This window comes from Enterococcus sp. DIV1420a, assembly GCF_051712165.1.
GTDB classification, from domain to species: Bacteria; Bacillota; Bacilli; order Lactobacillales; family Enterococcaceae; genus Enterococcus; species Enterococcus faecalis.
This window is the reverse complement of the sequence record NZ_JBIOOI010000002.1, coordinates 1153432-1211102: the sequence shown is the minus strand read 5'-3', so window position 1 is coordinate 1211102 and position 57671 is coordinate 1153432. Positions and strand designations below refer to the sequence as shown.

60 protein-coding genes and 3 pseudogenes (2 of these 63 only partly in view) are annotated in these 57671 nt (G+C 36.8%); 10 read left to right on the top strand and 53 right to left on the bottom strand.

Annotated elements, in window-relative coordinates:
- The 19 genes and pseudogenes from IGI80_RS17155 to IGI80_RS17065 form a co-directional block, all read right to left on the bottom strand.
- Window positions 1–791: the 5' portion of an aldose 1-epimerase family protein gene (locus IGI80_RS17155; protein WP_002363997.1), read on the bottom strand. The gene continues 85 nt to the left of window position 1, outside the view; the window shows 791 of its 876 coding nt (coding positions 1–791); it begins with the start codon at window positions 789–791; its stop codon lies off the left edge, out of view.
- Between the two features lie 33 nt (window positions 792–824).
- The gene (codY, locus tag IGI80_RS17150) at window positions 825–1607 is read right to left on the bottom strand and encodes a GTP-sensing pleiotropic transcriptional regulator CodY (protein WP_002357492.1); all 783 of its coding nucleotides are present in this window, start codon (window positions 1605–1607) and stop codon (window positions 825–827) included.
- A gap of 20 nt (window positions 1608–1627) precedes the next feature.
- Window positions 1628–3031, bottom strand: a complete 1404-nt coding sequence (gene hslU, locus IGI80_RS17145; RefSeq protein WP_002360239.1) for an ATP-dependent protease ATPase subunit HslU — start codon at window positions 3029–3031, stop codon at window positions 1628–1630.
- Window positions 3032–3045: 14 nt separating this feature from the next.
- Window positions 3046–3594 (bottom strand): HslVU peptidase proteolytic subunit, encoded by a 549-nt coding sequence (gene hslV / locus IGI80_RS17140; RefSeq protein ID WP_002357489.1) that lies wholly within the window; start codon window positions 3592–3594, stop codon window positions 3046–3048.
- Between the two features lie 28 nt (window positions 3595–3622).
- A complete protein-coding gene (gene xerC / locus IGI80_RS17135) occupies window positions 3623–4522 on the bottom strand; it encodes a tyrosine recombinase XerC (RefSeq protein ID WP_002377333.1) in 900 nt (299 codons plus the stop codon).
- A 211-nt stretch (window positions 4523–4733) separates the two neighbouring features.
- Window positions 4734–6041: an FADH(2)-oxidizing methylenetetrahydrofolate--tRNA-(uracil(54)-C(5))-methyltransferase TrmFO gene (gene trmFO / locus IGI80_RS17130; RefSeq protein WP_002357486.1), complete on the bottom strand. Its 1308-nt coding sequence runs from the start codon at window positions 6039–6041 to the stop codon at window positions 4734–4736.
- Window positions 6042–6148: 107 nt separating this feature from the next.
- Window positions 6149–8227 carry a type I DNA topoisomerase gene (gene topA, locus IGI80_RS17125; RefSeq protein WP_002357484.1) on the bottom strand — a complete coding sequence of 693 codons (2079 nt, stop codon included), beginning with the start codon at window positions 8225–8227 and terminating at the stop codon, window positions 6149–6151.
- A gap of 184 nt (window positions 8228–8411) precedes the next feature.
- A pseudogene (locus IGI80_RS17120) lies at window positions 8412–9065 on the bottom strand (CPBP family intramembrane glutamic endopeptidase).
- Window positions 9066–9155: 90 nt separating this feature from the next.
- Window positions 9156–10019, bottom strand: a complete 864-nt coding sequence (gene dprA, locus IGI80_RS17115) for a DNA-processing protein DprA (protein WP_002382350.1) — start codon at window positions 10017–10019, stop codon at window positions 9156–9158.
- 60 nt (window positions 10020–10079) lie between these two features.
- Window positions 10080–10847, bottom strand: coding sequence for a ribonuclease HII (locus tag IGI80_RS17110; protein ID WP_002357481.1), 768 nt, complete (start codon window positions 10845–10847; stop codon window positions 10080–10082).
- A gap of 1 nt (window position 10848) precedes the next feature.
- Window positions 10849–11703, bottom strand: coding sequence for a ribosome biogenesis GTPase YlqF (gene ylqF, locus IGI80_RS17105; RefSeq protein ID WP_438724208.1), 855 nt, complete (start codon window positions 11701–11703; stop codon window positions 10849–10851).
- Window positions 11704–11797: 94 nt separating this feature from the next.
- Window positions 11798–13048 (bottom strand): tyrosine-type recombinase/integrase, encoded by a 1251-nt coding sequence (locus IGI80_RS17100; protein WP_438724207.1) that lies wholly within the window; start codon window positions 13046–13048, stop codon window positions 11798–11800.
- Between the two features lie 88 nt (window positions 13049–13136).
- Window positions 13137–13376 carry a DNA-binding protein gene (locus tag IGI80_RS17095; RefSeq protein WP_438724206.1) on the bottom strand — a complete coding sequence of 80 codons (240 nt, stop codon included), beginning with the start codon at window positions 13374–13376 and terminating at the stop codon, window positions 13137–13139.
- A gap of 47 nt (window positions 13377–13423) precedes the next feature.
- The gene (locus IGI80_RS17090) at window positions 13424–14263 is read right to left on the bottom strand and encodes a rolling circle replication-associated protein (RefSeq protein WP_438724268.1); all 840 of its coding nucleotides are present in this window, start codon (window positions 14261–14263) and stop codon (window positions 13424–13426) included.
- Window positions 14264–14343: 80 nt separating this feature from the next.
- Window positions 14344–15741, bottom strand: coding sequence for an FtsK/SpoIIIE domain-containing protein (locus IGI80_RS17085; protein WP_438724205.1), 1398 nt, complete (start codon window positions 15739–15741; stop codon window positions 14344–14346).
- Between the two features lie 208 nt (window positions 15742–15949).
- Complete coding sequence (locus IGI80_RS17080) at window positions 15950–16369, bottom strand: hypothetical protein (RefSeq protein WP_438724204.1); 420 nt, start codon at window positions 16367–16369, stop codon at window positions 15950–15952.
- Between the two features lie 229 nt (window positions 16370–16598).
- A complete protein-coding gene (locus IGI80_RS17075) occupies window positions 16599–17516 on the bottom strand; it encodes a hypothetical protein (protein WP_438724203.1) in 918 nt (305 codons plus the stop codon).
- Window positions 17517–17530: 14 nt separating this feature from the next.
- Window positions 17531–18283 (bottom strand): hypothetical protein, encoded by a 753-nt coding sequence (locus IGI80_RS17070; protein ID WP_438724202.1) that lies wholly within the window; start codon window positions 18281–18283, stop codon window positions 17531–17533.
- Between the two features lie 716 nt (window positions 18284–18999).
- The gene (locus IGI80_RS17065; protein WP_002361867.1) at window positions 19000–19941 is read right to left on the bottom strand and encodes a 2-dehydropantoate 2-reductase; all 942 of its coding nucleotides are present in this window, start codon (window positions 19939–19941) and stop codon (window positions 19000–19002) included.
- A 176-nt stretch (window positions 19942–20117) separates the two neighbouring features.
- On the opposite strand from IGI80_RS17065, the gene IGI80_RS17060 reads away from it, so the two are divergent.
- Window positions 20118–21008, top strand: a complete 891-nt coding sequence (locus IGI80_RS17060; protein WP_002357478.1) for a LysR family transcriptional regulator — start codon at window positions 20118–20120, stop codon at window positions 21006–21008.
- Window positions 21009–21016: 8 nt separating this feature from the next.
- Here the strand turns inward: IGI80_RS17060 and IGI80_RS17055 are convergent, their stop codons facing one another.
- The 8 genes and pseudogenes from IGI80_RS17055 to ptb all read right to left on the bottom strand — a co-directional run bounded on the left by IGI80_RS17055 (window position 21017) and on the right by ptb (window position 28883).
- A complete protein-coding gene (locus tag IGI80_RS17055; protein ID WP_002384478.1) occupies window positions 21017–22069 on the bottom strand; it encodes a PTS sugar transporter subunit IIC in 1053 nt (350 codons plus the stop codon).
- Between the two features lie 143 nt (window positions 22070–22212).
- Window positions 22213–23148 (bottom strand): annotated as a pseudogene (locus IGI80_RS17050) (dihydrolipoamide acetyltransferase family protein); the annotation flags it as partial.
- A gap of 192 nt (window positions 23149–23340) precedes the next feature.
- Window positions 23341–23490 (bottom strand): annotated as a pseudogene (locus IGI80_RS17045) (biotin/lipoyl-containing protein); the annotation flags it as partial.
- Window positions 23491–23534: 44 nt separating this feature from the next.
- The gene (locus IGI80_RS17040) at window positions 23535–24521 is read right to left on the bottom strand and encodes an alpha-ketoacid dehydrogenase subunit beta (protein WP_002357475.1); all 987 of its coding nucleotides are present in this window, start codon (window positions 24519–24521) and stop codon (window positions 23535–23537) included.
- A 21-nt stretch (window positions 24522–24542) separates the two neighbouring features.
- Window positions 24543–25535 (bottom strand): thiamine pyrophosphate-dependent dehydrogenase E1 component subunit alpha, encoded by a 993-nt coding sequence (locus IGI80_RS17035; protein WP_016622399.1) that lies wholly within the window; start codon window positions 25533–25535, stop codon window positions 24543–24545.
- Window positions 25536–25545: 10 nt separating this feature from the next.
- Complete coding sequence (gene lpdA / locus IGI80_RS17030; protein WP_002391793.1) at window positions 25546–26955, bottom strand: dihydrolipoyl dehydrogenase; 1410 nt, start codon at window positions 26953–26955, stop codon at window positions 25546–25548.
- A gap of 5 nt (window positions 26956–26960) precedes the next feature.
- A complete protein-coding gene (gene buk / locus IGI80_RS17025; RefSeq protein WP_002360224.1) occupies window positions 26961–28043 on the bottom strand; it encodes a butyrate kinase in 1083 nt (360 codons plus the stop codon).
- A gap of 18 nt (window positions 28044–28061) precedes the next feature.
- Window positions 28062–28883 (bottom strand): branched-chain phosphotransacylase, encoded by an 822-nt coding sequence (ptb, locus tag IGI80_RS17020; RefSeq protein WP_033626242.1) that lies wholly within the window; start codon window positions 28881–28883, stop codon window positions 28062–28064.
- Window positions 28884–29165: 282 nt separating this feature from the next.
- On the opposite strand from ptb, the gene IGI80_RS17015 reads away from it, so the two are divergent.
- Entirely contained in the window at window positions 29166–30200 is a 1035-nt protein-coding gene (locus IGI80_RS17015; RefSeq protein WP_002382358.1) for a YdcF family protein, read from the top strand.
- A gap of 59 nt (window positions 30201–30259) precedes the next feature.
- On the opposite strand, the gene IGI80_RS17010 is transcribed toward IGI80_RS17015, so the two are convergent.
- Window positions 30260–30982: a TraX family protein gene (locus tag IGI80_RS17010; protein ID WP_002357468.1), complete on the bottom strand. Its 723-nt coding sequence runs from the start codon at window positions 30980–30982 to the stop codon at window positions 30260–30262.
- A gap of 104 nt (window positions 30983–31086) precedes the next feature.
- Window positions 31087–31839, bottom strand: a complete 753-nt coding sequence (locus IGI80_RS17005; RefSeq protein ID WP_438724201.1) for a DUF7006 family protein — start codon at window positions 31837–31839, stop codon at window positions 31087–31089.
- Window positions 31840–32035: 196 nt separating this feature from the next.
- Between IGI80_RS17005 and IGI80_RS17000 the strand changes: the two genes are divergently transcribed.
- The 4 genes from IGI80_RS17000 to IGI80_RS16985 all read left to right on the top strand — a co-directional run bounded on the left by IGI80_RS17000 (window position 32036) and on the right by IGI80_RS16985 (window position 34975).
- Window positions 32036–32830 (top strand): SDR family NAD(P)-dependent oxidoreductase, encoded by a 795-nt coding sequence (locus tag IGI80_RS17000; protein ID WP_002364009.1) that lies wholly within the window; start codon window positions 32036–32038, stop codon window positions 32828–32830.
- Window positions 32831–32958: 128 nt separating this feature from the next.
- Entirely contained in the window at window positions 32959–33387 is a 429-nt protein-coding gene (locus IGI80_RS16995) for a MarR family winged helix-turn-helix transcriptional regulator (protein WP_002380343.1), read from the top strand.
- 10 nt (window positions 33388–33397) lie between these two features.
- Window positions 33398–34360, top strand: coding sequence for a ring-cleaving dioxygenase (locus IGI80_RS16990; RefSeq protein WP_438724267.1), 963 nt, complete (start codon window positions 33398–33400; stop codon window positions 34358–34360).
- Between the two features lie 12 nt (window positions 34361–34372).
- Entirely contained in the window at window positions 34373–34975 is a 603-nt protein-coding gene (locus IGI80_RS16985; protein WP_002357461.1) for an alpha/beta hydrolase, read from the top strand.
- Window positions 34976–35053: 78 nt separating this feature from the next.
- On the opposite strand, the gene IGI80_RS16980 is transcribed toward IGI80_RS16985, so the two are convergent.
- The 14 genes from IGI80_RS16980 to IGI80_RS16915 form a co-directional block, all read right to left on the bottom strand.
- Window positions 35054–36022, bottom strand: a complete 969-nt coding sequence (locus tag IGI80_RS16980) for an NADP-dependent oxidoreductase (protein WP_002399012.1) — start codon at window positions 36020–36022, stop codon at window positions 35054–35056.
- 90 nt (window positions 36023–36112) lie between these two features.
- Window positions 36113–37396: an ABC transporter permease gene (locus IGI80_RS16975; RefSeq protein WP_002357458.1), complete on the bottom strand. Its 1284-nt coding sequence runs from the start codon at window positions 37394–37396 to the stop codon at window positions 36113–36115.
- Window positions 37397–38077 carry an ABC transporter ATP-binding protein gene (locus tag IGI80_RS16970; protein ID WP_002357457.1) on the bottom strand — a complete coding sequence of 227 codons (681 nt, stop codon included), beginning with the start codon at window positions 38075–38077 and terminating at the stop codon, window positions 37397–37399. It abuts the gene before it with no gap.
- 192 nt (window positions 38078–38269) lie between these two features.
- Window positions 38270–39001 (bottom strand): hypothetical protein, encoded by a 732-nt coding sequence (locus tag IGI80_RS16965; RefSeq protein ID WP_002371093.1) that lies wholly within the window; start codon window positions 38999–39001, stop codon window positions 38270–38272.
- A 1-nt stretch (window position 39002) separates the two neighbouring features.
- Entirely contained in the window at window positions 39003–39857 is an 855-nt protein-coding gene (locus tag IGI80_RS16960; protein WP_002364016.1) for an ATP-binding cassette domain-containing protein, read from the bottom strand.
- Entirely contained in the window at window positions 39854–40222 is a 369-nt protein-coding gene (locus IGI80_RS16955) for a GntR family transcriptional regulator (RefSeq protein ID WP_002357453.1), read from the bottom strand. Before IGI80_RS16955 ends, IGI80_RS16960 begins: the two co-directional genes overlap by 4 nt.
- 148 nt (window positions 40223–40370) lie before the next feature.
- The gene (locus tag IGI80_RS16950; protein WP_002380347.1) at window positions 40371–40820 is read right to left on the bottom strand and encodes a hypothetical protein; all 450 of its coding nucleotides are present in this window, start codon (window positions 40818–40820) and stop codon (window positions 40371–40373) included.
- Window positions 40821–40934: 114 nt separating this feature from the next.
- Entirely contained in the window at window positions 40935–41489 is a 555-nt protein-coding gene (lepB, locus tag IGI80_RS16945) for a signal peptidase I (RefSeq protein ID WP_002382369.1), read from the bottom strand.
- Between the two features lie 18 nt (window positions 41490–41507).
- Window positions 41508–42950, bottom strand: coding sequence for a S41 family peptidase (locus tag IGI80_RS16940; RefSeq protein ID WP_002361887.1), 1443 nt, complete (start codon window positions 42948–42950; stop codon window positions 41508–41510).
- Window positions 42951–43037: 87 nt separating this feature from the next.
- Complete coding sequence (locus tag IGI80_RS16935; protein WP_002357449.1) at window positions 43038–43256, bottom strand: YozE family protein; 219 nt, start codon at window positions 43254–43256, stop codon at window positions 43038–43040.
- A 5-nt stretch (window positions 43257–43261) separates the two neighbouring features.
- Window positions 43262–43777: a peptide-methionine (S)-S-oxide reductase MsrA gene (gene msrA, locus IGI80_RS16930; protein ID WP_002357448.1), complete on the bottom strand. Its 516-nt coding sequence runs from the start codon at window positions 43775–43777 to the stop codon at window positions 43262–43264.
- Between the two features lie 16 nt (window positions 43778–43793).
- Window positions 43794–44447, bottom strand: a complete 654-nt coding sequence (locus IGI80_RS16925) for a YpmS family protein (RefSeq protein ID WP_002357446.1) — start codon at window positions 44445–44447, stop codon at window positions 43794–43796.
- Entirely contained in the window at window positions 44440–45339 is a 900-nt protein-coding gene (locus tag IGI80_RS16920; protein ID WP_002365717.1) for an SGNH/GDSL hydrolase family protein, read from the bottom strand. The genes IGI80_RS16925 and IGI80_RS16920 overlap by 8 nt, the downstream gene beginning before the upstream one ends.
- 103 nt (window positions 45340–45442) lie before the next feature.
- Window positions 45443–46285, bottom strand: a complete 843-nt coding sequence (locus IGI80_RS16915) for a DegV family protein (protein WP_002357444.1) — start codon at window positions 46283–46285, stop codon at window positions 45443–45445.
- A gap of 131 nt (window positions 46286–46416) precedes the next feature.
- On the opposite strand from IGI80_RS16915, the gene trhA reads away from it, so the two are divergent.
- Both trhA and IGI80_RS16905 read left to right on the top strand, forming a co-directional pair.
- Window positions 46417–47070: a PAQR family membrane homeostasis protein TrhA gene (trhA, locus tag IGI80_RS16910; protein WP_002357443.1), complete on the top strand. Its 654-nt coding sequence runs from the start codon at window positions 46417–46419 to the stop codon at window positions 47068–47070.
- A 193-nt stretch (window positions 47071–47263) separates the two neighbouring features.
- Window positions 47264–47461: a hypothetical protein gene (locus tag IGI80_RS16905; RefSeq protein ID WP_002360203.1), complete on the top strand. Its 198-nt coding sequence runs from the start codon at window positions 47264–47266 to the stop codon at window positions 47459–47461.
- A 106-nt stretch (window positions 47462–47567) separates the two neighbouring features.
- Here the strand turns inward: IGI80_RS16905 and IGI80_RS16900 are convergent, their stop codons facing one another.
- The 9 genes from IGI80_RS16900 to IGI80_RS16860 all read right to left on the bottom strand — a co-directional run bounded on the left by IGI80_RS16900 (window position 47568) and on the right by IGI80_RS16860 (window position 55148).
- On the bottom strand, window positions 47568–48080 hold the full coding sequence (locus IGI80_RS16900; RefSeq protein WP_002357441.1) for an adenine phosphoribosyltransferase: 513 nt from the start codon (window positions 48078–48080) through the stop codon (window positions 47568–47570).
- Window positions 48081–48082: 2 nt separating this feature from the next.
- On the bottom strand, window positions 48083–50395 hold the full coding sequence (gene recJ / locus IGI80_RS16895) for a single-stranded-DNA-specific exonuclease RecJ (RefSeq protein ID WP_438724200.1): 2313 nt from the start codon (window positions 50393–50395) through the stop codon (window positions 48083–48085).
- A gap of 154 nt (window positions 50396–50549) precedes the next feature.
- A complete protein-coding gene (locus IGI80_RS16890) occupies window positions 50550–51017 on the bottom strand; it encodes a LapA family protein (RefSeq protein WP_002357439.1) in 468 nt (155 codons plus the stop codon).
- Between the two features lie 16 nt (window positions 51018–51033).
- Entirely contained in the window at window positions 51034–51822 is a 789-nt protein-coding gene (locus IGI80_RS16885) for an SDR family NAD(P)-dependent oxidoreductase (RefSeq protein ID WP_002377298.1), read from the bottom strand.
- The gene (gene rnz, locus IGI80_RS16880; protein WP_002361891.1) at window positions 51823–52764 is read right to left on the bottom strand and encodes a ribonuclease Z; all 942 of its coding nucleotides are present in this window, start codon (window positions 52762–52764) and stop codon (window positions 51823–51825) included.
- Window positions 52765–52978: 214 nt separating this feature from the next.
- Window positions 52979–53545 carry a hypothetical protein gene (locus IGI80_RS16875; protein WP_002357436.1) on the bottom strand — a complete coding sequence of 189 codons (567 nt, stop codon included), beginning with the start codon at window positions 53543–53545 and terminating at the stop codon, window positions 52979–52981.
- 120 nt (window positions 53546–53665) lie between these two features.
- Window positions 53666–53911, bottom strand: a complete 246-nt coding sequence (locus tag IGI80_RS16870; RefSeq protein ID WP_002357435.1) for a KH domain-containing protein — start codon at window positions 53909–53911, stop codon at window positions 53666–53668.
- 11 nt (window positions 53912–53922) lie between these two features.
- Window positions 53923–54198: a 30S ribosomal protein S16 gene (rpsP, locus tag IGI80_RS16865; RefSeq protein WP_002357434.1), complete on the bottom strand. Its 276-nt coding sequence runs from the start codon at window positions 54196–54198 to the stop codon at window positions 53923–53925.
- 146 nt (window positions 54199–54344) lie between these two features.
- Window positions 54345–55148 (bottom strand): GNAT family N-acetyltransferase, encoded by an 804-nt coding sequence (locus IGI80_RS16860; RefSeq protein WP_163402112.1) that lies wholly within the window; start codon window positions 55146–55148, stop codon window positions 54345–54347.
- A 141-nt stretch (window positions 55149–55289) separates the two neighbouring features.
- Between IGI80_RS16860 and IGI80_RS16855 the strand changes: the two genes are divergently transcribed.
- Both IGI80_RS16855 and IGI80_RS16850 read left to right on the top strand, forming a co-directional pair.
- The gene (locus IGI80_RS16855; RefSeq protein ID WP_002357432.1) at window positions 55290–55844 is read left to right on the top strand and encodes an NADPH-dependent FMN reductase; all 555 of its coding nucleotides are present in this window, start codon (window positions 55290–55292) and stop codon (window positions 55842–55844) included.
- A 117-nt stretch (window positions 55845–55961) separates the two neighbouring features.
- On the top strand, window positions 55962–56717 hold the full coding sequence (locus tag IGI80_RS16850) for a MerR family transcriptional regulator (protein ID WP_438724199.1): 756 nt from the start codon (window positions 55962–55964) through the stop codon (window positions 56715–56717).
- Window positions 56718–56791: 74 nt separating this feature from the next.
- Here IGI80_RS16850 and ffh read toward each other — a convergent pair whose 3' ends face one another.
- On the bottom strand, window positions 56792–57671 hold the 3' portion of the coding sequence (gene ffh, locus IGI80_RS16845) for a signal recognition particle protein (protein WP_002360194.1). The gene runs 539 nt beyond the window's last position; 880 of the gene's 1419 nt are visible here — the last part of the coding sequence; the start codon falls outside the window, past its right edge; it ends in the stop codon at window positions 56792–56794.

Here is a 57671-nt window from a genome sequence, read left to right as displayed (position 1 = left end):
GTTGCGTCGACAGCATCAGCAATCCCGCACCAAGGTTCGATACAGACAAAAGGCGCTTCTTTCGGTGTCGGTGACCAAATCCCCACAAAAGGCATTTCTGGATAACTCAAAGTGACTTGATGGTCACTTTCGTCTGTGGCAATCGTAATTGCTGTTTGACCTTTTGTTTCAAAAATCATTGCATCATTTTCAAATAATTGATGCGTTAAGTCAAAGCTGGTATTCGTTTGGGCTAGCGTTTTATTCGCTAAATCAATAAACGGGCCTGCTAAGGGAATCTGTGTCCGTGATTTTTTAGGTGAAAAACTTAGATAATAATCTTCAAACGTTAGTGAAGATTCTAAAGGTACATTAAAGGCTGGATGACCACCAATCCCAAAATACATCTCTTCTTTCCCTGTGTTTTCTACTTGGTAGTTTACAGTCAATTCTTGATGTTCTAATGTATAAGTAATCACTAGTTCAAAATCAAAAGGATACTTCTTCTTGGTTTCTTTTGTTGATTTTAGTGAAAAAGAAACTTCTTCTCCACCTTTTTCAATCACATCAAATACTTGATCACGAGCAAAACCATGTTGAGTTAAATGATACGCTTGATTTTGGTACATATACGTATCTTCTTTTAGACGACCGACAATCGGAAAAAGTACGGGCGCATGGCGGGCCCAAAATTCAGGATTTCCTTGCCAAATATATTCAATGCCGGTTTCTTTTGATTGTAAACTTACTAATTCTGCTCCTTCTTCAGCAAATGTTGCGATTAGAAATTCATTTTCAATTTGTACAGTCATTGCGTTGTCCTCCTAGTTGATACGAGCAATTGCTTATTTTTCCAACTCTTTAATAAATTGTTGATTTAACACTTTTAAATAAGTCCCTTTCATACCAAGAGAACGTGATTCAATAATTCCAGCTGATTCTAATTTTCTTAAGGCATTCACAATTACGGAACGAGTAATGCCTATTTCATCTGCAATACTTGAAGCAGTTAAACGACCTTCTTCGCCATCTAAGGCTTCAAAAATGGCATGGACGGCTTTTAATTCACTATAGGAAAGAGTGTTGATGGCCATTTGCACGGCAGTCGCACTGCGAACTTCTGCTTCAATTGTTCTGGATTGATGATACAAAATTTGCATGCCGACAACGGTCGCACTATATTCAGCTAACACTAAATCATCCTCGTTAAAGGATTTTTCAACACGCGCTAAAATAATCGTACCCAAGCGTTTGCCAGCACCGTACAAAGGCACAATAGTGGTTAACCCAAACGGATACAGCTCTCGTGATTCAAAAGGAAATGCAGTTAAATCACTATCTATTGGAATATTTGCTTCGGTTACTTTGAGCATATCCACGGCCTCGGTGTATCCTTGAGGAAATTTTTTCTCTTTAAACATATTTTTGATACGGGCATTATTAACATCTAATTTTTCAGTATACCCCAACAAATCCCCTGAACTGCTAATAATATACGCATTACTTTCTAAAATATCCCCTAAAATCATTGCCATTTTGTTGTACGGAAGTTCTGCTTGTACGTCAAACAGATTGTTTTTTTGCAAAAGCTCGTTCACTTGACGTGTTTTTTCTAATAATGTAGCCATCTTTTCTCCTCCAGCCTTTTTTATAAGATGTAACGACTTAAATCTTCATTTTGAACAATGTCATTCAATTTTTCATTGACATATGCTTCGGTAATCGTAATTTCACCCATTTGCATATCTGGTGCTTCATATAATAAATCTTCTAATAAACGCTCTAAAATTGTGTGTAAACGACGCGCCCCAATATTATCTGTATCACGGTTTACATCATAAGCGATGTGTGCTAACCGTTCAATTGCTTCTTTGGTAAAGATGACTGAAACATTTTCTGTGCCGATTAATGCTACATATTGTTTAATTAAAGCATTGTTTGGCTCAGTTAAGATACTTACGAAGTCATCCGCCGTTAAATCATCTAATTCAACTCGAATTGGGAAGCGGCCTTGTAATTCTGGAATCAAGTCACTTGGTTTTGACAAGTGGAAAGCACCTGAAGCGATAAATAAAATGTGATCCGTTTGTAAAGGACCATACTTCGTGTTAACTTGGGAGCCTTCAACAATCGGCAAAATGTCTCTTTGTACTCCTTCACGAGAGACTTCGCCCGAATTTTGTTGACTTTTAGAGGTGATTTTATCAATCTCATCGATAAAAATAATTCCGCTTGATTCAGCTAAACGAATCGCTTCACTATGAATATCAGCGTCATTGACAATTTTTGCTGATTCTTCTTTCACTAATAATTCTTGTGCTTCTTTCACCGTTACAGTACGTTCGATTTTTTTCTTTGGTGACAGAGCGCCTAACGTTTCATTTAAGTCGATACCCATTTGTTCTAGGCCATTGTTCATAGCTGGCATCGTTTTCTTCGGTTCTTCAATTTCAATTGTTACTTCACGATTATCTAATAGACCTTTTTCCAGCTGTTCCAAAATTGTTCGGCGATTCGTTCGAATATCTTCCGTTACTTCTTCTTGTGCTTCTTGCTGTTGCTGAGCCATGTTAAACATGTTCATCATTTGTTCAAATTGATTACCGCCAGCCTGTTTTTGTTCTTTTTTAATTCCAGGCACTAATACTTTGACTAAACGTTGATTGGCCTTTTTTAACGCTTGCGCATACACGCGACTGTATTGTTGTTTTTCAACAATTTGGATCGCATTTTCTACTAAATCCCGAACCATTGATTCGACATCCCGACCGACATAGCCTACTTCTGTAAATTTGGTTGCTTCAACTTTTACAAAAGGCGCATTGACAATTTTTGCGAGACGACGAGCAATCTCAGTTTTACCAACACCTGTTGGTCCAATCATTAGTAAGTTTTTAGGCGTAATATCTTGTTGCATATTTTCTTCTAATTGCAAGCGACGATAGCGGTTACGTAAAGCTACCGCCACTGATTTTTTGGCAGCTTGCTGTCCAACAATATATTGATCTAGTTCTTTGACTATTTCTTTTGGTGTTTTGTTTAATTCATTCATGGATTTTCCCTCGCTTATAATTCTTCTACAATGATATTATGATTCGTAAATACACAGATATCTGCAGCAATATTTAAGGCATTTTTAGCAATCTCTTTCGCTGGCATTTCTTTATCGCCAAAGTTTTTCATGGCTCTTGCAGCGGACAAAGCAAAATTACCGCCTGAACCAATTGCTAAAATACCATCGTCTGGTGTGATGACTTCCCCAGTTCCTGAAACTAAGAGCATTTCTTCCTTATTCATCACAATCAGCATAGCTTCTAATTTTTGCATAGACTGTTGTGTACGCCACTCTTGGGCTAACTCAACCGCAGCTCTCGTTAAGTTTCCGTTGTATTCATTTAATTTTCCTTCAAACTTTTCTTCTAATGTAAAGGCATCTGCCACACTTCCTGCAAAACCGACAACGACTTCATCATTGTAAATACGGCGCACTTTTTTGGCCGTACCTTTCATAACGACAGATTCGCCCATTGTTACTTGGCCGTCACCAGCCATTGCAAATTTTCCATCTTTTTCGACTGCACAAATTGTTGTAGAGTGAAATTGTGATTCAACCATTATTGTTCCTCCTAGACGTTTACCTCCATTATGCACGAGGATGAAACGTTCGATAATTTTTTTGTAAACTTTCTTTTGTCACATGCGCATATATCTGAGTTGTTGATAAATTAGCATGTCCTAATAATTCTTGAACTGTCCGCATATCGGCGCCATTATTTAATAAATGTGTCGCAAATGTATGGCGTAACATGTGGGGATGAATTTCCGCATTTAATGAACTTTTTTTAATTAGTTGGTTTAAGACATATTCAATCCCTGTTGGCGTGATTTGTTCACCATGATGATTAACAAAGATATACGGATGTTTTTTTTGATATTTTGTCATTAATAGCGCGCGGCCATTCTCTAAGTAATCCTTTAAGGCGTCTTGTGCAAATGAACCAAAAGGCACATATCGATCTTTATTTCCTTTTCCGTGAACCAATAAAACAGAAGCTTGAAAGTCAACTGCGTCCACCGTTAAGTTCGCACATTCACTGACCCGAATACCAGTCCCATACAGAACTTCTAGCAACGCTTGATTTCTCAAATCAAGCGGTTGCTCCCCTTGTGCGCTCTCAAATAATGCATCCATTTCTTTTTCATAAAAAAAACGGGGCAACCGTAACTGTTTCTTTTTCATATGAACATAGGAAAAAGGATTCTCTTGGATTGCTTCATTTTTTAATAAGAATTGATAAAAAGAACGCAAACTGGCAATTTTTCGACTAATCGAATTGCGGCTATATTCCTGATCGTATAATTCGCTCAAATAAGCCCGAACATCCAAATGTTCCACAGTCAAATAATTGTCATTACCTGAAGTCTTTAAAAACGAAAAAAAATGTTGTATATCTTCTTGATATGCTTTTTTTGTTTTTTCTGAATAGCCTCTTTCGACAATAAGATAACGAGCAAATAACTCAGGCCAATTCTTTTCTTCCATGTGATAGCCCTCCTCATTCGATTACAAAGTAACTTTAGCATAACCTTTTTCAAAAGACAATTAAGTTGTCAGAATTTAATCAATATTTCTAAATATGTTCACAATTTTAACTATTCTTTAGCTTTTGTTATTTTTTTCTAAAAATTAAAAGACTGAGTATCATCGCATTTCTTAGCAATGATGCTCAGTCTTTTCTCATATTTTTTCTAATTTAGTCTAAAGATTGGATAACTTGAGCTTGAACATCTAAGGCCCGATTAGCAATCGCTTCATAGCGTTCTTTTTTGTCACGAATTCGTTCAGGTAACTCTGGGAAAAGCCCAAAGTTTGCATTCATTGGTTGGAAATGTTTGCCTTCTGCATGTGTAATATAATAAGCCATACTTCCTAAAGTCGTTTCGCGAGGGAATTCAATCGGCTCTTCCCCTTTGGCAAGACGAGCTGCGTTAATACCTGCGAGTAAACCACTTGCCGCGCTTTCAACATATCCTTCAACACCAGTCATTTGTCCAGCAAAAAACAGATCGTCACGTTTTTTTGATTGGTAGGTTGGTTTTAGCAACTCTGGAGAATTCATAAAACTATTACGGTGCATGACGCCATAGCGAACAAATTCAGCATTTTCTAATCCCGGAATCATACGGAATACTCGTTTTTGTTCACCCCATTTTAAATGCGTTTGGAAACCAACAATATTGTATAAAGAAGCTGCAGCATTGTCTTGACGTAATTGAATTACAGCATAAGGGCGTTTACCTGTTTTAGGGTCTTCTAGTCCGACAGGTTTCATTGGGCCAAACAACATGGTTTTAATGCCACGTTGCGCCATTACTTCGATGGGCATACAGCCTTCGAAAAACTTCTCTTTTTCAAACGTGCGTAAAGGAACCACTTCTGCATTGACTAGCGCTTCATGAAAAGCATTGAACTCTTCTTCAGTCATCGGACAATTTAAGTAAGCCGCTTCCCCCTTGTTATAACGAGATTTTAAATAAACTTTATCCATGTCAATTGTTGATTTATCAATAATTGGTGCTGCTGCATCGTAAAAATAAAAGCCTTCAGAACCATTAAATTCTTGAATTTTTTGAGATAAGCTTTCAGAGGTTAAGGGACCCGTTGCAATAATTACAATCCCTTCCGGAATATCAGTGATTTCTTCATTTTTGATTGTAATTAATGGATGACTTTTAATTTTTTCAGTGATTGTTTCAGAAAAAGAATCACGGTCAACTGCTAAGGCGCCGCCAGCTGGTACAGCGGTTTGATCTGCACTACCAATAATGATTGAATTTAAACGGCGCATTTCTTCTTTCAAAACACCTACCGCATTGGTTAAACTATTTCCACGTAATGAATTAGAACAAACTAACTCTGCAAAATTTTCTGTTTGATGCGCTGGTGTCTTTTTGACAGGGCGCATTTCATATAAATCAACTGGTACGCCAGCATTGGCCACTTGCCATGCCGCTTCACTTCCGGCTAAACCGGCACCAATAATTGTGACTTTTTTTGTCATGTATAAAAATTCCTTTCTATGTCAAGAAGTTAAGAGCTGTCTCTTACAAACTCAATTCATTTTACTAAAAGAGAAGACCGAAGTAAATTCTTCGGTCTCAATTTTTCTTATTTTTGGACGTTTTCTTCATAATCGCCATTGATACAAACGACTTGTTTGCCGCCTTTAACTTTTTTCTCTACTAAATATTGCCCACATTTTGGACATGGTCGGCCTACTGGTTTGTCCCAAGAAGTGAAGTCACACTCTGGGTACCGACTACAGCCATAGAAAATCCGATTTTTCTTTGATTTGCGTTCGATAACTTGTCCTTCGTGACACACAGGACACGTCACGCCAATTTCTTTAACGATCGCTTTTGTATTCCGACAATCTGGGAAATTACTACATGCATAAAATTTTCCGTAGCGACCCAGTTTAATCACCATTGGATGTCCACATAGTTCGCAGTCAAAGCCTGCTGGTTCATCTTTAATTTGGATTTTTTCAATCTTTTCTTCGGCATTTGTTAATTCTTTTTCAAAGGGCTTGTAGAAACGATCGACAACTTCAACCCATTTTTCTTGGCCTTCACCGACTTTATCTAAGTCCGTTTCCATTGTCGCTGTAAAATGTGTATCGACAATTTGTGGGAAAAACTCTGAAACTAGGGAATTCACAATTTCACCTAATTCCGTTGGTTCAAACCGCTTATTGGTTAGCTTCACGTAATAACGCCGTTGAATGGTTTCTAATGTTGGCGCATACGTTGATGGTCGGCCCACACCATTTTCTTCTAAAGTCCGGATTAACGTGGCTTCACTAAAACGAGCCGGTGGTTGAGTAAAGTGTTGTTTCGGTTCGATATCGACCGATTTAACAACGTCACCTTCCACTAATTCAGGTAAAATATTTTCCTTGTCTTCTTTACCATCATCGCGTCCTTCAACATATACTTGCATAAACCCTTTAAATTTCACTTTGGAGCCATTGGCAATAAACGTTACGCCGTTTTGTTGAAGCGTGACCTTCATGGTATCTAAAATCGCTGGTGTCATTTGACTAGCAACAAAGCGCGACCAAATAAGAGTATATAATTTTAATTGATCTTTATCTAAATACTTCTTCATTTCATCAGGTGTTCTTAAAACGCTTGACGGACGAACCGCTTCATGGGCATCTTGTGCACCTTGCGTATTTTTTGCTTTGCGGCCGCCATGTGCTGAGAACTCATCTCCGTAGGTCTTTTCAATGAATTCAGCAGCTTCTGCTTTGGCGGAATCGGCAATTCTGGTTGAGTCTGTACGCATGTAGGTAATCAGCCCCACAGTGCCTTGTTTCCCTAAAGCAATTCCCTCATACAATTGTTGCGCAACCATCATGGTTTTACGGGTACGGAAATTTAATTTACGTGCCGCTTCTTGTTGTAAACTACTGGTTGTAAAAGGTAATGCAGGATTACGTTTCCGTTCTTTTTTCTCAACTTTTGTAACATCGTAATCTTTACCGTCAATCCGAGAAGTGATTTCTTTCACCGCTTCTGCATTTGGTAATTTTTTCTTTTTACCATCTACGCCCCAGAAATTTGCTTTGAATTTCTTGCGACCTTTTTGGAAATTCCCATCAATACTCCAATATTCTTCAGGTTTAAATTCTCGAATTTCATTTTCTCGATCAATAATCATTTTTAAAGCAACAGATTGCACACGACCAGCACTCAAACCTTTTTTGACTTTACGCCATAAAATAGGACTAATCGAGTATCCGACTAAACGGTCTAAAATGCGCCGTGCTTGTTGTGCATCAACTAAATCAACGTTGATGGTTCTAGGTTCTTTAAATGCCGCTTTTACCGCTTCTTTAGTGATCTCATTGAATACCACACGGTTTTTATCTTTTAAATCAAGGCCAAGAAGATAAGCTAAATGCCAAGCAATTGCTTCACCTTCTCGGTCCGGATCGGCTGCGAGATAGACTTTTTCAGCTTTTTTTGCAGCCGCTTTTAAACTTTTGATGACATCGCCTTTTCCGCGAATCGAAATATAATGAGGTTCATAATTATTTTCAATATCAATCCCCATTTTACTTTTTGGTAAATCGCGAATGTGACCAACACTGGCAACCACCTTGTAGTTTCTTCCTAGATATTTTTCAATTGTTTTGGCTTTGGCAGGTGATTCTACAATCACGAGATACTTATAGGCCATTCAATTAGCTCCTTTCGCGTTCGCTTTCCTACTATATAATATATGTAAAAAACGCACAAATCGTAATACATCATATGCTATATAGAATAGGTTTGTCAAGACTAGGCTTTCTAACATTTCTGTCATTTCTGTTTGACTGTCCGAATTTATAAATAAAAAATGCCTATGATTTATAGATTTTATCCTAAAGCATTAAAATACCCAAAACATTCCAAATAAAATGAGTCAAGACAGCAGCTTCAAAGCGATCCGTGCGTAGATAGACCCAACTTAAAGCTAAACCCATGCCCCAATAAATAACAAAACTACCTATATCTGTCGGCGTGTGCACAAGTGCAAATAAAATAGAAGAAACGAGTATGCCTATTTTTGAAGCTGGCTTGAAAAACGCTTGAATCCCGAAACGAAAAATTCCCTCTTCGAAAATTGGCCCAATCACACCTGCAAAAATAAGTATAAGCCCTTTAGGAATTGATTAGACAATTTCTTCAACACTTTGTTGGTTAGAGGTCGTCTCTAATCCTTCCAGACGTAATAAGAAATCACCAAATATTCCCACACAAAAGATTATCACCAAACCTAACAAGACCACTGGCAAGGTTTCTTTGATTCCTAAAAAAGTCCAAGTTATGAGCTTTTTCTTTTTCAAAAAAGCAACAAATAGATAGACGAAATAGGCACCAAGTCCAACAGCCACTAATCCACTAACAAAGCGAAACAAAAAATTTTCTGTAGAAAATTGAACAACTGAGACCATCATCAAAGGAATTTGATCCAAAATCAAAAAGCCCAGTAGCTGCATACCAAACAACCATCTTTTTCTAACAACCGTTTCCATTTAGACACTCCTAACTACCAACCAAAAGATTAAAATCTGATTAAATAGTACCGAAGTGAACGTAGGTTGTCAATTCACAATTAGTAAAAGTCACAATTCTTCACAAATATCATCAATTGTCTGAACACATTTAGCGCCGTCCTGAATTAATTCATGGCAGCCTGTTGAAAAAGACTGGAAAATACTTCCCGGTACGGCAAATACCTCGCGCCCGTAATCCATCGCTGCTTGTGCAGTAATTAAAGAGCCACTATTCTTACGAGCTTCCATCACGCAGACCCCTAAAGATAATCCAGCAATAATGCGATTACGTGCAGGAAAATGATATTTTTTCGGCCCACTCCCATTCACATATTCTGTTAAAACAAGCTGATTCTGCTTCATAGTTTGCTGTAATTCTTTCTTTTCATACGGATAATATACATCTAATCCAGTGCCTAAAATTCCAATTGTCTGACCCCCGTTCTGGATGGCCATCTCATGGCTACGACTATCAATGCCTTTGGCAAGACCACTGACGATTGTGAATCCTTCTTTGACTATTTTAGGAACCAGAGCTTCAGTCACTCTTAACCCATACGAAGTGGCATAGCGAGCGCCGACGATGCCAATTTTCCTTCTACTTAACAATTGTAAATTTCCTCTATAAAAAAGAATTGCTGGTGGATTATAAATTTCTCGTAATAATTTAGGATAGACGGCATCTAAAATTGTCATAAATTGGTGTTGGCATTGTCGTATATATAACGCTTCACTATGAATCGTATGGTGTAACCAAGATTGTTCAAATAATTCACGATATTTCTTGATTTCAGCAATTCTAATAATTTCTGTACTGGAAAAATCAACACGCTTTTGTGCGATAGCTTCTTGTAACACTTTTAAGATACCTAAATTGCCAATTCCTTGGCATACCGCTAATTTAAATAATAATTGTCGTTGTAAAATTTCCAACAAAAAACACCTCTTTCACATCTTCTTAAAATAAGAATACGTAAAAAAAGTGTTTTATTTTTAAATCATATCTTTTATTGGCGCAAACGTACGTCGATGAATGGGTGTTACACCGTATTTTTCTAACCCGAGAAGATGTTCTTTTGTTCCATAGCCTGCATTGTTTTTAAATCCATATCCAGGATATAATTCATCATATTCTTCCATTAATCGATCTCTTGTTACTTTTGCAATAATACTGGCTGCTGCAATCGAAATGGAGCGTGCATCCCCTTTAATCAAACTTTCTTGTGGTTGGGGAACGTCTAACTGCATTGCATCAATTAATAAATAATCTGGTGCAAAAGCTAAATCGTCAATTGCCATTTTCATCGCTTGTTTAGTTGCTTGATAAATATTAATTTGATCAATGACTCCTTGATCAGCGATACCTAACCCGATAGCGACAGCCTGTTCTTGAATCTGGTTATATAACGTTTCCCGTTTTTTAGCAGATAGTTTTTTTGAATCATTTAAGCCTAATAATTGACAATCTTTCGGCAAAATAACTGCAGCTGTCACAACAGGACCAGCTAATGGTCCGCGGCCTACTTCATCAATTCCCGCAATTAAACGATGGCCTTTTTTATAGGCCGCTTCCTCAAATTGACTCATTTCTTTAAAAAGTTGCCACTCTTTTTCTTTGGCTAACTGGCGACGTTCCCACTGTTTGATAGCTTGTTGCACTCCTGAACGTTCATCTTCTCGCCAGCTTGCTAATCGTTCATCGGTTGCATCAGTGACAGTTAACAACGCTTCTTTGATTGCTTGAATCGACTCTTTTGCCATGTTATTCGTCTCCTAGTTCTTCCCAGCGGTCCAAAGTATACGTACCTAATTTTCCACTGCGAATTTCTAAAATAATCATTTCGCTGGCTCGATTATAATCATCTCTAAAACCACGTTTTTGGCTAATTAACATCAACTGTTCTGGAGCAGGTAAAAATAGCTCTTCTTCTGTTAAGCCATATCGTTCTGTCAAACGTTGCGGATAAAAACGTGCAAAAAATTCTAATCCATAAATCGCCAAATCATCTAAATGCAATAATTGATCTTTTATAGCGCCAGTTAAAGCTAATTTTTTCCCAATTTCTTCATCTTCAAATTTTGGCCAGAGAATCCCTGGTGTATCCAGTAATTCCAATTGGGAACCAGAGCGTAACCATTGTTGTCCTTTTGTCACGCCTGGCTTGTTCCCAGTTTGCGCAATTTTTTTTCCGACTAAACGATTCATTAAGGTTGACTTACCAACATTGGGGATCCCAATACACATGGCGCGAATCGCACGCGGTTTCAAGCCTTTCGCCTGTTCACGAGCCAATTTTTCTTTTAACGCTTCCTTGGCTGCTGGCACAATTTTATTGATTCCTTTATTTTGTTGGGCATTGATGACTAGGGTTTGGTATCCTTTCTTTTGAAAGTAATGTTGCCATTTTTTATTTTGGTCGTTATCTGCTAAGTCCCCTTTATTTAAAAGGACTAATCGTGGTTTTTGTTGGACAATTTGGTCCATCATTGGGTTACGGGAAGAAAGCGGTAACCGCGCATCAACTAGTTCAAATACAATATCGACATATTTGATTTTTTCAGAAACTTCTCTTCTTGCTTTGGCCATATGGCCGGGAAACCATTGGATTACTACCATGTGTTACAACTCCTTATATAGCAAGGCTTGACAGCCTTGGCGACTTCTTTTTTCTATTTTTGGGCAATTTTTGGGCAAAAATAGGCATTTTCTGCTATATTTCACTCACACCCATTTTTTCGATGAAACGGCTAATTGCTTTAACTGATTTTTCTTGCGAGGTATTCAATAAGTGCGTATAGCCGTTTGTTGTTTCTTCTTGAACATGTCCTACTCTTGCTTGAACTTCTTTAAGTGGAATGGTTGGGTCGTTTCGTAAGACAGAGATGTGTATATGTCGAAAACTATGTGGAATAGCGTTTTTCGTCCATTCAAAGCCATATTTTTCTTGACATTTTAATTCCAAGACTTTATTTACTCGTCCTAAAATTTCTCTAAAACTATGCGAGGTAATAGGAGCACCATACTCAGTTTTGAAAATAAAATCAACCTTTCTAAAAACACTTGATGGTAGCTTCTCCATGTGATTATCAAATACATTGTTACGCTCAATTACTCGTTTAAGTGCTTGAATGACGAACTCAGGAAGTTGCTCTATTCTTTCTCCTGCTTCCGTTTTTGTAGTATCAAGATAAAATTCATCAACTTTCAAATCATGAGCTTGCAAAGATTTATCAATCGTTACTAAATGATTTTCAAAGTCAATATCATTCACTGTCAAAGCCGAGGCTTCTCCTATTCTACAACCTGTTCCGATAAGAAACAAGGCTAAATCATAGTAGTTTAGATTTCTTCTCCCTCTAAGCTCAGATAATAAGGCATTCACTTCTTGCTCATCAAGAAACTTTGCTTCTTTCCGTTTTTTCTTTGCTCGTTTTTCTTGAACGGTTGCATTAAGTTTTATTACTCTTGATGGAGAAAAAGGAATGGCATTATGGAGCACACCATAATCAAAAATTTTGTTCAGGGTACATTTGATATGTTGCATTGTCGAGTGAGTAGAATGATATTTTTCTTTATACTCTTTTAGACAATTTTGAACCAAAAGAGGTGTTATACTTTCAAGCAAGATATCATCTGCAATAAGTTCAGATAAACGATTAATTACAAGAATTTCACGTTTGATAGTTTGGGGCTTTACGGTTGTTCTCCATGTTTCAAACCAATTCTTTTTAAGGTCATTAAATGTTATCATTGTTGAACCTTTGAAAGTCCCTTGTTTTTCGGAAATTATCGTATCAATCTTATCAATTAGTTCTCGTTCCGCCTGCCGTCTTGCCCTTGATGTATTACTATGGTAAACCACAGAAGCACGTTTCTTCTTACCTGTAAGAGGGTCAACATAACGTTCATTAGCTACATAAAATAATTTTCCTGCCTTATTTTTTCTTTCTTCAAAATACATATTTATCCTTTCCAGTTACAATATCAAAAAAGATAAAATAGAACCTTAATTAGCATGTTCTATTTTACCATTTTTACCCTTATTTTGCCTACTTTTTTGAATAGCCATGCTGTTTCCAATAAAGAAATGCTTCAAAAATTTCAAAATTGATAAAAACTAGCTTATGAGTAGGGTTAATTACTCCAGAACGAAACTGTTTATTAGCACGCATTTCGGAAAGCCAACGATTGAGGGTATAAATATTTAAGCCCTCATAGCGTTTCATGATTGCTTTTTTATCTCCCCACTCTGAAAGGCAATTCTTGATAGGTGTATATTTAATTTTCATATCGTATACCTCGATGTTCATTATAGTCAGAAAGTGATATAATGAATTTACAAACTTAATTTGGAGTCCTGATTGCAGTCAGGACTTTTTCTTTGTTTCAATTTCCAAAATGTTTCAGGTGGAGAATTTTGAAGTAACTCACCATTTTCTGAAATATCAATTCTGTAAATAGATACATCAGCTTTGAATTGATTATTTTCAGGGTTCAAACCTCCAACTACAAAACTAGGGATAAAATCTTCAAAGTAATCATTTGTGAGTTCAGCATAACTAATTTCAGGCTTTTTAAGTCCTCTGCTCACAAAATATCTTGGTTGATGATAAGCATTTGGTGTATTTATCAGTTCTTTTGTAATGTACTTCGTGATGTAGTTGGCTGATTTTTCCTTACTTTCAATTTTTGAAACCGTACTGAAGCCATTTTTCCATGCTTCAGCATTATAAATCTGAATCCCATTTTTCTTAATTAGTCGTTTATTTTTGGGATAGCGAGCTTCAACCAACGGAGGGGCAAAATTTTCAGTCATACCATGAAAATGTATTCGTCCTGATTTATGGAGTTCTGGGATAAACAAATAGCCAAATTTACCATATTTTTCTCGCTGATACTTGAGCCATGCTTGAAGTTTTTGCCTTGAATATCGATAATTTTTAGCATTAACTTTTGAATCATCAAATGTCAACGTCCAAAACAAATCAAAATCGTTAGCTAGACAATAATATTTGATTTTGCGCTTAATTCTATAAGCTTGTTCTAATGCCAGCTGTTCCTTAGATTCTTCACTGTCTTTAATCTTGAAAGTTGTATTTCCTGATTTTTCAGTTGGTGCACGTAAACGATTGGTACCATATCGTGTGATTTCGATATGGTCATCAAATCGTATTATTTTAGCATTATATTCCCTTGTCCGTTTCTAATTTCAGCTTAACTTGCCTGTATGTCAAGTACAGGCAAGTTTTCTCCGAGTCACTCGGCTTGTGGCAAACCACCGCCGTGCGACTCGGAGAGTTTTGAAAGTGTTATTTTAAAAGGAAGCTTATTATCATCGTAGTAGGGGCTTAAAAACGGTTTGGGTAGTTCCCAACCAAAGCCATCTAACCAAATCAACCCTCCATAATTTGATGTATCTACTCGGGGTAAATCTTTTAAACCCAATCCAAATATCTCTTGTGCTTGTTGCTGAGAAAGTCGCCCAAGTGCTATTCTTAGTCCAAGAGAATCACGGCTTTCTGTGGGTAATATTGAAGCGGGCATCATCTGACCGCTGACAATTACGGAGATAGAACTTTGACGTCCTTTGACAATAAGGTTCATTAAATTAGCATAGAATTGAGGATAAAGACGTTCAGCAGGCTTTAATAACTTATCAGACGCTTGCATTTCTCCTACCAGAGCTAACAACTCATCTGCTACCAATAAAATAGTGCCTTGTTCAAATAGTTCAGCATGTGTACAATCTTTTTCTGAATCAACATCTGCATTCATTTGAGAATAGCGTTTCTCCATAATATGACAAAGTTCTTTCGTCAATTCCAGAGCAGACTGCCCATCTGTTGCAACTTTTCCGACACGTTTCATGGCAACACTTAAAAAACTTGCTTTTCCATCAATCGTGAATACTTTATTTTTAGAATTATTAGCTAGAAAACTAATAATCAATGCTTTTAAAAAACTTGTTTTCCCTGAACCAGTTGGACCAACTACCAACCCCATAGGCTGGCGAGATGTCCAAGTCAATTTCCTAGTTAGCGGAATTTCTATTTCATTTGTTTGCTTCAAATCTGATAAATTATCAATAATAATACGTTCATCATGCTCATGGGAAAATATTGTAGTAATTTTTCCACTACTGATATACCTATCCTCAATTATCCAATCACTTTTTGTTTCTTTAATGAGATAGCCTTGTAAACGTCGAGAAATATCATTTTCCATACTAGAAGCAAGGTGTCCACCTGCTTTTAGTGTGATTTTTATTTGTCCATTCGCCATAGAATATAGCCATTTAACTGATTTTGTTTGATGAAATGAGCTATCATGCTGACGAAGCAAATCACTTTCTTCCGTGAACCCTCGTAGTAATTTTTCCAGTTTCCATTTTTCAATCGGAGAATAATGAGAGTGGAAAAATTCCCATAAAACAGTAAGCAAGAAATGCAGAAATAATACAAGCAACATCATTTTTAAAATTTGACTATCCCATATTATTTGTCTCTGAGATATACTCGACAAAATATTTTTATAGTTTGAAATAATCATCAAACTGATAATCAAAATTATCCAAGTTTTTATCAGTAAAAAATATCTGTGTCTTTTTTTATAAACTAATTGTGTTTGATTTTCTTCAACAATTAATTGACTCACAGATCCTCCAAATGGAGGAAGTCGTGAGACAAAAGTAGCCAATCGGTCAATTATTCGCACTCTTCAAAATCTCCTTTGATTTTTCCTGTTTGAATATCACGAGCAATATTGATAAGTTCTAAAGCTCGCTTCCTATCTAAGGTATCATTTTGTAAACAATATTCTATCTCGTTTAAATAAGCCCAAATCGTTAATTCTTTTTTCGTTATTATTTTTTCTCGCTTTCTCTTGTTTCATTTAGAGAATCAGAAATATTTAAAACAACTTTTATTCCTCTCCAAGCACCACCGTTACGCCCTTGTTCCCATTTAAGCATGACTTTAGCACCATCTAATTTAACATCAGAACCAATTAAGTCACTGACCGCAATTTCCGATAAATCTTGTTCTGTTCCAACCAGCTCAAGAAGATAGGTTTTAAGTTCTGCAGGGTCTGCACCTGATTTTTGAATCAATTTTGCTAAATCAGAATCAATAAATTGACATGAAATTTTGGCGATAGAGCCTTGAACAGGTTCGCCATTTTCTGCATAGCGTGGGGATTTGCTTACCGCTTGAACAGTAGCTGTTTTGGGAATGATGACATTTGAAAGTATCACTTCACCTAATTTTACTTTTCCTAATAACATAAGTTTTCCTCCAGTAGCAATTTGCGACTAGCTACATCAAAATTTTATAGTGGAGTTCGCAACCTCATAGAGATATTCAAAGCGCTTTGAATCTAAATTTATTTTATAAAAAATTCTTTTAAGAAAAAATCAGTGGTAAATTGAATCTTGTTTTCTCCACTTTCCACTGATTAAAATTTGAGCCAAAGAAAAACCGCCTGACTAAGACGGTTTTTTGCTCATTTTGAAATTATTTTGGCGGTTGAATAACAGCACCCGGTGGAACTTGACTTGGGTCTGATGCCCAGCCAACACCGTTATTAGTTCCAGGAATTACTCCTGAGGAACCTTCTGAAGGAGCTGATGTCGCTTGTTGTTGATTAGGAGCATATGCGTTATTTGCTTGATTTTGAGTTGAATAATTATTATTATCCGCTCCTTGAGATTGCTGATATGCCTGTTGTTGAACAGGTGCATATACGTTATTTGCCTGATTTTGAGTTGAATAATTATTATTATCCGCTCCTTGAGATTGCTGGTATGCCTGTTGTGCTTCATAATCGGCTTGCTCTTGTGCTTGTAATCTAGCATTTTCAGCTTCTTCCTGATTTTTTGCAGCAGTTTCTTTCTCAGCCTTTTCTTTTTCGACTATTTGGAGGTGGTTAATTTGGCTATTCTCAGTTTTAAGCATTGCATTTAGCTTATCCGTAAAACCTTTGATTTGTTGCTCTGTGAAAATAGAAACCATACCTTTTAGCTTATTTAATTCATTTTGGATAACTTTAATATTGGCTTGCAATATGGAAATTTCGCTAAATTTTTTATCTTTATCAGAAATTGCCAATCCTGCTATGATTTCATTTTCTAATACTACAAATTTTTGCTTATCAGCATTGACAAATTTTTCTTGAAGTTTTTTAGATTCATTGGTTGTTAATTTTAAATCTGATAAATTCTTCAAAACTTCTTGAGCATTATTCTTTTTTATATCAAAGGTCTTTTGTAACTCATTAACTTGTTTTTCTTCTTTTTTTACTTTTTTCTTATGCTGTTCAGCAAATTTCACTTCTTTTTGATGCTGAACATTGGTATAAATTCCATAACTTCCACCTCCAATAATCAGTAGGGCAATTACGCCAACAATAATGATTTTGTTTCTCTTTTTCAAATTTTTCTCTCCTCTCAATGATTGAATTGTTCAATTATGTTACCCATGAATAAAGGAATGAGCCTGTTCTCGACAAAGTTTTCCAAGGACTTATTTAATTTTTGATATCCCAAATATTCATTTATTTTTGTTCCGAGAATTTTCTTTGCCTTTATTTCATCAATAATAGGGGTGCTTCCTTTACTATCCACTATTTTATATTCCACACCTTGGGCATTTCTCAGTGGTTCTTTTGAAATTTTTGCTTTTGTAAAATCAAGAAACTCTTTTAAAAATGGTTCTTTTATTTCTTCATAAATTTGAGAAATTTTAGTTTCGGTATTTTTCTCAGAATGACTATTCATTAAATCAGAACAAATATTCTTGACCTGTGCATTGTTACATTCTAAACCATCTAGCATTATATTTTGAAAAACCTGTGGAAGATATGTTTTTATTTCAGAACTATTCCCCCAAAGTATTTCATGTATTGAAGCAAATTTGAGATTATTGATAAACGCTTGATAATACATTTCTGCATTTTTTGAGGGAATAAGATATTTGTTCTTTTTCTCAGTATCACGCTTATTATTAATTATCATTGATAAAATATTTTCATCAATTTTACTGTAATTCGGTGCTTCGTTATATTCTTTTTGGTTTTTGAAACCTGCGATTTGATAGTTAGACAAACCTAATTTCTCTTTTTTCAAATTTATCCTTTTTGAAGTCTGCTTATAAATAAACGCAACAGTATTTTCAAAATTTGTAGATGATTGCTCAGTCATGAAATCACCTCCAAATCACGCAAAAAAGCCCTGAAATTCAGAGCTTCTGGAATATACTGAAAAAAGGTATTATTTACCTGTGCTGTGCTGTGCCATTGTAACCTGCTCCCTTTTCCGTGTCAAATTTTATCTTTACTTATTATAACAAATTTTTGGTCATCCCACCATTCAAGAAATATTTAGTTGGGCGGTACTATTCAAAAATATTTTTGGGTAGATTTTTGGGCAAAATATGATATTTATTGATTATTATTGCGCAACAGCTGTTTTTATACTATTTTTTCATAGAAATAAATTCATCTATATGTAGAGAGTTCAAAAAAGAAAAAGTCCTTACAATTCAAGGACTTTCGGCTAATCAAAATTCAAATTTCATCTCTATTGAGTTTCTATTTTATCAAAGAAGTTGAGTTTCAGAGCAATCAACCATTGAATGGTCATAATCTGTTCAAATCCCTTCTTTAACACATTGTTTCTTTGATTCAATTCTTCAACGAGTCCTGTGTTCCGCGTAGATTCTTGCGAAAAAACACCTTCTCTAGTTTAACATATTTTTCACGGATTTGATTTATTTTCTGTAGTGTTCTTTAAAAAACAAAAAAGCTGAGCCAAACTCACTTTGGATTTTGTCTCAGCCTTGTACACTGGCAAAGTATAGAAAGAAGTAGGTCAAGCTCTTCTCTAGACCGACTCAAGAGTATTTCTATTTTTACTTGTTATTTAGCATGAAGTAAATTTTCTTTACAATGAATTAACTCTGTTAAAAACTGACAGTACGGTGTAGCAATCCCATAGACTTTCCCTTTGCGAACAATTGCTCCATTGATATAATCAATTTCGGTTAAACGATGATTGGTTATTAAGTCCTGATACATCGATGGATGGTGCAAACCAATTGTTTCTCGATTATAACACGAGCGGATTTGTTGAAGAACTGCTTGTTTATCTAACGTAACTTGTTCCACTTCAGCGACTGCTAAAAATTCATTAACTATTTGTTGAACAATTTGATCTGCTTGCTCTGTTTCGCCAAAGTCTGCCATATTACAATCCAACAAAGTACATAAACCATTCATTGTTCCATTTACGCAAGCCTTCTTATAAATGGATGATAAAATATTCTCAGAATAACGTGCATTTAAGCCAGCGTTATTTAATACCTTAATGACTGCTTCTGCCGCTTGTTCACTTTGCGCTCCTAAATTTTGTAAATCAATCGAACCATTGCCAAATAATTTTACTTTGCCCGGTCCTTCTAACCCAGCGGTCCACATTGTGTTTCCTAATAAAATATTTTCGTATGGCACGTATTTTTTGATAATATCTTCGTGCCCAATTCCATTTAACAAGCATAAAACTTTCGTATTTTTATTAAGGAAATGTTCTAATGCTTCAAGCATTCCTTCCAGTTGCATTGCTTTTGTAAATAGGATAACTAAGTCTGCTGTAAAATCGATGCTTGCTACTTCTGTCTGAGGATAAATAGGAATTTTAGCGGTCACCACTTCGCCATTAAAATCAGCAACTAACCCGTTTTTTCTTATTGCTTCAATATGTTCTGGCCAACCATCAACAAAAATAACGTCATTTCCTGCTTGATGTAACATTAGTCCAAAGCGACTGCCCATAGCGCCAGCACCTGCGATAATAATCTTCATTTCTTTTCCTCCGTTCAATTTTTTATTTTTAGGTAAAAATCTGCTAAGAAAATCTCTATCTCTTACTTTTATAACCATAAAAAGGCAATACATATGTTATATTATAAGTGATCTATTTGTTATTTTTTATCCAAGCGCATTTATGTAAGCGCTTTTAAAAAGAAAGGGAGTTTCTGATGAATATTCAGCTTTTAAAGTACTTCATTGAAATTGTTAATACCCGCAGTTTATCGGCGGCCGCTCGAAATTTATTTGTCACCCAACCAACACTTTCTTTAGCATTGAAAAAAATGGAATCTGAGTTAGGCACAGCGTTGTTTGATCATTCTGATCAACCGTTTCAATTAACCGATACAGGTGTTTATTTATATGAACATGGCCAAGAAGTTGTTTTTCAATTCGATCAATTGGTAACAGATATTCGTGAAATGAACCAGAAACCAGTTAAAAAGCAATTGCGTTTAGGCTTAACTACTTTATTTGCTGTACAATTTATGAAAGAAATTTCACGATTTTTAACAACCCATCCACATGTGAATTTAATATTACAGCAAGATGGCTCGCCAAAATTACAAACGATGTTAGCAAATAAAGAAATTGATATGGGACTAATTTCTTTCCCAAATACCTTACCTGAAATTATTCATATTGAACCTTTAGAAACGACTACCAAAGGCTACCATGTTTATGTCGTGGTACCAGAATCAAATCCTCTCTCCCAATATGAAAAATTAACTTTTAAAGATTTGAAAGATCAACGATTTTCATCGTTAAGTGATAATTTTATGATTGGTCGCCTACTACTAGATCGGACTCGGAGCTTCGGTTATGAGCCGAATATCATTTTGCATAACGATGATTTACAAGTACTTCTTTATAGTTTACAAAAAAATAATTCGATTTGTTTGCTGCCGATTGAATATTATGAAGTGGGAAAAAGTCAGGGACTGAAATGGATTCCTTTAAAAGATAAGTTTGACTATTTCCCCATCGGCATTGCTTTGCGCCGCGATTTTAGTATGACAGAAGATGTTAGAGATTTTATCCAAATCATTAAAGAAAATTAATGGATAATCTAGCCTTGATAAGCAAAGACGACTTTACTATCATAAAGTTTCAACACTTTTTCAAATAAGAATTTTGAGAATAAACCCGCGACAATTGGAACAACAAACCAAGAAAAGAGTAAGGGTAAGATCCCTAAGCCCGCATCCAATGAAGCAAGTGGTCCCACGAGTCCAACCAAGCCAAATCCAGCCGATTGTGGGGTTCCTGAAATGTTGAATAGAACCACAGGAATTGCTGAAATAGTCGCTGTAAATAAACAAGGAATTAAAATAATTGGGTATTTAAATAAGTTAGGCATCATCATTTTCATGCCGCCCAAAGAGACAGCCAGTGTCACTCCTGATTGGTTGACATTCCAAGAATTAATCACAAGAACAACAGTTGTGGCTGCAATTCCCATTGCAGCAGCACCTGCAGACAAGCCATTCAACTGAATCGCCAAACCGATTGCCACAGTAGTGATTGGCGAAATAATCAGTGCAGCAAATGAACAAGCAATTAAAATACTCATGATAATTGGCTGGAAATCAGTAAAATTGTTAATCACTTTCCCAATGGCGACCGTAATTTGTGTCACATATGGATAAATCAACATGCCAAACAAGCCTGCACCTACTCCAACAACGATCGGTAAAGCAATGATTTCCACTGAACCGAATTTTTTATCAATGACTAATAAAAGTAAGACTGCAACAGAAGCGGTAATCATAATATTAATGATGTCACCAGTACCTGCACCAATAAAGCCTTTCACTTCTGAATTAAATTTAATCACGCCAGAGCCAGCAAATGCTGCACCGCCAGCAATCATCATTTTCTGTGGCGTTAAGCCAAATTGAAAAGCAATCAGTCCACCAATAATTAAAGGGGTGGCTAGTTGGAAAATTTGCGCCGCATGAATAATCATTTCGATAATCTTGTATTCTGCAAAATATTTTAAAATGGCTCCTAATACAGCATTGGGAATTAAGGCGATAATGGTGCCGGAAGCTGTTCCAGCTAACACTTTGTTAAAAAATATTCTTGGGGTTAATTGAGCATCCAGTTTATCAGTGGGCATTTTCAACACTCCTATTGATTATTTTTGTTTTTTTAAAACAAGTTTGAGAATGATTGAACTTTCTGTTAGATAAAGAGCGGCCTCAAAGAAGAGCGCTTATTTCTTTGAGGCGCTTTTTATTTAACTAAAGCAAGGAACGATTTTTAATATACATCCGTATCCGCATTATATTTCGCTAAATTATCTTTAACATCTCGCAAGAACTTACCTGCTTGTTGTCCATCTAAAATTCGATGATCAATAGAAAGACATAAATTAACCATATCTGCCACTTTAAAGCCTCCATCTGCGGTTGGCACAAGGCGTTTATTAATTGACTCTACTTGTAATATCGCAGCTTGTGGATGGTTAATAATTCCCATCGATTGGACGGAACCTAGTGTTCCAGTATTATTAAGAGTAAAGGTCCCTCCTTGCATTTCTTTGCTTGCTAGCGTTCCTTGTCGGACTTCTTGTGCCAAGCGATTGATTTCTTTAGCTAGCCCTGCAATCGAATAGTTATCCGCTTGTTGAATCACTGGCACGTAAAGATGCTCGTCTGTCGTTACAGCTATGGATAAATTAACATCTTTATGATAAATAATTGAGCCATCATCCCAAGATGTATTGATTTTTGGATTTTTCTTTAACGCTTGAATGACTGCTTTGGCAAAAAATGGGAAGAAGCTTAGAGACAGGCCTTCTTGTTGTTTAAATTCATCTTTTAATGAATTTCTAAGTTGGACTAAGTTGGTCACATCCGCTTCCACCATTAACCAAGCGTGAGGGATTTCGTTGACACTTTGGACCATTTTTTTAGCAATTGCTTTACGTACAGGATCTGCAGAGACAATTTTATCTGTGGTTGTTTCAGTTGGACTAGCTGTTGCGGCGCTTTCATTTTGCGAAGCAACTGGCTCCTCTGAAATTGAAGGGCTAGTTCCTGGACTCACTGTTTTCTCAGGCGTTCTTGCCTGTGTTGGTGTAAAGTTTGTAACATCTTTTCTAGTAATTCGACCATCACGACCTGTCCCTGTAACTTGTGTTAAATCAATCTTTTTTTCTTGGGCAATTTTAAGGACTGCTGGGGAATAACGACCATTATTTTTTTGATGGGACGTCGCAGTGCTTGTTGTTTCAACCGTTTCATGTTCTTGTGCTTGTTCCGCACTTGCTTCTTTCACTGGTGCTAAAGTAGCTTCTTCTGTTTTTTCGGTTGTTTCTTCTGTCTCTAACGTCATCACCGCTGTTCCGATGGGCACATCTGTATCTAGAGAAATCAGAAATTCTTTTACTACACCATCAAAATCTGATGGGACTTCCGTGGTGACTTTATCAGAAACGACTTCCATTAAGGGATCATAACGTTTCACTGAATCTCCTGGTTTAACTAACCATTGGACAATGGCTGCCTCTGTGACACTTTCGCCTAGATGAGGCATTTTGATTTCTTTTGTGGCCATTTATTTTTTCCTCCTTGCTTCAATTAAAATTCTGCTAATTCTTTCATTGCTGCTAATACTTGCTCTTCATTGATTAAAAATTCTCTTTCTAAAGGTAATGCATAAGGCATGCTTGGACAATCAGGTCCTGCAAGTCGTTGAATCGGTGCATCTAAATCAAAGAGAGCATCTTCTGAAATCATTGCCGCAATTTCACTCATCACGCTGCCTTCTTTATTGTCTTCTGTTACGAGTAAAACCTTCCCTGTTTTCTTAGCTGCAGCTACTAATGTTTCGCGATCTAAAGGATATAATGAGCGAACATCGACGATTTCGGCATCAATTCCTTCAGCGGCTAGTTTTTCCGCCGCAGCTAAAGCTAATTGCAAGGTCATGCCGTAACTAATCACGGTTAAATCACTACCCGTTCTAACGACATTGGCTTTGTCAATTGGTACGATATAATCATCTGCAGGCACTTCATCTTTTAGTAAACGATATAAACGCTTATGTTCGTAAAAAATGACTGGATCATCGGAACGAATCGCTGCTTTAATCATCCCTTTTGCATCATAAGGATTAGAGGGGGTCACCACTCTTAATCCTGGTTGTCCACAAAAAACTTTTTCTGTAGACTGAGAATGATACAGCCCACCACGAACACCGCCGCCATAAGGGGTCCGATAAACGATTGGCGCAGTCCAATCGCCTTTTGTTCTATAGCGCATTGTCCGAGCCTCTGATAACAATTGATTGGTTGCAGGCAAAATGTAATCCGCAAATTGAAATTCACCAATTGCGCGATAGCCCATTAAACCTAAGCCGACAGCTAAACCACCAATTAAGCCTTCTGTTAACGGTGTATTAAAACAACGCTCGTCACCGTATTTAGCAGCCAAGCCCTTTGTTACACCGAACACGCCGCCTTTGTCGCCGCCGACATCTTCTCCAAAAATAACTACTTTTTCATCACGAGCCATTTCTTCAGAAATTCCTAAGTTAATTGCTTCTAAATAAGTCATCTCAGCCATTATATTTCTTCTCCTCTTCTCTTATTTTGCATACACTTCTTCTAAAATTGATGTCGGTACAGGATCTGGCATTGCTTCTGCTTCATCCGTTGCTTGATTGATTTCTGCACGAATTTCTTCATCAATTTTGGCAATGTCTTCGTCTGTTAAATAGCCCTCTTCTAATAATTGTTTTTCAAAAAGCTTCACTGCATCATTCTTTTTCATCTCTTCAATTTCTTCTTTTGAACGATAAACAGATTGATCATCGTCAGCGGAATGAGAAGTCAAGCGAGAAACCATTAATTCAATCAATTTTGGTCCTTTTTTCCCGCGAGCCGCTTTTACTGCTTCTTTAAATGCTAGATAGACTTCAGTAAAATCACTACCATCAACGGTTACACCTTCAAAGCCATAAGCTTTCGCGCGATCGGCCATTCGTTTATTGGCATACTGTTCTTCAATTGGGACAGAAATCGCATATTCATTATTTTCAACAACAAAAATGACTGGTAATTTTTTTACGCCTGCAAAGTTCATAGCTTCTTGGACTTCTCCTTGATTGGCAGAGCCTTCCCCAGTGGTGGTCAATGCAACAAAATCAGCTTTTTGAAGTTGCGCTGCATAACCAACACCTGTTGCTAATGGCATTTGTGTACTTACTGTTGAAGAGAAGGAAACAATATTATGCTCTTTTGAACCATAATGATTCGGCATTTGACGACCATGGGAAGAAGGATCCGCTTCTTTTCCAAAAGAACCCATTAAAATATCTTTGGAGGTCATGCCCCAAACCAAGCACGCGGTCATATCACGATAATACGGTAAAAAATAATCTTTTTGAGGATTAAAAGCCATCGCCATCGCTACTTGTGCAACTTCTGCCCCTTGACCAGAAATATTGAAAGAGGTCTTACCAATCCTTGTTAATTGCCACAACCGTTCGTCTAAACGACGTCCTCGTAGTACTTGACGATATGCCTGAATCAATTCTTCTTTTGATAAACCCGATTTTTTAAGCGTTTTCATTTTCATCAACCTTTCTCTATTTGTGAATCGCTAAGCCATAAGTATCTAAGGCTGCTTCTTGCAATACTTCTGTCATTGTTGGATGCGCATGGATTGCTTCACCAATTTCAATGGGCGCGGCATCTAAATACATGGCAGTACTTGCTTCGGCAATTAAATCCGTGACATGTGGCCCAATCATAGAAACCCCTAATAAATCATCGGTCTTCTTGTCACGAATTACTTCTATAAAGCCATCTGTTTCTCCATAAACAAGTGATTTACCATTACCATTAAAATTAAAGGTGCCAATCACTACTTCTTTATCTGCTGGTAAAGTTTCTCTAGTATAGCCGACACTTGCTATTTCAGGATTTGTATAAACACCTCGAGGCACGTTTGTATAATTTAAAGGTTCAACTGTCTCGCCTAAAAGATGCTGAACAGCTAACTCTCCTTCTTTCATAGCCACATGTGCTAGTTGGAGTGTATCGATACAATCACCGATCGCATAAATATGTCCTTCTGTGGTTTGATAAAATTCATTTACTTCAATGCCTTTGTCAGTATATTTCACTGAGGTATTCTGTAACCCTAACTTATTGATATTGGGTTGACGCCCAATTGCTACCATGACTTTGTCAACAGCGAGGCTTTCTTGTCCTGCAACTTCTATTTGAACCTTCTGCCCGGTAACTTTCGCTTCTTGGACTTTGCTACCTAATAAAATGTTAATTCCTCGTTGCTCTAAACGTTTCTTTAATTCTTTAGAAATTGTTGCACTCTCATTTATAAGTAACCGATCCAAAAATTCAATGATAGTTACGTTGACACCTAAACTATTTAATAAAGAAGCCCACTCGACACCAATAACGCCACCACCAATAATTGCAATTGATTCTGGTAGCTCTTCTAATTCAAGCATCCCATCAGAAGATAAGATAAATTCTTCATCCAGTGGCAAATTAGGTAACGTTTTAGGACTAGAACCTGTCGCAATAATGACATTTTTAGGAACGATAATTTCTTCTTCCCGTGTTGGATCATTAAACGTAACTGCCACTGCGCCAGAGACTGGTGAAAAAATAGAGGGACCTAAAATCGCACCTTCGCCTGCTAAAATTTTGATTTTATTTTTTTTGCATAAGCCTTCAACACCTTTGTGTAACTGCTCAATAATTCCTTCTTTCCGTTGTTGTATTTTAGAAAAATCAATGGACGCTGCCTCTGTTTCAATCCCAAAAGAAGCCGCTTGTTTTAAGGTATCAAAAACCTCTGCGCTTCTTAATAAAGCTTTTGTAGGGATACAGCCTTTGTGCAAACAAGTGCCACCTAATTTGTATTTTTCAACAATTGTGACGTTTAGCCCTTTTTGTGCGGCTCGAATTGCTGCTACATAGCCTCCTGTTCCGCCACCTAAAATCAGTAAATCTGTTTGTTCCGCCATTTTGATCACTCCTGCTCAATTTTTGCTTCACTATAATTTAAAGCTTGTTCTTCCCCTGTTAATACTCGATTGACGCCTTCATATAAAGCAGCCATCTCCATTTCACCTGGGTAAACCTTAATTGGTGCAATCCAAGTGACTTTTTGACTAATTTCTTGAACAACGGTTTGCGAATAGGCTGCGCCCCCTGTTAAAATAATTGCATCAATTGTGCCTTCAAGAACCACGGCCATCTCGCCAATACTTTTTGCGATTTGGTAACACATTCCTTTTAAATAGTAATTTGCTGTTTGATCACCTGCAGCTATTTGTGCTTGGATATGCCGTAAATCTGTTTCACCTAGGTATGATTTAAGGCCGCTATTACCCGCAATTAGCTTTTTCACTTGGCTAATCGTTAACTCCTGTTCAAGTATCCATTGCGCAAATTCAACGAGCGGTAAGGCACCACTGCGTTCTGGCGTATAAGGACCTTCACCATCAAGCCCATTTACCACATCCACCATGCGGCCTTTTTGATGCGCCCCCAAGCTAATGCCCCCACCTAAATGAACAACGATAAAATTGCTTTGCTCATATGTTTTCCCTAAATCCTCAGCGATTTTTCGAGCGACCGCTTTTTGATTTAAGGCGTGACCAACGCTACGCCGGTGAATGCCTTTTAATCCGGAAATCCTGGCTAATGGTTGTAGCTCATCTACAACAACAGGATCGACAATAAAGGCTGGCACGTGATATTTTTCTGCAAACTCATTAGCTAAAATCGCCCCTAAATTTGAAGCATGGGTATTAAAGCGTTCTGTCCGCAAGTCTTCTAGCATTTGTTGATCGACAAGATACGTACCGCCAGGAATAGGCTTAAGCAAACCACCACGCCCTACGACAGCGGCTAATTGTGTGATGTTATGTGTTTCTAAAAATTCCGCGATCATTTGTTTTCGAAATGGTGTTTGACTGACAACATTTTCAAAAGGTGCCAATTCTTGGACGCTATGTCTAAGCGTTTCTTCCGCCAAGCAATCATGATTAGCAAAAAGCGCTAACTTCGTGGAGGTCGATCCAGGATTAATAACCAATACTGTTTCCATTGTTTTCTGCTCCTTTTTTTAAACTTGTCTCATGGCAAATCTTAATGAATGAAATTTGCTTTCTGTCGAATCACTTCTAGATGTTAAAACGACTGGGACTTTTGTGCCAACAATCGTTCCTCCCACCTTTGCGTGCCCAAACAAGGTTAATGATTTGTATAAACAATTTCCAACATCAATAGTTGGGACCACTAAAATATCTGCATCCCCCATGATAGGACCGCTGTAACGTTTATGCGCAACCGCTTCTTCAGAGGTCGCTAAATCAAGCGAAAGTGGCCCAAAAACCGTAGCCTCTTGTTGATCATTAAAATGTGCCGTGACTTCTTTTGCTAAAACAGACGAAGGCATTTTAGGATTGAAATTTTCCGCTGCGCTTAACAAAGCAATTTTCGGTTGATGCAGTCCCAATTTTTGGGCGACTTCTTTAGCATTTTCAACAATTTCAATGAGGGTCGCTTGAGTGGGAGCGATATTCATCGCACAATCGGTTAACAAGAAGGTTTTCCCCGCAGGCAGCTCCACCATTGCTACATGGGAAAGAATCGGTTTATTTTTTAATTGATGCTCGCTTTTCAATATTTCTTTTAGTAATGTGTGGGTCTGAATAATTCCTTTCAATAAAATTTGTGCTTGACCGGTTGCAACTAGACTGACAGCTTCCCGTGCTACCGCGGCATCATCTGAGCAATGAACATATTTCCAGAGATTTTCAGTATCAAGATTTTCGCTTGTATCAAATACAATAAACTGCAACGGTTGCTCGGATTCTTTTAGTGCTTTTTTAACTAACTGTAAAATCTCTGGTTGTGAACCTCCTGCAATTGAAACAGTGATCATTTTCTCACCTCATTTTTTCTTCTTTACACTTTAAATCTACCTTAGTATGTAAGCGCATACAAATTGTTAATTTTTATGTCCTTATTAATATTTTTTATAGAGAAGGAAAAGCTTAGTAAATCAAGCTTTTCTTTCTCTAAACAATTGTTATCTAATTTACTTTTCATGAAAAAACTTCTTTTCTAAGAATGAAAGGAAAACTTATGCTTCGGCACAGCTGTTTATTTATGTCAGATCCTAAAGCATGTTATACTTTAGATACTTATTTTTAGGAGGAATTAAATGGCACTACTACTATTCTTTTTGTTTATCGCCCTACTAGGATTTGGTATATTAAAAATTAATAACCGCAGTATCCTCGGCGGTATCACTCTGGCTTCCGGCACCTTATTGTCATTAGTCACCTTACTATTTATCGGACTAGACAAAATTTATTTACATTTTAAGAATGGCGACCTAATTACCTTGGCCATTGCTTATCTATTAATTCCCGCTGTGTTTATCGGCATTTGCCTTTACTTTATTTTTAACTCACGTACGATGCAAACGAAAGAAGGCAAAAGTGTCACGGCTAAATTGTCGGCGGGCTTAGGGTTGAACTTATTAATTGCTTTACCAGCCTTTCTATATTTATTATCAGTTGGCACAGCGCAAATACCTTATGTGCTTTTTCTGTTCTTACTTTTTCTATTGTTAATGGATCTTTTGCTGACCTTTCTATTTGCTGCTTACGTCTTGTATTCATGGATGTACCAAATGATTCCTTTAAAAAAAGCGGTTGATTATATCATTGTTTTAGGTTCGGGAATTCGTAGCGAGGAAGTACCTCCACTTTTGAAGAGTCGGTTAGATAAAGGGATTGAATATTATGAAAAAAATCCCACCGCTAAATTTGTAGTCAGCGGTGGTCAAGGTCCTGACGAACCTGTGGCCGAAGCTTTCGCAATGAAAAAATATTTGCTTTCACAAAATATTCCTGCAGAAGCAATTTTGATGGAGGACCAATCCACAACCACTTATGAAAATATGTTGTTTTCTAAAGCAATAATTCAGGCAGATTGGCAAAAGATGCCGTCTGATTCTAAACAACCCTCTGTTATTTTTTCAACAAATAACTATCATGTCTTACGAGGAGCTATGTATGCCCATCGTGTTGGCTTAAAAGCTGAAGGTGTCGGGGCGCCAACTGCCTTATATTTTTTACCGACTGCTCTAATCCGAGAATACATTGCCTTACTGGTTCATGATAAGCGAATTGTGCTTTTTGTTTTTCTACTTGTCACTCTTCTTTTAGGAATCAGTATCTTACCCATCTAAAAAAACAGCGACTCACATTTTTGTGAGTCGCTGTTTTTATTCTTTTAATATAAAAAGGTTTAATGAACGTAATTGGCTATCAATGCAATCAGCCATAAATGAAGCGGATAGAATCCGTAAAATAAATATTTGAAAAATGGTGCTTTGCTACCTCTCTCACCATTGTAAAGCGATATAAATGGTAACACAGTGATAAACATAAAATCAGAATTATAAGCTAACATTTCAATTGTCGTTGGCCAATCTCCCAACCATTGAAAACTTGTAACTAAGAAAAAGAGCGCTAATGCACCATATAAACAGTTCCGTAAGACAAGTCTCTTTCTGGCTAGATACGTAATCAACATAAAAGGTAACATCACAATGCCACCTTCAGCAAACATTGCTCCTATTCCTAAAATTGCTAATATACTAATCAATAAAACAATTTTTAAACTGATTTTTGGCATCTCTAGCATCGCTTTTGTCACAATTAACATACTGACACCAAGGGCTAAGGTGAAGAAAATATTGTTGTGAACAGCGACAGCTGGATTATTCACTAAATGATTTAGAAGCGTATTTCCAACAAACATGATTGCTGCCCAAATATACAAACGACCATTGTAACGATAAACATTCCGTGTATAGTTGAACCCTTCTACAGCCATGTAACCAAAAAACACACCGACACAACGAGTAATTACATGAAAAATCAGTGCCCATTCTGGCGGAACAAAATAACTAATATGGTCAAGAACCATTAACCCCATCATCAATAACTTTAAGCGATTTGCGTTCATGAATCGTCTCCTTTATTTTTTCTACAGAAACTATCATATCTTTTTATATAACAGAAAACAACGAACATTCTTGTTAGATTCAACCATTCTTTTTGTCACTTTTGTTAAACTTGGTACCGCAAAGATAAATCTTCAAATAAATAATGTTGGTATTTAAATTGTTCAAAATGAATTTTTCGAATTTCTTGCTTAATGGCTGTTAAGCATTCATCGACCGTCATCAATGATTCTTCTTTCAGAAGCGCCTCTTCTATTAATAATTTGCATTGGCAATCAATCAATAAAAGTTGACTATAGAATGTGTAAAATGTTTCTTTATTTAATTTTTCAATCAAATTTTTAGCTTGATTCTGCAACTTTTGATAACATTTGGTCAATTTTTGATAATCCATTAAATCAACTAACTGACCTTGTTTTAACATGTTACTAAAGTCTAAATCCCAAAGCATTTCATTAGTCGGCTGTTGCAATAAATAATACATAGAATGACTACTAATAATTTCAGTGGTCGGTTCTTCAATTGTTTCATAAAAAGTCACAAAATATTCTCGCTCAATCACAGTAATAATTTCTTCTTCTGAAAGCTCACAATCTTCTAAATTTTGATAGAATATCAATAATTTAATCCGCTCATCTATTTTATTCAGCGAAGCGACTAATTCAGGAAAAAGAACCGACTGACAATTCTCTACTAATTCTCTTGCCTTATTTTGTTCATTTTTATAAAAGTTGTATAACTTTTTCCGCTGTTTTAACGAGTTTAATAAGTTATCGGGTATATTCCAGTAATATTGTTTCTTCATAGCATTCCCACTCTTCTTTTTTATGTACAATTTTACAAAATTGGTATTAGCCAATTTCGTCTCTAGTTATTCTATCAAAAAAGTGACGCTTTTTTACTGACAATAATTACTCGTTTTACGCCCAAAAAGTGAAAACTCAGCTGTTAAGTAATTATTGGGGCTTGTTTCTCGCGGGCCGAAAAAACTTTTTCCTTTTAAAAGTCCAGAAAAAGACCTACACTAGAGATAGACAAACGTTGGAGGGATTTAAATGGATTTACACTTAACGAATAAATTAGCATTAATTACTGGTTCAACCAAAGGAATTGGCAAAGCAATTGCGATTGAAATGGCTCGTGAAGGGACCGATGTCATTATCAATGGGCGCAATGAAGCCGAAGTAACTAAAGTTGTTAAAGAAATACAAACAATGTTTCCAGACACTCATCCTCAAGCAGGGACTGCCGATATTTCCATTGAAAGTCAACGAGCTACTTTGCTTGAAAAATTCCCTAAAGTCGACATTTTAGTGAATAATATGGGGATTTTTGAACCAATGGAATACTGGGATATCGATGACGCCACTTGGGAAAAATTTTTTACTGTGAACGTGTTGTCAGGCAATGCATTAGCAAAAGCTTATCTACCTAAAATGCTTGCACAAGATTTTGGTCGCATTATTTTCATCGCTAGCGAAGAAGCGGTGATGCCTTCTGGCGAAATGCCCCAATATAGCATGACAAAAACGATGAATCTTTCCTTAGCTAAAAGTTTATCTAACTTAACTGTTGGCACACATGTCACCGTTAACACGGTTATGCCTGGCTCAACCCTTACCGAAGGTGTAGAAAAAATGTTGGAAGATATGTACGCTGATTCAGACATTCCCAAAGAGGATTGGGAAAAAGATTTCATGAAAAATCATCGTTCTCGTTCACAAATCCAACGGCTCATTCGACCAGAAGAAATTGGTCGTTTTGTTACCTTTGTGGCCAGCCCAGATTCTTCTTCTTTCTCAGGAGAAGCCTTAAGAATCGATGGCGGCTTAGTTCCAACAATCTTCTAAAATAAACAAAAAAGACAGCCAGCAAAAATTCACATTTTTTGCTGGCTGTCTTTTTAAGCATATTAATTGATTACTTACCAAAAGTAAGTTATATTTATCTCGAATTCGAAATAAAAAGAGGTGAAACAATGACCCAACAGCAAGAAGCTTTAAAAGCCTATATCGGTTTATTAAGAACCAGCCATCGACTAGAGCAACTTGCCAAGCAAGATGTCACTTGTTATGACTTAAACATTACAGAATTTTCAGTATTAGAGCTGTTACTCCATAAAGGTCCTCAGACCATCCAAAAAATCAAGGAGAAAATTTTAATCGCTAGCAGTAGCACCACTTATGTTATTGACCAATTACATAAAAAAGGCTATGTAACGCGCACCCCCAGTGAAAAAGACCGACGCATTACTTACGTTGAATTAACAGAAGCTGGAAAAACATTAATTAAAGAAATTTTCCCGACGCATGCAAAGCGAATTGCAGAAGCATTTGAACAACTCTCTTCCGAAGAATTAACACTTCTTCAAAAAACTTTACGAAAAATAACAAATGAAACGAAATGAGGAAATAATGATGAAAAAAGAAGATCAATTATTAGGAATCCACCACGTTACAGCTATGACAAGTGATGCAGAAAAAAACTATCACTTCTTTACAGACGTTTTAGGGATGCGTTTAGTCAAAAAAACAGTGAATCAAGATGATATCTATACTTACCACACCTATTTTGCCGATGATTTGGGTACACCAGGTACAACCATGACCTTTTTCGATTTTCCCAATAACCCTAAAGGATTAAAAGGAACCAATACGATTTCAAGAACAGGGTTCCGGGTTCCTTCAGATGCAGCTTTGACTTATTATGAAAATCGCTTCAATGAATTTGCTGTCAAACACACAGGTATTTCTGAAGAATTCGGGAAAAAGGTCCTTCGCTTTTGGGATTTTGATGATCAAGCGTATCAATTAATCTCTGATGAATTAAATCAGGGCGTTGCAGCGGGCGCCCCTTGGAAAAAAGGACCTGTCCCTACAGAATTTGCGATTTATGGCTTAGGACCTGTCGAAATAGCTATTTCCTATTTTCATGAATTCAAAGAAGTCTTTGAAGAAATTCTAGGCTTTCACGTAGTGGCACAAGAAGGCAATCGCTATTTACTAGAAGTTGGGCAAGGTGGCAATGGTGCCCAAGTCGTTTTGGTAGACGATGATACTAGCTCACAAGCGCAACAAGGATATGGTGAAGTACATCACGTTGCATTCCGCCTAGCGGATCGTAAATCACTTGGGACTTGGCAAGCGCTCTTTGATCATTTAGGCTTACAAAACTCTGGCTATGTCGATCGTTATTACTTTGAATCATTGTATGTTCGTATTGGGCATATTTTAGTCGAATTAGCCACCGATGAACCAGGATTTATGGGGGATGAACCTTACGAAACATTAGGAGAAAAGTTATCTCTTGCGCCATTTTTAGAAAATCGTCGTGAGTATATTGAGAGTGTTATCAAGCCTTTCAATACAAAACGAGCCTAAGGAGGAAAAAACATGCATTCAATTTTTAAAAAAGGACATCCTGAAGCACCTGTCTTTGTGCTACTTCACGGTACAGGTGGTGATGAAACAGCTCTCCTACCAATTGCCCAAGAACTAAATAAACAAGCTACTGTGCTAAGTATTCGTGGTGATGTTTCAGAAAATGGAATGAATCGTTATTTTAAGCGCCTAGCGGAAGGTCATTATGACTTAGAAGATCTAGAAAAACGCGGCGAGGCGCTTCATAAGTTTATTCAACAAGCCGCTAACGAGCATCAATTTTCATTGGATAAAATTATTTTTATTGGCTATTCAAATGGGGCCAATATCGCTATTCAATTATTGCTTACTCATCCCGATAGTTACCATCAAGCTGTCCTCTATCATCCCATGTTTCCTGTTGAATTGACCAATCAACCAGACTTGACCGACACTTCTGTTTTATTATCTCTAGGAGAGCATGACCCGATTGTTCCACTTCCTGAAAGTATGCGTGTGATTCAATTATTTCAGAATCATGGAGCAACCGTACAAGAGGTTTGGACACAAAGTCATCAATTAACTTATCAAGAAATTAAGGAAACACAAACTTGGTTGGCACATCTGTCCTCTTAACAAAAAGTGGGGCCTAAGTCGAAATGATTTAGAACCCACTTTTTCTATTTTAAGATAATTCACTATCTGAGCTTCTTTTTATTCTGCCATTTGAACAACTATTTTACCAACTGCATGGTGTGTTTCACTGAGTGCATGTGCATCATAAATCCCTTGTCTAGAAAAAGGGAAAACTTCACCAATAATTGATTTCACTTTTCCAGCTGCCATCAAATCAGCAATTTTTTGTAATTGTTCTCCATTTGGTTGAAGCCAAATACTTTCAGCAGAAATATTTTTTTCGGCTGCCAATTGTTTATCTTCAATGCCCACAATTGAAACAAGACGACCGGTGTTTGGTTTTAAGACGGCAAAACTATTTTTTTGAACCTCACCACCCATTGTATCAAAGACCAAATCAACATCAGCTAATACCTCTGCAAAATTCGTTGTATGATAATCAATCACTTCATCTGCACCAATTTTTCTCAGTAAGGCATGATTTTTTGCGCTAGCGGTCGTGATGACATGTGCGCCCGCTTCTTTTGCTAGTTGAATCGCATAAGTACCGACCCCACCTGCACCAGCATGAATTAAAACAGTTTCTCCTTCTTTAAGGTGACCATGATCAAACAATGCTTGCCAAGCGGTTAAACCAGCCAACGGAACGGCAGCCGCTTCTTCAAAGCTAATTGTTTCAGGGATTTTTGCTAATAAATGATCATCCACAATCGTTACTTCTGCATAGGTGCCAAAACGAGTAGTTTCAGGACGAGCAAAAACTTTATCGCCAACTTGCCAATCCGTTACTTGACTCCCCACCTCTGTAATCACACCAGCGACATCCCAACCAAGAATAATCGGAAAGGACCAATCAAACATCTGTTTTAAATATCCTTCACGCAATTTCCAATCAATCGGATTAATTGATGTCGCGTATTCTTTTACCAACACTTGATGTTCCGATAATTCTGGCAGTGTTACTTCTGCTTCTTCAAGTACCTCTTTACTTCCGTACTGATTAATCACAACAGCTTTCATAAACCAACTTCCTCTCATTTGTTTCATTTTTCACACTTTTAGTATACGCCTATTGCCTTCTTTTTATATAAGAATATGCTTTAGTTAAATTGAGAGAAAGTAGCTGTTTTTAGTCTATTATTCATAACGTAAAGATTCAATTGGATCTAATTTTGCTGCTCTTCGAGCTGGTAAAGTTCCTGCTAAAAAAGCAATAAACATAATAACTAAGATAATCGTTAGTGAAGATGGCAATGAAAATTGAATTAATTTAAATCCTGTTAAAGCCTTTAAAAAAGAATCCGTTGCCAAACGATTAACTAAATTTCCAACCCCAACAGCTCCTAAAATGCCTAATATTGAGCCAAAAAAGCCAATTAAAGCCGCCTCAACACTAAAAATTGTAAAGACTTTCCCATTGCTAAGTCCCATGGCTTTCATTAAACCAATTTCTCGCGTTCTTTCTTGGACAGACATATACAGCGTGTTAATAATGCCAAAGCTTGCAGCTAACAAGGCAATTGCACCAAACATGGTTAAAACACCAGTGATTGCATTGATTATATTACGAATCATGCCAATTTCATCTTCGACAGTAGTCGCTAAATAGCCAGCTTTATCTAAATCTTTTTTGATGTCCTTAATCTGCTCTGGCGTGCTGTCTTTTTTAACTTCAGCAATAATCATCGCGTATTGATTTTTTAAATGTTCTGGAAGATCTGCTTGATTGATTGAGACAACTTTATCAATCAATGCTTTATTCATCAGCGAGAGCCCATTTTGAATGACACTGGCATTTCTAACTCCAACAATTTTTGCTTCAATAACTTGCTCTTGTCCTTTCAAGGAACTTGAGATACCTAATTGAACTGTTTCTCCCACGGCAGCTTTACTAGATGTATAGCCGAGCGCTTTTACATATTCTGGTGACAAATTAATTTCGAAGTCCTGGCTCGTTTGCGAAACTTTACGGCCAGCCGCTAAATCAATGGTCATCTCATCTAGCGCAGAAGTAGCTGAAAATACATATTTATGCTTATCTGCTCCTTTTATATAATCGATAGCAACGGATTTCATTGGTTCCACTGATGTAACATCCGAGATTTTTTTAATCTTCTCAATATCTTTTTCAGCAAGCATACTTTGTTGTTGAATCGTACTGGTTTTTTTCTCTGGATTATATTTACTTGGTTCTGTTCCGTTACCAACATTCATCTCCATTTTTGGCTGAATAAATAGCTGATTTGCACCACCGACACTGCCGACTTGTTTGTCAATATAATCATTTACACCAATATTGACTCCTGTAGTTAAAGCTATGGTAAATGCTCCAATAAAGATTGCAATAATGGTCAATACGGTTCGACCTTTATTACGCATTAAATTGGTACTAGCTGATTTTAAAATATCTCTAAATTTCATTTACTCATCTCCTCCTACAATCAAGCCGTCTCGAACATGAACTTGCCGATCACAACGTGCTGCTAAGTCTGGATCATGTGTCACAATAATTAAGGTAATTCCTTTATTTTTATTTAAATCAAATAACAATTCTTCAATTTTCTTCCCAGTGGCAGAATCTAAATTCCCTGTAGGTTCATCTGCAAAAATAATTTGCGGATTATTAACTAAAGCACGCGCTATACATACCCGTTGTTTTTGGCCACCAGATAAATTATTCGCTTTATTTTGAACTTTATCTTCCAAACCGACTGCTTTTAACGCATCTAAAGCCATCTTTTTCCTCTTGCTACCGGAAATCCCACCAATTTTTAATGGTAAAAGAACATTATTTAAAACTGTATCCTTGGCATTCATAAAGAATTGTTGAAAAACAAAACCAAATTCTTCATTTCTCGTTTTATTCAGCACTTTCTTTCTAATACTAGTAACATTTTTACCATTTAAATAAATATCTCCTGAAGTTGGTTGATCTAACAATGCCAAAATGTGCATAAATGTTGATTTCCCAGAGCCACTTTTACCAATTATGGCCACAGATTCACCTTTTTCAACTTTTAAATCAACACCTTTTAACGCATCAAATTTTGTTTCGTTCTTTCCATAACTTTTTTTAATATTTTTTGCTTCAATTACCGCCATGTTACCCCTCCATTTTTCATTCTTTGTCGTTTACTTATTTACAAAGTTTTTTACTCTTTTCATACTCCTTTCTTCTCTTTCTATTTTGACGGAAGCCCTTTCCTTTGTCATGGTACTTCCGATGTATCTCTCAATTAAAACAATAAGAACATGTTCCAAATTCACCTCATTGAACATGTTCTTATTAATTAGTTATGCATTTACGCGTTTAATTTCACGATGTTTATTCAATAAATAGGCCAAGCCAAGATTAATACCAACAAAGCAACTGATTGTCAGAAGAAGTGGTAGGACAGTAAAACCAGTGGATTGATAACCAACCATTGCTTGCAAGACATGGAGCATTCTCAGGCGCATTGGTGCCCCCCCTAATTGTGCAATCGTGCCCAGTAAAATAGGAATCATTAATAACAGCAATAAAACAATGAGTTTTTTTACGCCATCTATCCGATCATTAAAGACACCTGCTAACAAGCCAAGTGAGCCGCTAAGCATTAGTAAGATAAAAAAGAGCAACCACGACATGAAAAAGTTTCCTTGCGCATAGACATCAATTAATTTCATTGATAATTGAAAATGAGAAATGAAATTGCCGCTAAATACTTTAATCAGTACAAGTACAGCCAAGGATCCAACCAAAGATAAAATAGCATTACTTACAAAATTCACCAAAAAAATCGTCCAGCGGGAAAGCCCGTTTTGAATAAACAGTTTAAAATCTGTGTTTACCCCTAAAAATGATAGTATCCCCATAAAAACCAGACAAGGAATTACTGCATCAGAGCTGACAGTGTTCACGTCGTTAGAAAAGAGCAACCCAATAAGAGGAAAAAGAATGCCGAACAAAGCATAAAAGCCAAAATAAATTGCTAAGGAACGGACTTGATAAATAACACGATACCGCAAAGCTGTTTTAAATTTCATTTTACTTTTCCTTCTTTCTATTGGTTAATTGTACAAAATATGTTTGTAAATTTAGCGGCGCAATTTGAACCTCTGCTTTTTCAGTCGGCAAGTCGCCGTACACGTAAGCCGTAACTGCCCCACCTAAAGTGTCCATGCCTAAGATTTCCAATGACTGAGTATAGCGCTCTACTTGTTCTTTCGGCCCAGAAACAATGCGACCGTTTTTCAAAATTGTTTCAATAGATTCTGCGCGAATCAATTTTCCTTGATCAATGATGATAATATCTTCTAATAAATTCGCAATTTCTTCAATCAAATGGGTGGAAATCACAAACGTACGGGGACGTTCTTGGTATGTCTCAATTAAATAAGTATAAAATAATTCCCGATGATTGGCGTCTAAACCTAAGACTGGCTCATCTAAAAAAATATACTCACAGGGGACGGATAGCGCCACTATTAGTTTAGCAATACTCCGATAACCAGTTGATAATTTTTTGAATGTCTTTTTACTATCTAAACCAAAATCGCTTAACATTTGTTCGGCTAAAGACCAGTCAAAGGATCCATAAAAACCTTCAGTCGTTTTAAAAATATCTTTAATTTTTAACTGAGGAGGAAATAAATTATCTTCACTCATTAAGTAAATATGATTCAAAGCAGTCTCATTATCGGTCACTGTTTCTCCCGCCAATTGAACGGAACCTGAAGTGGCAAAACTTCGATTATTAATGATATTTAATAACGTACTTTTACCAGCCCCGTTTCTGCCTAAGAGCCCATAAATCGTTTCTTTTTCAAAAGTAATTGAAATATTATCTAGTGCTTTTTTTTGATGATATTTTTTACTTACTGATTCCACCCGCAAACTCATGCGTCATACCCTCTTTCAATTAGTTGTTTTAATTGTTCAGCTGTAATCCCTAATTTTTTAGCTTCTGCGACAACTTCTAAGACTTCTTTATTTAAAAATTCTTCTTTCCGTGCACTTCTTACTCTCTCTTGAGCGCCTGGTAAAACAAACATGCCAATCCCCCGTTTCTTTTCAATCAACTGTCGTTCTACTAATAAATTCATTCCTTTTAAAACGGTGGCTGGATTGATTTGATAACTTTTTGATATTTCTGTGGTTGAGGGAATTTGTTCGCCTTCTAAGTAAGCGCCATTAAAAATTCCTTCGGCAATCTGATCGGCTACTTGCTGAAATAAAGGCTTTTCCCCCGAAAAATTAAATTCCATTTTTACACCTCGCTTAAACGGTTAACTACTTATGTAACTAACTATATATCCTAGAAATTCTTTTGTCAATAAAAAAACCATTGTTTCCAAAGAAATTTTTCTTTGAAAACAATGGCGATACTTTTGAGTTTATTGAATGATTTCGTTCTTATAGGGTTCCATTGTATAACAATTCATCGGTTGTTTCGTTGACAATTTTTAAGCGATTTTGTTTTTTTATCAAAATACTTTTATAGGTCGTTCCTGTAGCCTTTTCTTCCATCACAAGAATGCGTTTATACTCATTATCAGTGACTTTCTTAATCGTTGTTTGATTTAAGGACGGGATTTTTTCTTTTAGCGTTTTTTCTTCCGCCAGACCTTTTAAGATTTCTGATTCTGTAGTGGAACTTGTGGATTTACTAGAATCGCTTGATACACCTTCGTTATTAGACGCACTTTCAGATGACTTGCGACTTGATTCGGTTACTTTAGACTGTGATGATTCACTGGTATTGGTTGAATTCATTTGGGTTTGAGTTTGGTTTCCACATGCACCAATTAGCAACCCAACGCCTAAGATAGAGCTTGCTAAAATAGTTTTTCTAATCATTTGCATGACCTCCTACATCTATCATTACTTTAACCTTAACATTTTTCAGCTAAGAGAACAATTTTTCAGATTAGAAAAGACCACTAGTCGTTATTTAAATAAACGAACTAGTGGTCTTACTTATTTAGGAATGATCTTCATATGAGTGAGTGGGTAATAAACAAATTGTGCTTTCCCTAAGATTTGATCTGCATGTATTGCACCAAAAGAACGGCTGTCTTTGGACATACGGCGATTATCACCAAGCACAAAATAGCTATCTTTAGGTAATTTTTCTTGCATTAACAATTCTTTTGAATCAAAATTCGTAGTGTAAGGCATCGTTTCATGATCTTTTTTTCTGTTTTTAGTTAAATAGGGTTCAGCGATTGGCTGATTATTGACATATAATTGATCGTTTTCGTAACGCACAGCTTCCCCTGGTAAACCAATCACACGTTTAATCAGAATCGATCCTGTGTCTGTTTTAAAGACCACCACATCAAACCGTTTAATGGCGGAGAATTTTTCCATCACAATCATATCTCCTTGATTCAAGGTTTTTTGCATAGAATGGCCATCCACCCGAACAGGAATCAGGAAAAATCCTCTTAAAATAAAAACGGCTACGATTGCTGGTACTAAAATTTTCAGAAAGTACATTAAATACCCAACATAATCACGTTTCTTCTTCAACTTCGTGCCACCTTTTTTCTAATTTTTTTGAATTTCTTTGACTGCTGTATCGTAGGCAGCGTCATTTTCAAGAATTAATTTACCTAAAGTGGCTTCAATTTTTGTGGCTGTTTCATTGTCGATTTCTCCAGTTACAGGCAAGCCATTTTTCTGTTGAAGATCGCTAACCGCTGCTTTTGTTTCTGCGGTGTAGTTTGCATTGTTTTCATCAACAGGATACGCTAATACAGCTAAAATAGCATTTAAGTTCTGAATATCTTCAGATTGATCTCCTTCTTTTAGCGTTTTATCGCGAGGAATCAATTTTAAATAGGCATACTCTGGGTAATCAGCTTTGATGGTTGGTTCAATTCCTTTTTCGTTGATCCATTCGCCTTTTGGTGTTAACCATTTTAAAACAGTCAATTTTATTTCGGTTTGGTCATTTAAATCCTTCACCGTTTGGACCGTTCCTTTGCCAAATGTTTTCGTTCCAATTAATGGGACATTCGCAGATTCATGCAGTGCTGCAGCAAAAATTTCGGATGCACTGGCACTATTGCCATCAATGATAACTGCAACAGGTTCTTTTACTTTAAAGCCGTCGTCTAATTCTTTGGAAGCAACTTCTTTCATCGTACGTCCTTTTTTGTCTTCAAATTGAACAATTGTTTCGCCATTTTTTAAAAACATACTGGCCATTCGCTCTGCTTGATCTAGCAGTCCACCAGGATTTTGGCGTACATCAATTACAAAGGATTTAGCTCCTTTGTCTCGTAAATTCGTGATTGTTTCTTTCAATTCTTGATATGTTTTTTTACCAAAGGACGTAATTTTAATCGAGCCAATTTGTGCATCTTTTTTGTCTAACTCACCAGTCACTGTTTTAACGGGAATTTTCCCACGTTTGATTGAGATATTTTTAGTTTCTCCCTCTCTTTGGATAGTCAATTCAACGGAAGTTCCTTTTTTACCTCGGACTTTTGAGACGACTTCTGCTAGTTTCATCCCTTTTGTAGCTGTACCATCAACCTTTTCAATAATATCGCCTTCTTTGATTCCCGCTTTTTCAGCTGGGGAATCTGCTACAGGGGCCTCTGCTACAACTGGTTCGCCATCTTTCATTGTCATAGTGGCACCAATTCCTTCAAAATCACCAGATAAGCTTTCGTTTAAATCATTGGCAGCAGATTCATTTAGATAAGTTGAGTATGGGTCTCCAATGGCTTCAGACATGCCTTTTAAGGCGCCTTCAACTAATTCATTTTTATCTACTTCACCTACATAATTGGTACTAATTTCATTATATAAATCCTGCACTTTGCTTAAATCAGCATTGGTAATTGCCCCTTCTTGACTCATCTTTTTAACACGATGATCAAAATAAATATAACTACTTCCTCCAGCTAAAAATGCGACACAGAGGAGCGAAATAATATATTGATAAAAAGGAACAGTTCGTTTGTTCTTCATAGATTTCATCTCATTTCTAACAAATTCGTCACTACTTTTGTTTACTATAACATGAATGAAAAAAGAGGAAAAGCTTTGTTTGCTTTTCCTCTGGATTTATTTATTGTTTTCAAGGTACTTTTCCCATAACTCATCAAAGATGTCCATGTTGCTTAAATAGTCAGCATTCATTTCTAAATAAGAAGAAAGTTCATGATAATCCTCGGTTTGTTTTGGAAACTGAATATCTTTGGCCGCTTCATTGGCAAAATCAGTTTCAGGATCTTTAGCCGGACCTTTTAATGTCATTAAGTAATGGTAAAAGCTTCGTCTCATGTAAATTAATCACTCCATTTTTCTTCGATAAATTCACTTCTACGTTGATGGGACAATCCATAACGCAAAGCGTCTTTTTTATAAAAGTCTTGATGGTATTCTTCAGCAGGATAAAATGGTGCTGCTGGTTCGATGGTAGTAACAATTGGTTCTGTAAAACGACCGCTATTAGCTAGACGTTCTTTACTTTTCTCAGCAATTTCTTTTTGTTCTTGAGAACGATAAAAAATAACTGGCCGATAATTATCGCCGCGGTCTTGAAACTGACCGAAAGCATCAGTAGGATCCGTTTGTTGCCAATAAATATCCACTAATTGTTCGTAAGAAATAATCGCTGGATCAAAAGTGATTTCTACTGCTTCCGTATGGCCTGTTGTGTGTGTTAGAACCTGTTCATATGTTGGATTAGGCACATGCCCACCTGTATAACCCGAAACAACTGAGATAATCCCTGGTTGTGTATCAAAAGGCTGCACCATACACCAGAAACAGCCGCCTGCAAAAATTGCTTTTTCTTCCATCTCTAACACTCCTTTTTTATTTCTCTTTTGGCAAGTATATATTCATCCGAATGTCATCGTCAACTAAATTAATCTTTTCTGCTCGAACAAATAGACCATTTTGCATTCTAAACTGATCTAAACGTAATAAAACAGTTTGATCATCTGGATTGATTTCAACCCATTTAGGTAGTTTGTAAGAACGTTTAGCAAATTTCAATACTTCTTTAATTGGCAAGCCTAACGTTCCTATAGATAAACTTTTTGCTTTTAATTGTACATTGCCATTCGCCATCACGTAAGGATCAAAATATAAGTAAAAAGGAATGTCATGCCCTAACACCTGAAATGTTCCATTTAATAAAGCATCATTTTCTAAATAAAATTTATATTTGATCTCCGAACCTTTTTGAAAGTCGGCTAAATAAAAGTCAATCAGTTTGTTCACTTGTTGTTTTTTTGACTGAATGGTGACGACTGGCTCGCCTTCTTTTTCAACAATTGCTGGTATTTTCTTTAAATCTGGTTCGCGAACTTGTGTTGCTCGAAATGTCACGAAAGCTACACTACCAATGACTAAACCCACTAGAACAAGAAAAGCGATTTTCCAGGGATTTCGTTTAAGATTGGTTGGTTGTGTCTTTTTAATTGATTTACTTGTTTTTGGCTTTTCTTCATTCATTTTATTCACTACCTTCTGATTTGGTTATCCATTCTTTCTCTGTCTTGACCATTTCATCCCGGACAGCTCCGGCCATAATTTGGTAGCCAAGATTATTCGGATGGAAGCGATCTTCTTCATATAACAAATTGTTTAAATCCTCTTTGCTAGCACTACTTCCTGTAGTTTCTGAGTCGCCACCAGTTACGCCAACTTCATCGCCACGACCTTTATAGAGTAAATCATTGATAGGAATGAAATAGGCTCGTTTTTGCTCTTGAACCATTTCTTCGGTTGCTTGATTCCAGTTATCAACGATTTCTTGCATTTCTGTAATTTCGGAAAAGTTTAAGTAGAAGGGATTGTAAATTCCTAAGACATAAATAGGGGCTTTCTCGTTGTATTCTCGGATTTCTTCAAGTAATCGTCTTACTCGGCGTTGATAGGCTTTTTGTGGACGATTGAACGAGCTGACTTTCAAGTCGAAAATATTACTACTAATTACTTTCATTAAGTCATTTCCACCAACCGTTAGCGTAATCACGTCCGCAGAGGCAAGGCCCTTTTGAATTTCAGGTTTTTCTTTGATTCGTTTTAAAATTTGGTCACTACGATCCCCATTTTTCCCAAAATTGTCTGTTTGAACACCGTTCAAGTTGTAGTGTTCTTTTAAATCATCTGCCACAATGGGAACAAAACCTCCACTATTCGTCAAATCGCCAATTCCTTCAGTTAAAGAATCACCGATTGCTGTATAATGAATGACTTCTTTTTGATTTTTTTGAGCAGTTGTGGCCACTTTCTCTTGCTTTAATAGTGGCTTTGCTTTGGGGATGGCCACACTTAACAATGTAAAAACACCTAGCGCAATGAGGATAGGTGTTAAGACGGTCAGCAAAATATGCTGTGTTTGTTTTTTCATCTTCGTCACTTCCTTTTAAATAAACCAACAAGAAATTTTCCTTTTCTTGTTAGAAAGAGGTTGCGTCTACTCATTTAAGAGTGAGACCCAACCTCGTTATTTCTTAGTCTGTATAGTACATAATAGCAAAGGCATTTTTTCCTGTATGGGTTGCAATGACTGGATTCGTATGTAATACGGGAATATCCATGTCTTTAAAGATTGCTTGTAATCCTTCTTTGAATCCATTTGCTAGTTCTAGCCCATCCGCATGAGAAATGCCAATTTGTCGAACATTTGGAATCTTACTTAATTCTGATTTCAATTCGTCAAACCATTTATTAAACGTTTTAACGCCTCGGCCTTTCGCTACAGGAATCAATTCCGTATTTTCAAAGTCCATGACAACTTTCATATTAAAAATGTTTGATAATAATCCTGTTGTACGGCTGATTCGTCCACCTTTAACCAAATTATCCAATGTTGAAATGCCAATGTATAATTTGGTATTTTGTTTGACGCGTTCAATTTCAGCTAAAATTTCTGGAACACCCGCTCCCGCTTGTGCCAATTTTGCTGCTTGAATGACTTGGAAAGACAAACCTTGGTCTGTAAAATCGCTATCAATCACCGTTACTTTACTTGATGATAAGTTGCTAGCTTGACGGGCCGCTTCAACCGTTCCACTTAAGCCTTTTGTCATGTGAATCGAAATTACTTCACTGCCATCTTCACCTAAGCGATCATATAATTCTACAAATTCACCAATTGGTGGTTGACTCGTTTTGGGTAAGGCCTTCGCATTAGCCATCATGTCCATAAATTTTTCGCCTGGCAAATGATCATCATCTGGATAAACAACGCCATCAACCATAATTGATAAAGGCATCATATGGATATTTAATTCATCTCTAAGACTTTTTTCCATCGTACATGAAGAATCCGTTACGATTTTAACGTTTGTCATAAATTTATCACTCTTTCTTTAAAAGGAACCTGTTTTCATGGTAGAATACCATTAAACGGTTAATTATCTAGTTATAGTATAACAGACACTGCCGAATTTTTCATCAAATTAAAATAAAGGAAGTGAATTTATTGGAAAAAACGCATTTCTCAAAAAAATACCTAATCGTGAACGAAGTCTTGAATGCAGTTACACATGGCATAGGCGCAGGTTTAAGTATTGCTGGCTTAGTCATTTTACTTGTTAAAGGAGCTCGTTTAGGCTCACCGATTCACGTGGTATCTTATGCTATTTATGGCTCCATGTTGATTCTACTTTTTTTATCTTCAACGTTATTTCATAGTTTAATTTTTACAAGAGCCAAAAAGGTCTTTCAGGTCTTCGATCATAGTTCTATTTTCTTATTGATTGCTGGCAGCTATACGCCGTTTTGCTTAATTAGTATTGGCGGTTGGTTAGGTTGGACCTTATTTAGTTTAGTCTGGTTAATCGCCATCGTCGGTATTGTCTATAAATCCCTCACGTTGCATAAACAAGAAACAGTGAAAAACATTTCAACGATTATTTATATTGTTTTAGGTTGGCTCTGTATCATCGCTGCTCGTCCGTTATATGAATCTCTTGGGTTTACAGGAACAGCGTTATTGGTCGCAGGGGGCGTGTCTTACACATTAGGTGCAGCCTTCTATTCATTGAAAAATGTGCGGTTTATGCATGTAGTTTGGCATTTGTTCGTCATGCTTGCAGCGATCCTCATGTATTTTTCTGTTCTCTTTTATACGTAATCACAGCACAATAAGAACACGATGCTCAAAGCGTCGTGTTCTTTTATTGCCCTAAATCTCTTTATTATAAAGGATTATTCTTCTTTTCGAATTATTTTAACATAAATTAGTAGAAAAGACTTTACAAAACGAACATACATTCGTATAATAACAATACGAACACTCGTTCGAATCAAATGAAGAGGTGATACACATGGAAGCAATTCGTCGTGTTGGATTTTTATTTTTTGTATTGGTTATAGGTATTTTTTTGGGAACATTAGGATTACGTCTTGCTTTTATGATCGTGACGCCGTTATTTATTCTTTGGTTTATGTCATGGGATGAGAAGCGTTATACACGTACACGTAAACAACAGCAAGCAAGATACGTTTATCGTAAGTTCCCTTAATAAATAATAAAACGGTGCGTTCCCCCCAAGCTATGCTCCGTTTTTATAAATATGTCAAAGAAAGAGCGAAGGATTAAATTCCTTCGCTCTTTCTAATTAAATTAGATTAGTATTCCATTAAGGTAACAATATCGTAGCCATCAATTTTATCGCGGCCATGTAAATCCATTAATTCAATTAGGAACGCACAACCAACCACAATACCACCTAATTGTTCGACTAATTCGATGGTTGCTTTAATTGTACCACCAGTTGCTAGCAAGTCATCACAAATCAAAACACGTTGGCCTGGTGTGATGGCATCTTTGTGCAACGTTAATGTATCTGAACCATATTCTAAGTCATAAGTCACTTCGATGGTTTCGCGAGGAAGTTTTCCTTTTTTACGAACCGGAGCAAAGCCAACCCCTAGTTCATAAGCCACTGGACAGCCGACAATAAAGCCACGAGCTTCCGGTCCTACAACCATATCAATTCTTTTTTCTTTCGCGTAATCCACGATTTGTTTCGTTGCTTCACGATAGGCATCCCCATTAGCCATTAATGGAGAAATGTCACGGAACACGATCCCTTTCTCAGGATAATCTGGAATGCTTGCAATGTAATCTCTTAAATCCATTTTTATTTGTCCTCCTCATTCCACAGCCATTGTTGTATTGTTTGACAATCACTGTAAAGTAGAAATTCTTCTGTTTTTATTTTTTTCAATCGTTGTTGGTACACTTGACTTTCAGTCAATGGTCGATTGTCGGGTTTCTCAATACTGTTTAAAACACCGCTTTCTATTGTAACAAATCCTAAGTCAAAAAACACCTGTATCATGAAAATTAATAATTTTTCTTGGATATTTAAGTAATTTGCCACCTTCGATAGCTGGGAACGTAGATTTACTTCTTTTTGCTGCAAAATAAATTTATACAATGTTGCAAATTGTTCACGTGAAGCCATACCGTTTAAATAAGCTTCTTCTGGTGAAATAAACATCATGTATATACGTTGTATCTCAGTTGCTTCAACAATTTCTTTAACCGTGATTGCTTCCACAGGACAGTCGACAAAAACCAGTTGTTCGATTTGATTTTGAGAAACAGCTTCCACCAATTCTTCTTGGTTTGACCAAACAATAATATTAGCGGTTGGATCTGAAATGAATTTTTGATTTTTTTCATCAAACAAAAGATAAGCTGTTGCTTCTGAAGGAATTGGTTTCGTTTGATTATTTTTGCCACGAAAATCAAATAATTGTCTTCCCGATACAGCAAAATCAGTCACCATTAATTGTGGTTTCTTACGACCATTCCATTCATTGATGGAAAGTTGGCCTGCCACATCGGCGGTTCCTTGTGCTAGTTCATCCGCTTGAGGCCCCATTTGAAAAGCAATTGCATCCAATTGTGCCCCTTCTTGATTCATTTGAAATTTCAGATGTGCATTATCTGCACCAATTTTACGAATTTGCGTAGGCGTGATTTCCTTAAATACAAAAGTTGGAACAGTATTATCGGTCCCAAAAGGCGCCAAAATACGCAATTGATCAATAAAAGTAGTCGTGGCCTGCGAAACCGCTAAGCTCTCACTAATGAGCAACTCTTGTCCATTAGCCATATCAATTTGATTTTTTTCAATAAAGTGTGCCAAATGTTCTTGAACAAAAGGAATATTTTCAACAGGTAAAGTCATTCCCGCTGCCATATGATGCCCACCAAAATGAGTGAATTGCTCACGCACTTCGTTCAACGCCTCATAGAGATTCAATGCGCTAATGCTGCGTCCAGAGCCTTTAGCGGTCGTACCAGATTCATCTATTGCTAAAATAATGGTTGGTTTCCCCGTTTCTTGCATAATGCGGCCCGCGACAATCCCTAAGACGCCTTCATGCCAGCCTTGTTTCGCTAAAATATGGACCGGCGCATTCGGGTCGATTAAATCCAGCGCTTCTTTGGCAATCGTCGTTACAATGTCTTTTCGTTCATTGTTTTGTTGATCAATATATTTAGCGATTTCCAGCGCTTGCTCTTCATCAAATGTAGTCATTAATTCAACACCTGGTGCGGCTTCCCCTAATCGACCTAATGCGTTTAAACGAGGTCCAATGGTAAAGCCAATTGATTCTTCTGAAACAGCTTCCTTTTTCACACCCGCTTCTTGTAGTAAAACGTCTAAACCAATTCGATCACCAGTTTGAATCATTTGCAGGCCCATTTTGACAAACGTTCTATTTTCATCGGTTAATGAAACCAAGTCAGCAATTGTCCCAATTGCTACCAAATCTAATAACTCAATTGGCAATTCACCAAGTAACGCAGTAGCGACTTTGAAAGCCACACCAACACCAGCTAAATCTCCAAAAGGATAGTCTCCTTGCGGATGTCTAGGGTGGACAATCGCATAGGCTTCTGGTAATTGTTCAGGCAATTCATGATGGTCAGTAACGATTACATCTACTCCTTGTGCCATAGCGTAGTTAATTGCTTCATGTCCGGCTACACCATTATCAACGGTTACAATTAATTGGACTCCTTGTTCAATTTGTTCAGCAAATACGTCTTTATTAGGTCCATATCCATGAACAAAACGATTCGGTAGAAAGTACTGAACCATGCCACCGACTAATTCGATTGCTTCTTTCATAACCGTGGTACTAGTGATACCATCTGCATCATAATCCCCATAGACAAGGATTTGTTCACCCGCTTCGACGGCTTGCTGGATGCGGGCTACCGCTTTCTCCATATCATGCATTAAGAACGGATCATAAATATCTTCGATAGTCGGATGTAGAAACTTACGTAATGCTTCTTCTGTCCGGATATTGCGGTGCCATAAAAGTTGGCCAATTAATGGATTAATTTGTTCTTTTTTTAATTGTTCTATAAATTCTACAGGTAATTCTGTCTTTGTCTGTAACTGCCATTGATAGTTTGATTTTTTCACGACGTCACTCCTAACCAAGTAATTATAGCAAAATTTTTCCAAAAACTAAAGAAAGCATTTTTTTAAATCTGAGAAAAAAACTGTGATATCTGTTAGATAAATAGCAGATATCACAGTTTTATTTTAAAAGAAACTTAGCGATAAAGTCTCTTCCTTATTTTTGTTCCTCTTCATTCACACGAGGTTTCACATAACGATCAATACGACTACCTGACACAGGCGTTGCGTCTACTTCTGTGTTTGATGTTTGTTCGTTGACCACTGGTTCTGCGACTTGTGGTGCTGCCGCTTGTTTGGCTTGCAAATCAGCCAATTGATTATCAAAAGAACGTTGAACTTTTTCCGTTTCTTCTTTGACTAATTTATCCATATCATTTTTATAAATATCCAACTCTTTTTGTACAGCTTTTAATTCCTTACGTTGGTTCCAAATGGTGGTTGTGGAGGTTAGTAATCCAACTAGTGCGCCAATAATTGCAGAACCTAAAATAATTAAGATTAACGGTCCACTAATTTTAGTAAAACCAAAGTTTACTGGAACAGCTTGATTATTTAAAACAGCAAAAATAACAACAATTAAGACCAACACAAGGCCCAAAATAACACGCCATTGATTTTTCATGACTTGATCGACTCCTTTATTTTTTATTTAAAATATTTCCCGCTATGAAATCTCCTAAATGTGGAAACAATGTATAAAAGCGGGCAGCTGCTTCCATGACAAACGGACGATTAATCTCACGTCGAGAAGTCCCCATACTCCCAACCACTTCTTTCGCTAATTTCGTAGGGTCTAAAACAATTTTATCCACCGCAGCTAGATAAGTGCCTGTCGGGTCCGCCTTATCAAAGAATTCTGTTTGGATTGGTCCTGGATTGACAGTCGTTACTGCTACACCCAACGGTTTCAATTCTAAACGTAAAGCATTTGAAAAACCTAACACAGCAAATTTCGTTGCAGAATAAACGGTTGATTTAGCTGTAGCCATCTTCCCAGCCATTGAAGCAACGTTGATAATATGTCCTTGCCCAGCTTCAATCATTTTAATAGCTACTTTTTGAGTAAACGTCATCATTCCTAGAACGTTGACATCAAACATTTGGCGTGCAACAGCCAAGTCAATTTCAACAAAATTTTCAAACAAGCCAAAACCAGCATTGTTGACTAAAACATCTATAGAACCAACTTCTGCTGAAATAGCTTCAACCACACGTTCAACACTTTCTGGATCGGCAATATCTAATTGATAAGAAAATGCTTCTCGTCCGCTTAAAGCGGCACACTGCTCGCGAACTTTACCAATCAAATTAATTCTGCGGGCGCAGACAACGACGACCGCTCCTTGTTTAGCTGCTTCATAACAAATTTGTTCACCTAAACCAGCTGAACCTCCAGTTACGACAACGACTTTATTTGTTAAATCCATCTAAGCTCCTCCTTCATTGGCAAATGGAATCTCAATGATATCCATATCTTTCACGATTTTTGTATTGGGGAAAATTTCTTGGGCTTCTTCTTGAAGCTGATAGGCCTCTTTGGTTAAATAACGGGCACTAATATGCGTTAAGATAAGTTGTTTTACTTGCGCTTCTTTTGCAACTTCAGCTGCTTGTTGACTGGTTGAGTGGAAGTAGGCTTTTGCCATTTTTGCTTCGTGTTTATTAAACGTACTTTCATGGACTAAAACATCCGCTCGTCGTGCTAAGGTTACGCTATTTTTGGTTTTGCGAGTGTCTCCTAAAATCGTCACGATTCGTCCAGGTTTACGCTCTCCCACAAACGCTTGTCCATTAATTTCCTGTCCATCAAAAACAATCGTTTCACCACGTTTGAGTTTGCCATACAACGGCCCAGAAGGAATCCCTAAAGCTTGAAGTTTCTCTACTTGTAATTCTCCTTCATGCGCTGCTTCCTCAATTCGATAGCCAAAGCTCGTGATGCCATGGTCCAAGATATTACAGCGAACAGTGAATTGTTTATCTTTAAAAATAACGTCATTTTCTTTCGTTAATTCAATAAATTTCAGTGGATAGGACAACCGCGATTGCGAGACCCGTAAAGAAGTCTTGACAAAGTCAGCAACCCCAACTGGTCCATAGATTTCTAAAGGTTCTGTCCCGCCCTGAAAAGAACGACTACTTAACAAACCAGGTAAACCAAAAATATGATCCCCATGTAAATGTGTAATAAAAATCTTTTCAATTTTTCTTGGGCGAATACTACTTTTTAAAATTTGCAATTGAGTCCCTTCACCACAATCGAAGAGCCAAACTGCATTTCGTTCATCTAATAATTTCAACGCAATTCCTGTGACATTGCGATGTTTTGCTGGTACACCAGCGCCTGTTCCTAAAAATTGTATTTCCATCTGCTACCATACTTTCTTTTAAACTTCCTTTTTATTTTAGAAGAAGTTTGCTCCTTTAGCAAATAATAATTTATCTATTTTCTCAAAGTTTTCTTCTTAGCTTACCGTATTTTACGATAAAATAACAAAAAATTAGCAAACTACCATAAAAAACCGTGATTTCTTAGTATTTTAAAAGACTGTTTTCCTTTATTCAGAAAACAGTCTTTGCTCCTTATTCTTCTTTCGATGTTGCTTCTTTGTGTTGTTCTTTTTTTGCTTGCCACGATTGTTTCGCTTCATTTGCAACTTCGTTCGCATCGTTAATTTCTTGTTGGACTTCCTCTAAATCAAGCCGCGTGATTTCGCCACCTAAGTCAAACATAACCAATTGGTTGAGCGGACGGTTGTCTTCTTCTTCTGCAATTAATAATAATCCCGTTTGTCCTTCATCAATCTTTTGAATCACATGTTCAAAAACCGTTTGTGCTTCTTGAATTTCTTTGGCGTCTTTGCTTGCACCATACATACTTCCAGCAAACCAGCCAAAAAGAATGCCCAGAGGACCACCTAATATGCCTACTAGCATCCCAATCATGCTATCTTTTGATGTATGATTGTTGCCTGTAAAATCGATAAAATCATTGATTTTAAATTGATGCTGGCCATCATTAACATGCGTAACAACCGCCATTTGCTCACCTTTAAGCTGTCTTTCTGCCTGCATCTTTTTTATTTCGGAAAATGCTTGGTACGATTTACTTTCAATATCAAAGTTCATAATGATAATTCGTTTTGCCATACAAATCGCTCCTTTATTCTGGATACATCTATTTTAGCAAGAAAGGCCTGTCTCTAGCAATGAAAACTTTTTGGTTATGTATAAAAAAAGAAGATAGCTGGGCTACCTCCTTGTTAATGCTTATTTACCATCAAGAATATTTAAACGGACCTTTTTCGGACCATCGATACGTACACTATAAACAATTGTCCGAATTGCTTTTGCAACACGCCCTTGTTTACCAATGATACGTCCAATATCTTCTTTGGCCACAGTCAAATTATACTCGAGGAAATCAGTTGATTCCTCAATTTCTAATGAGACTGCTTCAGGTTGACTGACTAACGGACGGACAATAGTTAAAATTAACTCTTTCACATCTGCCATATTCAATCACCTTATTTCTTAACGTTTTTAGCTTCATGATGTTTTTTCATAACGCCTTCTTTTGAAAGGATGTTACGAACTGTATCAGAAGGTTGCGCACCTTTAGATAACCAATCTAAAACTAAATCTTCTTTTAAAACTACTTCTGCAGGGTCTTTCAAAGGGTTGTAAGTACCTACAGTTTCGATGAAACGTCCATCACGAGGAGAACGAGAATCAGCTACTACAATACGGTAAAAAGGACTCTTTTTAGAACCCATACGTTTTAAACGAATTTTAACTGCCATTATTAAATACACCTCCATTAACTTAATCACAAGAGTTAGTTTAACAGATTAACAACAACCTGTAAAGAGTTTTTTCTTGACACCTTTACTTTTTTTCAATTTTTTTAGCCAATTTGCAGGAAAACAAACGAAATAATGAAGAATTTTTACAAAATTTGATAATAGTTGTACTGGTTTCTCACTTGAAAGCCTTCTGTTTGATAGAGATGAAGCGCTGCTTGATTTTCTGTTTCAACTTCTAAAAAAATAGTCGCTGAAGCTGAATTTTCTAAAATCATTCGGAGCGCAGACTGTAACACTTGACGGCCAAGACCGCGACCTCGTTGCGTTTTTGTCACAACAAAGCCATAAATCCCCCATTCGTTTTCAAAATGATCCAAACGTAGCGTGGCTAAAAGTTGATTGTTTTCTTTATAAATAAGTGTTCGTTGAAGGTCCTCCGGCAAAGGCGTACCTTCTAGTAACCTAGCCAAGGAATGCAAATCAGCCACTTGTGGTCGGAGAAGTGTCAGCTTCGCCAAATCCTGTGAGTAAGTTTCTCTTTGAAAAACCAGATACTGTTCTGAAAAAGCTGGCACAATTCCTTGTCTATTAAAATAATTCAGGCCAACAGATTGCTTGTCGTCCATCACGAGAAAGACTTCTTTCATTCCCCACAAAGCTGCTTGCTTTTCGAGTTCTTGAACAAGTTCTTCAAAAAATGGCCCTACATTTGGCGCAACAATCGTCGCTTCCAAGGTTTCCCCATCAAAACAATACCCTACGATATACGCTTGTATGGTTTGTTCCTTCCTGTATAAACCATAATAAGTATAAGCTGATTCCTCAGGAAATGTTTGTTCCAATTTATAAAAAGTTCCTTGTTTAATCATTTCCTTGTTTTTTAATTCAGTCAATGTTTGTTTCTCCAACTGTGTTAACTGTCGGCGCCAATTTATTTTTTTATTCAAGCAGTTGCTCCTTTACTCATCCTTTTACTAGCTATTATACGTGAAGTTACGAAGTTCAACAATGTACAAGGATAAAACGTTTGCGCTTTTTTTGAAAAAGTACTATCATAAAGTAAGTAAAAGAAAAATGGAGGGATTTACATGACAAAAAAAATTGGTATTTTTGTAGGGAGTTTAAGAAAAGATTCATTTAACAAATTGGTAGCAAAAACAATGGCGGACTTATTTCCAGCTGATTTCGAACCTGTTTTTATTAACATTGGTGATTTAGAATTATACAATCAAGATTTGGATGATGAAGGAACCCCCACCGAAGCTTGGACAACATTCCGTGAAGAAGTCAAACAAGTAGATGGTGTGATGTTTGTAACACCAGAATATAACCGTTCAGTACCAGCTGTTTTAAAAAATGCATTGGATGTCGGTTCACGTCCGTATGGCGAAAGCGTTTGGGATAAAAAACCAGGACTTGTGGTGAGTGTTTCACCAGGTGCAATTAGCGGATTTGGTGCGAACCATCATTTAAGACAATCATTAGTCTTCTTAAATGTTCCAACTTTACAACAACCTGAAGCCTATATTGGCGGTATTACGAACTTAATTGGTGAAGATGGTAAAATTATTGATGGCACTGTTGGCTTCTTACAATCAATTGTAGATGCTTACGTGGATTTCTTTAATCGCTTAACTGCCTAATTGAATCAATCGAGAAAAAGTGAGGCAACTTTTTACAGGTTGTCTCACTTTTTTTATTTTTTTGCTTGACCCTCTCGTTACGTAAAGGTTTATGATAGATTTTGTCAGGAGGAATGAATGATGGAATATACAATAAAAAAAATGGCTTCACTATCTGGCGTCAGTGCACGGACGTTACGATATTATGATGAAATTGGTCTTCTTCAACCAGCCAGAATTAATTCTTCTGGTTATCGAATTTACGGGCAAGCCGAGGTGAATCGTTTGCAACAAATTCTTTTTTACCGTGAATTGGATCTGAAACTAGATGAAATTAAAGAAATTTTGGAGCAACCTAACTTTAATGTTGAACAGGCTTTATACGAGCATCAACAAAAACTATTGGAAAAGCGCAATGAAATTGATCGTCTTTTAGCCTCTGTTCAACAAACCTTACACCATTACAAAGGAGAGATAAACATGTCAGATCAGCAAAAATTCGAAGCATTCAAACAACAAAAAGTTCAAGAAAACGAAGAAAAATATGGTAAAGAGATTCGGGAAAAATATGGCAACGAAACGATTGAACAAGCCAACAAAAAATATTTAAACTTGACGGAAAAAGACATGCAAGCAATGCAGAACGTGGAAAAAGATTTATTTTCTAAGTTAGCCATGTATCAAAAATCACCCAAGTTGACTAGCCAACTTGCGCAAGAAATTTTCCAATTACACAAAGATTGGTTAATGTACTCTTGGTCAAGCTATTCGCCAGAAGCACATAAAGGGTTAGGACTTATGTATGTTGGTGATGAACGATTTACGTCATATTATGAACAACACGGCGCTGGTTTTACCGAATCGTTAAACGCAATTATCCAAAACTACGCTTAAACAGAAAGTGCGCCATCAGTCGAAGAGACTGATGGCGCACTTTCTGTTTCTTACGATAATTAACTAAAGCCTGTTTATCTTTTTTTCTTTTTCTTCTTTTTGTTTTTCTTCATCATACGATTCATGGCCATTTTACCTAGCTTGCCTTTAACGCCGCCACCTAACATTTGATCCATACCAGGAATGTTCATATCCCCTTTGGACATTTGTTGCATCATTTTTTTGGATTCTTTAAATTGTTTAATCATACGATTGACTTCAACCACACTATTTCCTGAACCAGCTGCAATTCTGCGGCGGCGACTAGGATTTAATAGATCAGGATTTTCACGTTCTGCAGGGGTCATTGATAGGACCATCGCCCGTTTCCGTGCCACATCTTTTGGATCGACTTTGACATTTTCAATACCAGGCATGTTACTCATTCCAGGGATCATTTTTAATAAGTCTTCAATCGGTCCCATGCCCATAACTTGATCCAATTGCTCAATAAAATCGTTAAAGTCAAAACTGTTTTCTTTCATTTTTTGAGCAAGTTCTTCTGCTTTTTTCTCATCGTAATCTTGTTGCGCTTTTTCAATTAGCGTCAACATGTCCCCCATACCTAGGATACGACTCGACATACGATCGGGATGGAAAATTTCTAAATCGGTTAATTTTTCACCAGAACCGACAAATTTAATCGGAGCGCCCGTTACTGCCCGAATTGACAGCGCAGCCCCCCCACGAGTATCGCCGTCCATTTTGGTAATAACAACCCCAGTAATTCCAAGCTGTTCATTAAAACTATCTGCAACGTTGACAGCATCTTGCCCCGTCATCGCATCAACAACTAACAGAATTTCATTGGGATTAGCCAACTCTTTAATTTGTTTCAATTCGTCCATTAAAGCTTCGTCAATGTGTAAACGGCCGGCCGTATCAATTAAGACATAATCATTTTTCTTTTCTTTT

Coding starts and splice junctions, on each gene's coding strand:
- IGI80_RS16905 (WP_002360203.1), top strand. CDS start 47,264: ATGGAAGCAATTCGTCGTGTTGGATTTTTATTTTTTGTATTGGTTATA.
- IGI80_RS17035 (WP_016622399.1), bottom strand. CDS start 25,535: ATGAAAATGAAAACGCTTAAAAAATCGGGTTTATCAAAAGAAGAATTG.
- topA (WP_002357484.1), bottom strand. CDS start 8,227: ATGGCCTATAAGTATCTCGTGATTGTAGAATCACCTGCCAAAGCCAAA.
- IGI80_RS17080 (WP_438724204.1), bottom strand. CDS start 16,369: ATGTTATTAGGAAAAGTAAAATTAGGTGAAGTGATACTTTCAAATGTC.
- IGI80_RS16980 (WP_002399012.1), bottom strand. CDS start 36,022: ATGAAACAAATGAGAGGAAGTTGGTTTATGAAAGCTGTTGTGATTAAT.
- IGI80_RS16875 (WP_002357436.1), bottom strand. CDS start 53,545: ATGGCAAAACGAATTATCATTATGAACTTTGATATTGAAAGTAAATCG.
- IGI80_RS17065 (WP_002361867.1), bottom strand. CDS start 19,941: ATGAAGATTATTATCGCAGGTGCTGGCGCTATGGGCAGTCGCTTTGGA.
- lpdA (WP_002391793.1), bottom strand. CDS start 26,955: ATGGCGGAACAAACAGATTTACTGATTTTAGGTGGCGGAACAGGAGGC.
- IGI80_RS17015 (WP_002382358.1), top strand. CDS start 29,166: ATGGCACTACTACTATTCTTTTTGTTTATCGCCCTACTAGGATTTGGT.
- ylqF (WP_438724208.1), bottom strand. CDS start 11,703: ATGGTAGTAATCCAATGGTTTCCCGGCCATATGGCCAAAGCAAGAAGA.
- buk (WP_002360224.1), bottom strand. CDS start 28,043: ATGGAAACAGTATTGGTTATTAATCCTGGATCGACCTCCACGAAGTTA.
- IGI80_RS16870 (WP_002357435.1), bottom strand. CDS start 53,911: ATGGCAGATGTGAAAGAGTTAATTTTAACTATTGTCCGTCCGTTAGTC.
- IGI80_RS16935 (WP_002357449.1), bottom strand. CDS start 43,256: ATGAGACGAAGCTTTTACCATTACTTAATGACATTAAAAGGTCCGGCT.
- hslV (WP_002357489.1), bottom strand. CDS start 3,594: ATGGTTGAATCACAATTTCACTCTACAACAATTTGTGCAGTCGAAAAA.
- IGI80_RS17100 (WP_438724207.1), bottom strand. CDS start 13,048: ATGTATTTTGAAGAAAGAAAAAATAAGGCAGGAAAATTATTTTATGTA.
- IGI80_RS16955 (WP_002357453.1), bottom strand. CDS start 40,222: ATGGAATTTAATTTTTCGGGGGAAAAGCCTTTATTTCAGCAAGTAGCC.
- IGI80_RS17055 (WP_002384478.1), bottom strand. CDS start 22,069: ATGCCCACTGATAAACTGGATGCTCAATTAACCCCAAGAATATTTTTT.
- trmFO (WP_002357486.1), bottom strand. CDS start 6,041: ATGACAAAAAAAGTCACAATTATTGGTGCCGGTTTAGCCGGAAGTGAA.
- IGI80_RS16900 (WP_002357441.1), bottom strand. CDS start 48,080: ATGGATTTAAGAGATTACATTGCAAGCATTCCAGATTATCCTGAGAAA.
- IGI80_RS17110 (WP_002357481.1), bottom strand. CDS start 10,847: ATGGCAAAAGAGTCGATTCAAGCAATCAAAGAAGCGTTGTTAACTGTC.
- IGI80_RS16915 (WP_002357444.1), bottom strand. CDS start 46,285: ATGACAAACGTTAAAATCGTAACGGATTCTTCATGTACGATGGAAAAA.
- ptb (WP_033626242.1), bottom strand. CDS start 28,883: ATGATCACTGTTTCAATTGCAGGAGGTTCACAACCAGAGATTTTACAG.
- IGI80_RS16965 (WP_002371093.1), bottom strand. CDS start 39,001: ATGAAATTTAAAACAGCTTTGCGGTATCGTGTTATTTATCAAGTCCGT.
- IGI80_RS16975 (WP_002357458.1), bottom strand. CDS start 37,396: ATGAAATTTAGAGATATTTTAAAATCAGCTAGTACCAATTTAATGCGT.
- IGI80_RS16950 (WP_002380347.1), bottom strand. CDS start 40,820: ATGCAAATGATTAGAAAAACTATTTTAGCAAGCTCTATCTTAGGCGTT.
- IGI80_RS16920 (WP_002365717.1), bottom strand. CDS start 45,339: ATGAAAAAACAAACACAGCATATTTTGCTGACCGTCTTAACACCTATC.
- IGI80_RS16890 (WP_002357439.1), bottom strand. CDS start 51,017: ATGAAAAATCAATGGCGTGTTATTTTGGGCCTTGTGTTGGTCTTAATT.
- IGI80_RS16855 (WP_002357432.1), top strand. CDS start 55,290: ATGACAAAAAAAATTGGTATTTTTGTAGGGAGTTTAAGAAAAGATTCA.
- IGI80_RS16985 (WP_002357461.1), top strand. CDS start 34,373: ATGCATTCAATTTTTAAAAAAGGACATCCTGAAGCACCTGTCTTTGTG.
- rpsP (WP_002357434.1), bottom strand. CDS start 54,198: ATGGCAGTTAAAATTCGTTTAAAACGTATGGGTTCTAAAAAGAGTCCT.
- IGI80_RS17000 (WP_002364009.1), top strand. CDS start 32,036: ATGGATTTACACTTAACGAATAAATTAGCATTAATTACTGGTTCAACC.
- IGI80_RS17040 (WP_002357475.1), bottom strand. CDS start 24,521: ATGGCTGAGATGACTTATTTAGAAGCAATTAACTTAGGAATTTCTGAA.
- IGI80_RS16885 (WP_002377298.1), bottom strand. CDS start 51,822: ATGGATTTAACAAATAAAGTCGTTGTCGTAACTGGAGGTTCAGCTGGT.
- IGI80_RS17060 (WP_002357478.1), top strand. CDS start 20,118: ATGAATATTCAGCTTTTAAAGTACTTCATTGAAATTGTTAATACCCGC.
- codY (WP_002357492.1), bottom strand. CDS start 1,607: ATGGCTACATTATTAGAAAAAACACGTCAAGTGAACGAGCTTTTGCAA.
- IGI80_RS16940 (WP_002361887.1), bottom strand. CDS start 42,950: ATGAAATCTATGAAGAACAAACGAACTGTTCCTTTTTATCAATATATT.
- IGI80_RS16960 (WP_002364016.1), bottom strand. CDS start 39,857: ATGAGTTTGCGGGTGGAATCAGTAAGTAAAAAATATCATCAAAAAAAA.
- rnz (WP_002361891.1), bottom strand. CDS start 52,764: ATGGAAATACAATTTTTAGGAACAGGCGCTGGTGTACCAGCAAAACAT.
- msrA (WP_002357448.1), bottom strand. CDS start 43,777: ATGGAAGAAAAAGCAATTTTTGCAGGCGGCTGTTTCTGGTGTATGGTG.
- IGI80_RS16995 (WP_002380343.1), top strand. CDS start 32,959: ATGACCCAACAGCAAGAAGCTTTAAAAGCCTATATCGGTTTATTAAGA.
- IGI80_RS16990 (WP_438724267.1), top strand. CDS start 33,398: ATGAAAAAAGAAGATCAATTATTAGGAATCCACCACGTTACAGCTATG.
- IGI80_RS17010 (WP_002357468.1), bottom strand. CDS start 30,982: ATGAACGCAAATCGCTTAAAGTTATTGATGATGGGGTTAATGGTTCTT.
- xerC (WP_002377333.1), bottom strand. CDS start 4,522: ATGGAAGAAAAGAATTGGCCTGAGTTATTTGCTCGTTATCTTATTGTC.
- hslU (WP_002360239.1), bottom strand. CDS start 3,031: ATGAATGAATTAAACAAAACACCAAAAGAAATAGTCAAAGAACTAGAT.
- IGI80_RS17070 (WP_438724202.1), bottom strand. CDS start 18,283: ATGACTGAGCAATCATCTACAAATTTTGAAAATACTGTTGCGTTTATT.
- IGI80_RS17095 (WP_438724206.1), bottom strand. CDS start 13,376: ATGAAAATTAAATATACACCTATCAAGAATTGCCTTTCAGAGTGGGGA.
- IGI80_RS16850 (WP_438724199.1), top strand. CDS start 55,962: ATGATGGAATATACAATAAAAAAAATGGCTTCACTATCTGGCGTCAGT.
- IGI80_RS16970 (WP_002357457.1), bottom strand. CDS start 38,077: ATGGCGGTAATTGAAGCAAAAAATATTAAAAAAAGTTATGGAAAGAAC.